This is a genomic window from Curtobacterium sp. PhB128 (genome assembly GCF_004340725.1).
Classification (GTDB): domain Bacteria; phylum Actinomycetota; class Actinomycetes; order Actinomycetales; family Microbacteriaceae; genus Curtobacterium.
Window position 1 is genome coordinate 281,504 of record NZ_SLUR01000004.1, and the last position, 57,537, is coordinate 339,040.

Sequence of the window (57,537 nt, forward strand, 5' to 3'; positions counted from 1 at the left end):
GCGACGGCGGCGGCGGTGAGCACGACGGCCAGGGCGATCACGAGCAGGCGGTGCCGCTGGACGGCGAGCCCCACCCCGGTCGCGACCTCGTCACCGAGCTGTCCGATGCCGAGCGCCGCACTCGTCGCCAGGGCGATCGGCACCGCGACCGCGGCGACGATCAGCAGCGGCCAGACGCTCGACCACGAGGTGCTCGACAGGCTGCCGACGAGCCACTGCGACGCCGCGGTCGCGATGGTGATCTTGGCGCGGACGAGCAGGTAGCTCGTCACGGCGTCGAGGGTCGCGCTCACGCCGATGCCGACCAGGATGAGCCGGTAGCTCTGCACCCCGCCGCGCCAGCCGAGCCCGTAGACGACGGCGGCTGCGACGAGCGCACCGATCGTCGCGGCCACCGGGATCCCGCCGCTGAGCACGATCGAGGACACCGAGTACGTGCCCCCGCCGAGCACGATGGCCGCCACGGCGCCGACGCTCGCGCCCGACGTCACGCCGATGATGTCCGGGGTGCCCAGGGGGTTCCGCGTGAAGGTCTGGGTCAGTGCGCCGGCGATGCCGAGGGTCAGCCCGACGAGCGCTCCGGTGAGGACACGGGGCAGCCGGAGTGTGGTGATGATGAAGCCGTCCGGGCCGGTCTCGAGCCCGACCAGGGAGCGGAGCACGATGCCCGGGGCGATCCAGGTCGAGCCGATCGCGACACCGAGGACGACGAGCGCCAGGACCAGACCGAGCGAGGCCACCGTGTACCAGAACACCCGCGGGCGCCAGGCGAGGCCGATCGGACCGATGCGGACACCGGAACGGCCGGGCGCGCGGACCGCAGCGCCCGTCACAGGGACACCAGCGATCGGCGACGGGCGACGGCGACGAACACGGGGCCGCCGATGACGGCCAGGACGATGCCGACCTCGACCTCCGAGAACCCGCCGATCAGGCGTCCGACGACGTCGGCGAGCAGCACGAGCGCCGCTCCGACGAGCCCGGAGACCGGCAGGGTCCACCGGTGCCCGGTGCCGACGAGGGCTCGGGCGACGTGCGGCACGGTCAGGCCGACGAAGCCGATCGGCCCGGCGGCGGCGGTCGCACCGGCTGCGAGCAACGTGATGGCCCCGAGCCCGACGAGCCGCGCGACGAGCACGTTCTCGCCCAGGCCCTTGGCCAGGTCCGAGCCGAGCCCGAGCGCATCGAGTGCCCGGACGTTCAGGATCGCGAGCACCAGCCCGGCGACCAGGAACGGCCACACTGCCCCGAGGATGTCGAGCTGTCGTGCGGCGAGGGAACCGACGACCCACAGCCGGTACGCGTCGAGCGAGTCCTGGTCGGTCAGGACGACGAACGAGGTCAGCGCGCCCAACAGGGCCGAGACGGCGGCGCCCGCGAGGGCGAGGGGCACCGGGCTCGCCGTCCCGCTGCCCGCGATGGTCACCGAGAACACCACGACGCTCGCGACCAGCGCACCGCCGAGGGCGAACCACACCGTCGCGCCGGTGCTCGTGACCCCGAACACGAAGACGCCGAGGACGACGGCGAGCCCGGCGCCCGACGAGACCCCGAACAGTCCGGGGTCGGCGAGCGGGTTGCGCGTGTGTCCCTGCATCAGGAGTCCCGCGATCCCCAGCGCCGCACCGACCGCGGCACCGATGAGCGTGCGCGGGACCCGGGAGCCCCAGACGATCGCCTCGTCGGTGGTCGACCCGGTCCGGAAGAGGCCGTCGAGCACCCGGTCGACGCCGATCCGGTTGCTGCCGAGGAGCATGCTCGCGACCGCCACCAGGACCAGCACGACGACCAGTCCGGCGATCACCAGGACGCGCCGACGGACGGCGGTGCGGTGGACACCGAGGGCTGCTGACGCATCGGCGGTGCGGGCCTCCGAGACGGAAGCCAGGGCAGGGGAGGGGGCTGGCACGGAGAACATCTTAGGTTAGCCTTGCCTCATGGCGAAGACTCCGCGGCTCCTGCCCGAGAATCCCCGGCTCTTCCGTGCCCGGGTCCTGCGGACCGAGCGCACGACGCCGTCGATGCAGCGTGTCACCGTCACCGGCGACGACCTGCACGAGTTCCCGTTCCTCGGCTTCGACCACTGGTTCCGCCTGTTCACCGGGCGTCCGGACCAGGACGCGTTCCGGATGCCGGACCTCGACGGCAAGAAGTGGTGGCCGACGTTCCTGGCCATCCCCGAGGACGTCCGCCCGCACTGCGCGAACTACACCGTCGCCGCCTTCCGCCCGATGCCCGACGGCACCGCCGAGATGGACATCGACTTCGTCGTGCACACCGACGCTGACGGCGAGCCCGAGGGCCGTGCCGCGATCTGGGCCTGCGGTGCCCGCCCCGGCGACCAGCTGGCGATGCTCGACCAGGGCTGCATCTTCGACTGCCCGGACGACACCAGCGAGATCGTGATCGCGGCGGAGGAGACCGGGCTGCCCGGCGTGCTCGGCATCGCCGCGTCGCTGCCCCGGAACGCCGTCGGCCGCATCATCCAAGAGGTCCCCACCGCTGGCGACGTCCGCGAGATCGACGCACCGGCCGGGGTCACGGTCATGTGGATCGTCCGTGACGAGGTCGACCACCACGCCGTCCCGGGCCGCGCGGCGCTCGCCGAACTGCAGCGGCACGTGCCCGTCGACGACCGCGGGTACGCCTTCGTGGTCGGCGAGTCGACCCTCGCCACCGAGGGCCGCCGGCACCTGCACCGTGCGGGTCTGCCGAAGGCGCGCATCACGTTCTCCGGCTTCTGGAAGCACGAGGCCAAGGAGTCCGTCTCCGCCTGAGCGGTGCCCGTTCCTTCCCATGACGCGTGCGATGCCTGGTGCTTCCGGGCGTACCGTCACGAAACTTCTTGGCAGGTACGCCCGTTTCCGCCAGGTACGCCCGCGCCTGAGACGCGACCAGCACGACGGACGGGAGGCCCGGTGCCAGCTGGCACCGGGCCTCCCGTCCGTCGTGGGGTGGCGTCAGCCCTTGAGGCCGGAACCCGTCACGCCCTCCACGATCTGCCGCTGGAAGATCAGGTAGAGGATGATCAGCGGCAACGCCGCCAGGATCGCTCCGGCCTGGATGTCCGCGTAGCGCTGACCGAAGCTGCCCTGGACCGTGGCGAGCCCGACCGGGATCGTCATGAGGTCCGGGTTCGACAGCACGAACAGCGGCAGCAGCAGGTTGTTCCAGACACCGACGAAGGTCAGGATCGTCACCGCGGCGATCACCGGACGCGACAGCGGCAGGATGACCGACCAGTAGATCTTCCAGATGTTGGCACCGTCGATGCGTGCCGCTTCCTCCAGCTCCTTCGGGATCCCGTCGAAGAACTGCTTGAAGATGAACACCGCGATCACGGCGGGCACCTGCGGGAAGATGACCGACCAGTAGGTGTTCAGCAGGCCGACGGCGTTGAGCTCCTGGAAGATCGGGATGATCAGGACCTGCGTCGGGATCATGATGCCGAGGATGATGAGCAGGAACGCGATGTTCCGACCGCGGAACACCAGGCGGGACAGCGCGAACGCCGCCATCGAGGCGAACATGACCGTCAGGACGGCCGTGATCACGCTCGTGATGGCGCTGGCGAGGTACCAGTTCCAGATGTCACCGGCCTGGAACAGTGCCGCGTAGGAGTGCAGCGTCGGGTTCCAGTTCGACAGGATCGAGTTCGCGCCGAGGGCGGCGACGCCGTTGTCGGACAGCGACGTCTTCAGGGCGAACAGGCTGGGGATGAGCCAGATGATCGCGAAGACGATCAGGATGATCCCGGCGACCAGGTTGAAGCCCTTGCCGGAGACGCCGATCTTGGCGGCGTTCGCGGGGGCGGCGGCCGAGACGCCGGTGCGGAGCTTGGCGCGGCCGGTGGTGATGCTCTCGGTGGCGGTCATGTCAGGCCCCGATCTCTCGATTGGCGGCAGCGCGCTCGACGAGCTGCCGGATGACCGCGATCGCGACGATCACGATGAACAGGAGCACCGACGCTGCCGAGGCGGCACCGAGTCGGTTGTCGGTGAAGCCGACGCCCGTGATGAGCTGCAGCGAGACCTGGGTGGAGATGCCCGGTCCGCCGTTCGTCATCAGGTACACCTGGTCGAAGATCTTCAGGCTCGCGATGATCTGCAACAGGATGACCAGCGTCGTGGTGCGGCCGAGCAGCGGCAGCGTGATCGACTTGATCTGCTGCCAGTTCGACGCACCGTCGACGGCGGCCGCTTCGTACAGTTCGCGCGGGATCTCCTGCAGGCCGGCCAGGTAGAGCACGAAGTTGAAGCCGAGGGTCCACCAGACGGTGGCGATCGCGACACCGATCATCGCGGTGTTCGGGCTGGACAGCATGCCGGAGCCCGGGGTGAGGCCGATCGCCGACTGCATGCTCGCCCACAGGCCGGTCGCCGGCGTGAAGATGAACACCCAGATGAGCGAGATCGTCGCCGACGGCAGGATGAACGGCAGGAAGAACGCCAGTCGGAAGAACCACTGGCCGCGGTTCATCCGGTTCGTCAGCACGGCGAAGACGAACGCCAGGATGACGAGCGGCGGCGTCGTGTACAGCGTGAACTGCAGCGTGTGCCAGAGCGACGACCAGAAGTCGGAGCGTCCGAGCATCTCGGCGTAGTTCGCGAACCCGGCGAAGCTGCCGAGGCCCGTGCGCACGGTCGAGGTGTTGAAGAAGCTCGAGACGATCATCCAGACCGTCGGGCCGAGCAGGAAGGCCGCGTAGAACAGGCCGAACGGGGCGAGGAAGAGCCAGCCGCTGCGGCCCTGGCCACGGGTGAGGCTGGTGCCGTAGGTGCGGTTCCGGCGCGGACGCGACGCGGTGGCAGCGTCCGTGGGCCGGTCGAGGACAGGTGCTGTGGTCACGTCATCGTGCCTTTCGCGCGGTGTTCACGGCGATCGCGTGGGTCGTGTGCCCGGAGCGTACGAGCCGGGCGGTCGTGTGCCCGGAGCGTACGAGCCGGGCGGTCGTGTGCCCGGAGCGTACGAGCCGGGCGGTCGTGTGCCCGGTCACAGCGGGCTCGGGGTGTTCAGGTAGGTCGCGAGCTGCGACTTGATGGCACTGAGCGCCTGTGCGGGCGACGAGCTGCCCTGCTGCACGAGTGCCAGCTGGGCGCCGACGGTGCCCTCGAAGGTCGAGCCGGAGCCGCCGTACCAGGCGGGGTCGTCGAACACGGCGGTCTCGGCTGCGGCCGCGTAGTTCGACTGTGGCTTGAGCTCCTTGTAGGCGCTGCTGTCGAAGGTCGGGATGTAGGCGGGGACGTGCCCACCCTCGGCCCAGGTCAGGCTCTGCTCGAGCATCTGCTTGATGAAGAGCATGTGCTGCTTGCGCTGGTCGGGCGTGCGGTCCTTCTTCGGCAGCACGAAGGTGTGCGAGTCCGCCTGCGTCGCGGGCTTGTCGTAGAGCTGCGGGATCGGGGCCATGCCGAACTTCAGTCCCTTGATGGACTGCGCCGTGCTGATCTCCCACTCGCCCTGCATGAAGAAGCCGGCCTTGCCGTCGAACATCAGGGACTGTGCCGTGGCGTAGTCGAGCGCCTTGTTCATCCAGCCCTGCTTGACCCACTTCTGGGTGCGGCTGGTGACCTCGTTGTAGGCGTCCTCGTTGACGGTGAGCTTCGCGCCGCCGTCGCTGATGAACGGGGTCGCGTCGTTGATCTGGTTGTACATCGTCCAGAAGAAGCGCCACGGGGTGGCGGTCTCCGGCACGACGTTGGCGACGTTGAGCGCGGTGCCGCCCGTGACCTTCGCGACGGCGGCGAGGGCGCTCTCGAACGTGTCCATGCCGGACAGGTCCTTGAGGTTGCCGTCGCTGTCGAGCAGGCCCGCCTTCTTGCACACATCAACGTTGTAGAAGAGCACGAAGGGGTGGGTGTCGAGCGGGATGGCGATGTTGTTGCCGTCGGTCTTCTGCGCCGTCCAGGCCTTCTGGTTGAAGTCGGCGGCGCTGAGGCCGACGCTCGCCAGGTCCTCGGACGTGATCGGGTCGAGCAGGTCGCCGTCCCACAGTGGCTTCGCGCGGGTCAGGTGGGCGACCGCGACGTCCGGCGGCTTGTTCCCGACGGTGGCCAGTGTCAGCTTCGAGTAGTACGGGTTGCCCCACGCGAACGTGGTGGCCTGCAGCGAGCTCGATCCGCCGTGCTGCTTCGCGTAGCCGTCCTCCATCGCCTGCATGCGGAGGCCGTCACCGCCGCCGAAGAGGTTCCAGAAGACGAGCGTCTCGGGGTTGAGTGCACTGCCGGCCAGGCCGGCTGCGATCGGGCTCGAGCACGCGGCGAGCGGCAGCACCGTCGCGGCGGCCGCTCCTGCGGCGAGGAAGCCGCGGCGCGAGAGGCGCGCCGCGGGTGTTGCTGGGCGGTTCGGCATGGCATCACTCCATCGGGATGGGCCGGGCTCGGGAGCAGGGTCGGTGCTCCCGCCGGAGCATCGCTGCTCCGTTCGCGGAACACTGCTGCTCCGTGCACGAGAGCCGTGGGTCGGTGCTCCGTGAGCGCTCACATTAGCGCTCGCGAAGATCATCCGCCACCCCTTTCGCGTCGCCGTGGAACCCGGTAGCGTTTCGGTCAGGTGAGCGCTCACTTTCGTGACGGTCCGCTTCGCTACCCCTGGCGCCGGACCGAGCACGCGCACCGCACGACCCGCAGTACCCGCTCTCGCACGATCGAAGGAGATCCATGCCCCGCACACACCTCGTCCTCGACGCCGCGTTCACCGTGGGGCCGGTGCGACGTCGCCTGTTCGGCGGGTTCGTCGAGCACCTCGGCCGCCACGTCTACGACGGCATCCACGAGCCCGCGCACGAGACCGCTGACGAGCACGGCTTCCGGAAGGACGTCGTCGAGCTCGTCAAGGAACTCGGCGTCTCCGCCATCCGCTACCCCGGCGGCAACTTCGTCTCCGGCTACAAGTGGGAGGACGGCGTCGGCCCCGTCGAGCAGCGCCCGAAGCGCCTCGACCTGGCCTGGCACTCGACCGAGACCAACGAGGTCGGCCTGCACGAGTTCCAGCACTGGCTCGACCAGGTCGGCTCGGAGCTCATGCTCGCCGTGAACCTCGGCACGCGCGGCACCGCCGAGGCGATCGAGCTGCTCGAGTACGCGAACATCAACGCCGGCACCGCACTGTCCGAGTACCGCAAGTCCAACGGTCGCCAGGAGCCCTTCGCCATCAAGATGTGGTGCCTCGGCAACGAGATGGACGGCCCGTGGCAGCTCGGCCACAAGAACGCCGAGGACTACGGCAAGCTCGCCGCCATGACCGCGAAGGCCATGCGCCAGATCCAGCCCGACCTCGAGCTGGTCGCCTGCGGTTCGTCCGGAGCGTCGATGCCGACGTTCGGCGAGTGGGAGCGCACCGTCCTCGAGCACACCTACGACGACGTGGACTACATCTCTGCGCACGCCTACTACGAAGAGGGCGACGACCTGCCGTCGTTCCTCGCCGCCGGCGTCAACATGGACCACTTCATCAAGACGGTCACCACCGCTGCCGATCACGTGCAGGCGCAGAAGAAGTCCGACAAGCGCATCGACATCTCGTTCGACGAGTGGAACGTCTGGTCGATCACGAAGTGGAACGAGCAGCAGAAGACCTTCGGGCCGCAGGACTGGCCGGTCGCTCCGCGCCTGCTCGAGGACGTCTACACCGTCGCCGACGCCGTCGTCGTGGGTGGACTGCTCATCTCGCTGCTCCGCCACGCGGACCGCGTCGCCTCGGCCTCGCTCGCGCAGCTCGTCAACGTCATCGGCCCGATCATGACCGAGCCCGGCGGCCCGGCCTGGCGCCAGACGACGTTCTTCCCGTTCTCGCTGACGTCGCGCCTGGCGAACGGCACGTCGCTGCAGGTCAAGGCCTCGGGTGACACCGTCGACGGCGGCAAGTACGGCGAGGTGCCGGTCGTGGACTCGGCCGCCACCGTGACCGAGGACGGCAAGGCAGCGGTCTTCCTCATCAACCGCCACCCGTCCGAGTCGACCACCGTCACGATCGACCTCGCGGGCCTGGCGGCCTCGGGCGACGTCCGTGCCGAGGGCGTCTGGGACGACGACATCCACGCCGTGAACGACCTCTCGTCCACCGAGCGCGTCGGGCTCCGCACGAACGAGACGGTCAGCCGCGACGGCGACACCATCACGATCGAGCTGCCGCCCGTGTCCTGGACCGCCGTGTCGATCGGCTGAGACGCCTCGGCGTTCGCTGCGGCGGGCGTCGAGTGAGCACAGAGGACGTCGGGCGCTCGCGCCCGACGTCCTCTGCTCGTTCGTGCGGGGCGCGGGCGGGGCGCGGGCGGGGCGCGTGTCGCGTGTCGTGTGTCGGTCCGGTCCGGTCCGGTCCGGTCCGCGAAAGCGACAGTCTCCCGGCATGCTGCGGCGTCCGGTCCGTGAAAGCGACAGTTCTCCGCAAATGGTTGGCAGCACACTGTCGCTTTCGCGGGTGTGCCCCGGGCGGCGGACGGGAGGCCCGTGGCGGGCTGGCACCGCGCCTCCCGTCCGCCTGTTGGTCGCGAAAGCGACAGATGTGCGGCCCGCTGCGCCGTCCGGTCCGCGAGAGCGACAGTTCTCCGCGGAAGGTTGGCGGCACAGTGTCGCTTTCGCGAACCGGGGCCGCGAACCGGGCGCCGCGAACCGGCGCCCGAGCCCGGTGGCGTCAGCGCGCGGCGGGCGGCGGCGCGGTGCTCGCCCGCTCCACCAGGCGCACGGGCACCAGGTCGGGGGCGGAGGACACGGACTCGCCGTCGATCTGGGCGAGCAGGTTCGCGACGGCTCGGCGCCCGACCTCGTCGAAGGACTGGTGCACGGTGGTGAGCGGCGGCCAGAAGGAGTCGGACTCGGGGGAGTCGTCGAAGCCCACCACGCTGAGCGACGACGGCACGGTCCGCCCGAGCTCGTGCGCGGCGCGGAGCACCCCGAGCGCGGTCTGGTCGTTGGCGGCGAACACGGCGGTGATGTCCGGGCGTGCGGCGATGGTCAGGCCGGCGCGGTAGCCGGAGTCGGTGCTCCACCCGCCGTGGAACACCGGCGGGACGTGCCGCCCGGCGCGCTCGAGGGTGTCCTGCCACGCGGCCAACCGGCGTGCGGCGGAGTACGACGAGGTCGGTCCGGCGACGTGCCAGACGGTCTCGTGGCCGAGGTCGAGCAGGTGCTGGGTGGCCTGGCGCGCGCCGTCGGTCTGGTCGGTGTCGATCGCCGGGTGGTCGGTGCTGCCGGTGGAGTCGATGATGACCATGGGCACGCCGTCGGGCAGCACGACCTCGGCCGTGTCGATGATGTGCGACTCGATGATGATCACGACGCCGTCGACGGCCTGTTCGTGCAGGCGGGAGAACGCGGAGCGCACGCCTTCCTCGGTGCGCGAGGCCATCGGCAGCAACGTGATCGTGAAGTCGGCGGTGCCGGCGGCGTCGGCGATCGCCTCGAGCGTGCGCATGTTGCCGAAGGACGCGAGCGTGAACATGATCACGCCGATGGTGCGGAAGCGCCCCGATCGCAGGGCCCGTGCGGCACGGTTGGGCCGGTAGCCCAGGGTGTCCATGGCGCGCTGCACGCGGTCGCGGGTGTCCGGGCTGACGTTGTCGAACCCGCGGGCGACGCGCGAGACGGTCTGCATCGAGACCCCGGCGGCGTCGGCGACGGCGGCCATCGAGGGGGAGCGGCGGGTGCCGGCGGGGGACTCGGTCGTCATCGGCTCGAGCTCCTTCCGTTGCGGGATCACGCAGTCTGCGTTCCCGGACGCTAGCGCATGTTGACGTTGCCATGCTATCGTCCTGACGTTCGATGTTGACGTCAACATCTGCGACCGCCAGAGCGCCCGTCACCGGGCCCGGGTCGCGGCCGAGACACCGGACACCCGAACGCAGCAGACGAAGGAGTCACATGAGCACGCTCGCAGCGCGGCCCGGCGAGGCAGCCGCAGCGCAGCCGGCAGCCCCCCGCCCGGCAGGTCGCCGGACCAAGGCGCGGGGGCGCTACACCGGCTGGCTGTTCGTCGGACCCTTCGTGGTCGTCCTGATCGCCATGCTCATCGTCCCGATCGGCTACGCACTCTGGCTCAGCCTGTTCCGCGACCAGCTCATCGGCGGCAACCAGTTCGTCTGGTTCGCCAACTACGTCCAGCTCTTCCAGGACGCCAAGTTCTGGTCCGGCTTCGGTCGGGTCGCGATCTTCCTGGTCGTCCAGGTGCCGATCATGCTCGGGCTCGCACTCGTGGCCGCCCTCGCGCTCGACAGCGCACGGCTCTGGGGCACGTCGTTCTTCCGCATCGCGGTGTTCCTGCCCTACGCCGTCCCCGGTGTCGTCGCGGCCCTGATCTGGGGCTTCATCTACGGCAACCAGTTCGGCCTGACCGGTGCGGCGAACGACGCGCTCGGCATCGACCTACTGCAGCCGTTCAGCCCCAGCTGGGTGCTGACCTCCATCGGCAACGTGGTCACGTGGGAGTTCCTCGGCTACAACATGCTGATCTTCTACGCCGCCCTGCGCACCGTCCCCGGTGAGCTGTACGAGGCCGCCGAGCTCGACGGCGCCGGCCCCCTGCGCACGGTCTTCTCGATCAAGCTCCCGGCCCTGCGCGGCCCGATGGTCATCGCCACCATCTTCTCGATCATCGGCAGCTTCCAGCTCTTCAACGAGCCGAACCTGCTGAAGACCCTGGCCCCGAACGTCATCGGCAGCGCCTTCACCCCGAACATGTACGCCTACTCGCTGTCCTTCAGCGGCCAGCAGTTCAACTACTCCGCCACCGTCGCGATCGTGATGGGCGTGATCACCGCGGTGATCGCCTACGTCGTCCAGGTCCGCGGAACCCGCCAGGAGAACCGATGAGCACGATCCAGCATCCCGCGACCGGCGCCGCCGGACCGGCCACGGTCACCGAGGCGACCACGACGCAGCGCGACCCGGGCACCCGCTCGACCCGGGCCTCCAGGAAGGCCGAGCGGAAGGCCGAGCGGCACGTCGACGGACGCAAGCCGAAGCGTTCCGGCCTGCTGACCGCGGTCATGGTCGTCTTCGTCGTCTACTCGTTCGCGCCGCTGTTCTACCTGCTCGTGAACAGCACGAAGACGCAGGCGTCGCTGCTCTCCACCTTCGGGCTCTGGTTCGGCGGGGACTTCAACCTCTGGCAGAACATCGTCGACACCGTCACCTACAACGACGGCATCTTCCTGCAGTGGTTCGGCAACACGTTGCTCTACGTGGTCGTCGGTGCCGGTGGCGCCACCCTGCTCGCGACCGTCGCCGGCTACGGCATGGCGAAGTTCCAGTTCCCCGGACGCCGCGCGGTGTTCGCCATCGTGCTCGGTGCCATCGCGGTCCCCGGCACGGCCCTGGCGGTCCCGACCTTCCTGCTCTTCTCGCAGGTCGGCCTGACCAACACCCCGTGGTCGATCATCCTGCCGTCGCTCATCAGCCCGTTCGGCATGTACCTGATCTGGACCTACGCGGTCGACGCGATCCCCGCCGAACTCCTCGAGGCCGCCCGCATGGACGGCGCCGGCGAGTTCCGGATCTTCTTCACCATCGCGCTCCGCCTGCTCGCTCCCGGTGTCGTCACCGTCCTGCTCTTCGCGGTCGTCGCCACCTGGAACAACTACTTCCTGCCGCTCATCATGCTGAGCGATCCGAAGTGGTACCCCTTGACGGTCGGCCTGAACCAGTGGAACGCCCAGGCCACCGGGTCCGGCGCGCAGCCGATCTACAACCTCGTCGTCACGGGATCGCTCCTCACGATCATCCCGATCGTGGTCGCGTTCCTCTTCCTCCAGCGCTTCTGGCAGTCCGGCCTCGCGGCCGGGTCCGTCAAGGCCTGATCCGTCGGACGGGAGGCCCGTGGCGACCTCGCCACGCGCCCTCCGGTCCGGAACACAGCAGCACGACCCCCTCTCCACGAAGAAGTGAAAGGCACCCCCATGAACAAGCGTCTCCGGCGCGGGCTCAGCGCCCTCGCCATCGGCGTCACCGCCACGATCGCCCTCGCCGCCTGCGCGACCGGCGGCTCGTCCTCCGGTGGCTCGTCCGACGACATCACCAAGGCACTGAAGGATGGTGGCACCCTGACCTACTGGTCGTGGACCCCCTCCGCCAAGGCCCAGGTCGCCGCGTTCGAGAAGCAGTACCCCAAGGTGAAGGTCAAGCTCGTCAACGCCGGCACCGGCGCCGACCAGTACACCAAGCTGCAGAACACCGTGAAGGCCGGCTCGGGCGCCCCCGACGTCGCCCAGGTCGAGTACTTCGCGCTGCCGCAGTTCGCCCTGTCCGACTCGCTCCTCGACCTGTCCGGCTACGGCTTCGACTCGCTCGAGGACAAGTTCGCGAAGAGCACCTGGAGCTCGGTGTCGATCGACGACAAGGTCTACGGCCTGCCGCAGGACGCCGGCCCCATGGCGCTGTTCTACAACAAGACGGTCTTCGACAAGCACGACATCGCCGTGCCGAAGACCTGGGACGAGTACGTCGCCGCCGCGAAGAAGCTGCACGAGGCCGACCCGAACGCCTACATCGCGGCCGACTCCGGCGACGCCGGCTTCACCACGAGCATGATCGCCCAGGCCGGCGGTACCCCGTTCACCACCGACGGTGACAAGGTGACCATCAACCTGCAGGACGAGGGCTCGAAGAAGTGGACGAGCACCTGGAACGAGCTCGTCGAGCAGGGCCTGCTGTCGAAGACCGTCGGCTGGACCGACGACTGGTACAAGCAGCTCGGCAACGGTGAGATCGCCACGATGATCACCGGCGCCTGGATGCCCGGCAACCTGGAGTCCGGCGTCGCCCAGGCCTCGGGTGACTGGCGCGTCGCCCCGATGCCGACCTACGACGGCGGCACCGCCCAGACCGCGAACAACGGCGGCAGCGCCGAGGTCGTCATGAAGCAGTCGAAGAACCCGGCCCTCGCCGCGGGCTTCCTGAAGTGGCTGAACTCGTCCAAGGAGTCGACCGGCGTCTTCATGAAGTCCGGTGGGTTCCCCTCGACGACCGCTGACCTCGACTCGTCGGCCTTCCTCGACGAGAAGCCGTCCTACTTCGGTGGGCAGCAGATCAACAAGGTGCTCGTCGACGCGTCGAAGTCCTCGGACAACGACTTCACCTACCTGCCGTACCAGGTGTACGCGAACAGCGTCTACGCCGACACTGTCGGTCAGGCGTACGAGAACGGCACCTCGCTCGACGCCGGCCTCGAGGCCTGGCAGAAGGCCCTCGCCAAGTACGGCAAGGACCAGGGCTTCACGGTCTCGACCAAGTAGCACCGGCACCAACTCCCCGGGGTCGTGCGGACATCGTCCGCACGACCCCGCTGTCTGAAAGAGTCATCTCATGCGATTCGCCATCGGCGACACCGACTTCCTGCTCGACGGCGAGCCGCACCGCGTGCTGTCCGGTGCGATCCACTACTTCCGCGTACACCCCGACCTGTGGGCCGACCGGATCCGCAAGGCGAAGCTGATGGGCCTCAACACCATCGAGACCTACGTCGCCTGGAACGCGCACGCGCCGTCGCCCGGGCTCTTCGACCTGACCGGCGGGCTCGACCTCGGCCGGTTCCTCGACCTGGTCGCTGCCGAGGGGATGCACGCCATCGTCCGCCCCGGCCCCTACATCTGCGCGGAGTGGGCCAACGGCGGTCTGCCGTACTGGTTGTTCGCGGACGGCTCCGTGGGCGTCCGGCGCAACGAGCCCGGGTTCCTCGCGGCGGTCCAGACGTACCTGCGGCAGCTGGCCCCCGTGCTGGTCCCGCGGCAGATCGATCAGGGCGGGCCCATCGTCCTGGTGCAGGTCGAGAACGAGTACGGCGCGTACGGCTCCGACCCCGAGTACCTGCGTGCACTCGAGCAGATGCACCGCGACATCGGGCTGACCGTCCCGTTCACGAGCGTCGACCAGCCGATGGGCACGATGCTCGAGGACGGTTCGCTGCCGTCGCTGCACAAGACCGGCTCGTTCGGCTCGCGGTCCGCCGCGCGCCTCGAACGCCTGCGGCAGGCCCAGCCCACCGGCCCCCTGATGTGCTCGGAGTTCTGGGACGGCTGGTTCGACAGCTGGGGCGAGCACCACCACACCACCTCGGCCGCGGACAGCGCTGCGGACCTCGACGTCCTGCTCGCCGCCGGCGGCTCGGTCAACATCTACATGTTCCACGGTGGCACGAACTTCGGCTTCACCAACGGCGCGAACGATAAGGGCGTCTACCGTCCGATCGCGACGTCGTACGACTACGACGCCCCACTCGACGAGGCCGGTCGGCCCACCTCGAAGTTCCACGCCTTCCGCGCGGTCATCGAGCGCTACGCGCCCGTCCCGCCGCTGCCGGCGTCGATGGAGCCGGGTGGGTCGGGTCGACTCGCGTCCGGTGCGGCGGACGGAGTCGGCCTGGAGGCCCGGATCACCCCCGCCACGGACCTCGCCGTCCGCCTCGACCGCGTCGCGTCGCTCCGCTCCCTGCTGCCCACGCTCACGACGTGGTCGGCGCACGACGAGCCGCCGACGTTCGACGCCCTCGGTGCGGCCAGCGGCTTCGTCCTGTACCGCGCCGAGGTCGACCTGCCGACCGGCGGTGTGCTGACCATCGGGCAAGAGGTCCGCGACCGCGCGATCGTGTCCGTCGACGGCGTCGTCGTCGGCGTCCTGGAGCGCGAGCACCACGACCGCGCCGTCGTCCTGCCGCCGGTGACCGGCACGCTCGAACTGCTCGTCGAGGACCAGGGCCGGGTCGACTACGGCATCCGCATCGGCGAACCGAAGGGCCTGATCGGCGGAGTCGCCGTCGACGGTGTCCCGCTGTCGCGCTGGACCGCGGCACCGTTGGCGCTCGACCCGATCGCACCGTCCGCCCTCGATGCGCTGTCCGCCGTGGAGCCGACGGACGGCGAGGTGCTCGCGGGGCCGACGTTCGCCGCGGGGTCGTTCGACCTCGACGCGGTGGACGACCGCTACCTGGCGCTCGACGGCTTCCGCAAGGGTGTCGCCTGGGTCAACGGGTTCTGCCTCGGTCGCTACTGGTCGCGCGGCCCGCAGCAGACCCTGGCGATCCCGGGGCCGGTCCTGCGCTCAGGCCGGAACGAGCTCGTCGTGTTCGAGCTGCACGCGTCGGCATCCCGCACGGCCCACCTGCTCCTCGAGCCGTCCTTGGGCCACACCGAGGGCTGACGCGGCTGGCCGCGCGCGTACCTGGTCGAAACGGGCGTACCTGGTCGGAACTTCCGACCAGGTACGCCCGATTCCGCTTTCTACCGCGGGCGTCATGGGACGTTTCGGACTTCGTGAGTCGCTGCCCACGCCCGCACCTCGAGGAGCGCCTCGTGTCGCCAGCGCCAGAGCGGGGCGAACTTCGTGCCGTCGTCCGCCCAAGCCCGGGTCAGCAGCCAGATCTGCCGTCGGTGGCCGACCCCGCGATCATCGCGCCACTCGACGTACGCGTCGTCGAGCACCGCGGTGATGCCCGCACGCGGTGCGGTCCACGACGACAGGAAGCCGGAGTACCGGAGGGTTTCGTCGGACAGGTGCACGGCGACGCGACGGAGCCTGGCCGTGGCCCAGGTCCCACCGGCGATGAAGGCGACACCGAGGACGAAGACGAACACCCGCGCCGATGCTTCGGGAACGAAGGCCACGCTCGCGAGTGCGACTCCCGTCCCGATCATCACCGGGCCGAACACGATGAGGTTCAGGATGCGATCCAGGCGCGGCGGACGAATCGTCGTCACGGCAGGGCGTCCAGATCGGCGAGTGCCCGCTCGGCGTCGGCGATCCGATCGGCCTCGGGGCGCGTCCACCACTCCGGGCCGCGTTCGCCCAGACCGTGCTTCGCGAGCCCGTTCCGGTGCCGAGCCGCGGCCAGCGCAGCGTCGTCGCCGGCGCGCTTCGCGGTCTTCACCGCGTTGCGCCCGCGCCCCAGGTGGGAGCGGAGCGCGGCCGCGAGTTCCTCGGGCAGGGCCGGGTCGGTGCGGCGCCAGCGTCGGCCGTTCACCACGAAGTAATGGTCGTCGGCTTCGGCGGTCATGCCCCGAGTCTGCACCGTCAGTGGTCCCCGGTAGACAGGAGTCGATGAGCAACGACCGCGCCCGCCCGATGCTCGACGTCCGTCGGATCTACGCCGAGCCCGCTGCCCTCGAACTGCAGCGCGGGCAAGAGGTGATCGGGCGCTGGCCGGACGCCGAGATCGTGCCGGTGGAGTCCCACTGGAACATCCCCGAGGTGCACGGCGACGAGCGCAACGTGCAGCGGTGGGTCCGGATCAAGACCGAGGCGCTGGTGCTCGGCGTGAAGAAGTCGTTGATCACGCGACCGAACGGCCGCTCCGCCGACTTCATCGCGCCCTCGACGGCGAACGGCTGTGCGATGGCGTGTGCGTACTGCTACGTCCCGCGGCGCAAGGGCTACAGCAACCCCGTCACGGTGTTCGCCAACATCGACCAGATCACGAAGCACGTCGCTCGCAACATCGCGAAGCAGGGGCCGAAGACCGAGCCGAACCAGTGCGATCCCGGGTCGTGGGTGTACGACATCGGCGAGAACAGCGACTGCTCGGTCGACGCGATGATCAGCGACAACGTCCGTGACCTGTGCGACCTGTTCCGGATGACCCCGACCGCGAAGGCGTCCTTCGCGACGAAGTACGTCAACCGCGAGTTGCTCGACTGGGACCCGATGGGCCGCACGCGCATCCGGTTCTCGCTCATGCCGCACGACACCGCGAAGGTCACCGACATCCGGACGAGTCCCGTCGCCGAGCGGATCGCTGCGGTGAACGAGTTCGTCGACGCCGGCTACGAGGTCCACCTGAACTTCTCGCCCGTCATCGTCACCCCGACGTGGGAGTCCGACTGGACCGAGCTGCTGCGGCAGGTCGACGACGTACTGTCACCGGCCGCCAAGGCGCAGATCGCGGCCGAGGTGATCTTCCTCACGCACAACCAACCCCTGCACGAGGTCAACCTCGGCTGGCACCCGAAGGCCGAGGACCTGCTCTGGCGCCCCGACCTGCAGGAGCAGAAGGTGTCGCAGAACGGCGCGGTGAACGTCCGCTACCGGTCCGGGATGAAGGGGCAGCTCGTCGAGCGCTTCCGCGAGCTCGTCGCCGAGCACCTGCCGTCCTGTCGGATCCGCTACGCCTTCTGACGGCCGGCGGGCTGGTGGCGCTCCGCCAGGGCCCGACGGACCTGATCGCCGCGCAGGGGGCGTCCGGCCAGCACGCCGCGCGGGACGTCCACCGCCCGGAACCCGTCGAGCACCAGGTCCACCCAGCGTCGGTACGCCTCGGGTGCGACCCGGCCGAACGTGCGGATCGTCTCCGCGATCGACAGCTGCAGGAGTGCGACGTCGGCCAGGGTGGCGTCGGCGCGGATGACCGCGGCCGCCTGTCCGGCTGTGAAGAGGGCGTCGATCCCGTCCTGCACGGCGATGCGGAGCCGGAGCAGTTCCGGAGCGTCGCGGTAGTCGGTGGTCATGAGCTCGCTGAAGCCGGTGCGGCGCGCCTCGATCGCCGCCGTCTCGCGGACGAAGGTCGCGAAGCCCTCCCACGGGTCCGAGGCGGACAGCTCGCGGCAGTGCTCGACGAGGTCGAGCACCTCGTGCATCGGCTCGACCAGGACGGCTTCCCACAGCGCCGCTCGGGTCGGGAAGTGCCGGTACAGGGTCGCGTTGCCGAGTCCCGCTGCGACCGCGATCGGTTCCAGTGCAGCCTGGAGGCCGTGGTCGGTGAACGCGGACCGGGCCGCGTCGACGAGCGCCTGACGGTTCCGGGCGACGTCTCGGCGGGTCATGCACCGAGCCTAGATCGCGTGGCCGGGAATACGGGGAGCAGTCTCCGGTTTGAAACGGGGACAACCATCCGTTTCACCACCTGGAGTTCCCCGTGCACATCGCTGCCGTCGTCCTGTCCCTCGTCCTCGCCGTGGCCCTGCTCGGCTCGGGCGTCATGAAACTCGTCCGCAACCCGAAGATCGTCGCTTCGATGCAGGCCGTCCACGTCACTCCCGCGCAGATGACGGTCCTCGGGTTGCTCGAGGTCGCCGCTGCCGCCGGGCTCGTCATCGGCATCTGGTGGGTGCCGCTCGCCATCGCCGCGGCCGTCGGCGCGGTGGTCTACTTCGTCGGTGCCGTGGTGGCGCACCTCCGAGCGCACGACCGCGACCTGCAGGGCGCCGTCGTCCTGCTGGTGCTGTCGGTCGCGACGCTCGTGGTGCTCCTGCTCGCGCTGTAGCCCGCTGTTCCGGGCCGACGACTCAGGGAATGAGGCGGTCGACCCGGTAGCGCGCGAACAGGTCGGCGAACGCGCGTTCTGTCCGGCGGAAGGCCGTGAACCCGGCCTCGCGGCTCTTCCCCATGTCGGTGACGACCTCCATCGCGCGACCGAGGTCGGCGTCGGTGTGCCACCACGAGGCGAGCCGCGTGATGTCCGCCTCTGCCAGACCGTGTCGCTCGGCGATGCCGGCCCACTCCGACTCGTACGGCGCCATCTGCTGCTCGAGCGGTCGCGGCTCGTCCTGGTACCCGACCACGCGCGCCGGGTCGACGCCGAGGTGCACCGCGAGGCGCGGCCACATCCAGCGCCACCGGAAGACGTCGCCGTTCACGATGTTGAAGGCCTCGTCGGCACCCTCGGGTGCGGTCGCCGCCCAGACCATCTGCTCGGCGAGGATCCCCGCCTCGGTCATGTCGGTCAGGCCGTTCCACTGCGCCTCGCTGCCCGGGAACACGAAGTCCAGGTCGAGCTCCTTCGCCAGGGTGGCCTGCACCGCGATCGTCAGGCCCATGTTCATCGCGTTGCCGACGGCGTGCCCGATCACGGTGTGCGAGCGGTGCACCGACCACGTGAAGCCCTGGCGCTCGGCGGCGGCGAACAGCTCGTCCTCCTGCGCGTAGTAGAAGTTCGGGGTGTCCAGGCGGGGCTCTTCCTCGTGGAAGGGCGTGTCCGGCATCTCGCCCGCGGCGTAGGCCTCGAACGGGCCGAGGTAGTGCTTCAGCCCGGTCACCAGTGCGACGTGCGCCAGCGGGGCGTGCGCGAGTGCGGCGAGCAGGTCGCGGACCATGCCGCCGTTCACGCGGATGTTCTCCGCCTCCGTCTCCTGGCGCTGCCACGCGGTGAAGAACACGTGCGTGGGACGCTCGTCGGCCAGCGCGGCGCCGAGGCTGTCGGGATCGCGGAGGTCCGCGGCGACGGTCCGGACGTCCTGCTGGGGGAGCGGTCGGCGGGACAGCGCGGTCACGTCCCAGCCGAGGTCGAGCAGGTGGCCCACCAGGGCGGAGCCGGTGATGCCGCTCGCTCCCACGACGAGGGCTCGGGGCTGGACGGGGGTCGGTTCGGTCGATCCGGTTGCAGTCATCCCCGTCCCCAACCGACGGTGCGCGACAGGTGTTCCCTCACCGCGGGCGGCGGATGCGGATCGGGCCCTTCGCGGTCGACGGGTCCACGACGGAGCCGCCCTGGGTGATCTCGACCTCGCCGCGCGCCATCATGCGCTGGGCCGCTCGACGGGCGGGCTCCATGAGCGGGCGCCAGTCGTCCGGTTCAAGCGACCGAGCGACCTCGGACGGGCAGATGCTCGAGGTGCGTGCCCGTGCGGCGAGCAGCTCGTCGATGCGCTGTTCGAGTGCCAGGTCCGTCCGGTCCACTCCGTGGCGACGGCAGGCGCGGGAACACCACTTGGTTTCGGGTGCCGCCGTCGACGGCATCCGACGGCCGCACGACGCACAGGTCCGATCGGCCTGTGCCGACTCCGCCGCCGCAGCGTCCGCTTCCGTCCTGATCGCACGTCCCATGCCCACATCCTCGTCCTGCCGTCCCTGTCCGTTCCCAGCACGGGAGCGCCCAGCACAGGCGCGGCTGGCAGCATCGGAGCGGTGAGCACCGACACCGCACCGTCCCGTCCGCCCGAGCCCGCCTGGGTCCCGCACGTCATGTGGTGGCACGTGTACCCGCTCGGGTTCGTCGGGGCGGACGTCCGCCCGGGAGTGCCGTTCGAGGAGCGCGCCGTCGAGCACCGTCTCGGTCGCATCGAACCCTGGCTCGACCACGTGGTGGACCTCGGCCTGAACGGCCTGGCGCTCGGGCCGGTGTTCGCGAGCTCCACCCATGGCTACGACACCGTGGACCACTTCCGGATCGACCCCCGGCTCGGCGACGACGCCGACTTCGACCGCCTGGTGTCCGCGGCGCACGAGCGGGGGATCCGGGTCCTGCTCGACGGTGTCTTCAACCACGTCGGTCGTGAACACCCGGCGTTCCGGGCGCTCGGAGAAGAGGGATCGGACGCGGCGGCCGCTGACCTGTTCGCGATCGACTGGTCGGGGTGGACGCCGGGGCAGCCGGTTCCCGTCGGGTTGTTCGAGGGACACGACATCCTCGTGGCGCTGGACCACGACAGCCGAGCGACCGAGGACCTCGTCGTCCAGGTGATGACGCACTGGCTGGAGCGCGGGATCGACGGCTGGCGCCTCGATGCTGCGTACGCGGTCCCACCGGCGTTCTGGGCCAGGGTGCTGCCGCGGGTGCGCGAGCGGTTCCCGGACGCGTGGTTCAGCGGTGAGGTGATCCACGGCGACGCGGCGGCGATCGCGCGGGAGTCGACCATGGACTCGTTGACGCAGTACGAACTGTGGCAGGGCATCTGGCACGGCATCGCGGACGGCAACGGCCACGAACTGGCGCACGCGATCGAGCGGCACGACGCCCTGCTCGAGACGTTCGCCCCGACGACCTTCGTCGGCAACCACGACGTCACCCGCATCGCGAGCGCCGTGGGGGAGCAGTTCGCCGGGCACGCGGCCGCGGTGTTGTTCACCGTCGCCGGCACCCCGATCGTCTACGCGGGCGACGAGTACGGCTGGACCGGGGTGAAGGAGGAACGCGAGGGTGGCGACGACGCGGTCCGACCGGAGTTCCCGGACACACCCCCCGCAGCGGGGGACCTGACGCACGCGTACGAGGCCCTGATCGCCCTGCGCCGCCGCAACCCGTGGTTGCACCGGGCGCACACCGACGTGGTGCACCTGACGAACACGGCGGTCGTCCTGCGGACCGCGACATCGGACGCGGCCGTGGTGACCGCCCTGAACCTGTCGGCCGATCCCGTCGAGGTGCCCGCGGCGGATGCGACGCAGGTGGAGGCGGGCGGCGCGGATCTCGGGGACGGGACCCTGCGCCTCCCGGCCAGGGGTTGGGCCGTCGCGTCGCGATCGTGAGCAGAAAAGGTCGGGTCCCCACAGAGGACCCGACCTTTTCTGTTCACCATGCGACCGCGAACGCGACCGCGGACGCCCCTACTTGCGCGCGGCGGCCGCCCGACGCTTGTTGAACACGTCGAACGCGACGGCGGCGAGCAGGACCAAGCCCTTGATGAGCGACTGGTACTCGGTGCCGACGCCGAGGATCGACATACCGTTGTTGAGCAGACCGATGATGAGACCACCGACGATGGCGCCGGGGACCGTGCCGATGCCGCCGGTGACCGCTGCGCCACCGATGAACACCGCGGCGATGGCGTCGAGCTCGAAGCCGTTGCCCGCACCGGGTGCCGCCAGGTTGAGCTGACCGGTGAAGACCACGCCGGCCAGGGCCGAGATGACCCCCATGTTGACGAACAGCATGAACGTGACGCGCTTCGTCTTCACGCCGGACAGCTGCGCGGCCAGGGCGTTGCCGCCGATGGCGTAGACGTGGCGGCCGAACACCGCGCTCCGCATGATGACCGAGTAGATCACCACGAGTGCGCCGAGGATGACGAGCACGATCGGGGTGCCGTTGTAGCTCGCGAGCAGCAGGGCCACGTAGACGACCAGCACGACGCCGAAGACGAGCTTCACGATGAACCAGGCGAACGGTTCGCTCTCGAGCTGGTACTTGCGGCGGGTGGCCCGGCCGCGGAACGCCGTGACGGCCATGACCGCCGCGGCGGCGAAGCCGAGGATCATCGTGAGCGGCTCGTACCCGGTGGTGCCGAACGACGGCAGGAAGCCGGAGCCGAGGGCACGGAACCCGTCCGGGAACGGCGAGATCTGCTGGTTGTGCAGCACGATCTGCGCCGCACCGCGGAAGGCGAGCATGCCGGCCAGGGTGACGATGAACGCCGGGATCCCGAAGTAGGCGATCCAGAACCCCTGCCAGGCGCCGACGAGCGCACCGACGACCAGGCAGAGCACGACGGCGATCGGCCACGGGATGTGCCACTGCGTGATCATCACGCCGGCCATGGCGCCGGTGAAGGCGACGACCGACCCGACGGACAGGTCGATGTGCCCGGCGATGATGACCATCACCATGCCGATGGCGAGGATGAGGATGTAGCTGTTCTGGACGATCAGGTTCGAGACGTTGATCGGGGCCAGGGTGATGCCGTTGGTCGTCACCTGGAAGAAGACGACGATGACGATCAGCGCGATGAACAGGCCGATCTGTCGGAGCTGCCCGGTGAGGTAGCCGGCGGCGGACTTAATCGCGTTCATTGACAGGGGTCTCCCGTTCCTGGGTCATGTACTGCATGAGGACCTCTGGGGTGGCCTCGGAGCGGGGCACATCGGCGGTGATGGTGCCCTCGGAGAGTGTGTAGATGCGGTCGCAGATGCCGAGGAGCTCCGGGAGCTCCGAGGAGATCACGATGACCCCCTTGCCCTGGTCCGCGAGGCTGTTGATGATCGTGTAGATCTCGTACTTCGCACCGACGTCGATGCCGCGGGTCGGCTCGTCGAGGATGAGCACGTCCGGGTCGGTGTACATCCACTTCGACAGGACGACCTTCTGCTGGTTGCCGCCGGAGAGCTTGCCCGTGATGACGTCGACGTTCGGTGCCTTGATGTTGAGGTTCTTCAGGAACTGCCCGGCGACCGTGGTCTCCTCGGACGCGTTCACGAAGCCCCAGCTGGCGAGCTTGCCGAGCGCCGACCCGGAGATGTTCCGTTTGATGTCGTCGATCAGGTTCAGGCCGTAGCGCTTGCGGTCCTCGGTGACGTACGCGATGCCGTGGTCGATCGCCTGCGACACCGTGTGGGTCTTGATCGGCTCGCCGCGCTTGTAGACGGTGCCGCTGATGCCGGATCCGTACGACCGGCCGAACACGCTCATCGCGAGTTCGGTCCGCCCGGCGCCCATGAGTCCGGCGATGCCGACGATCTCGCCGGCGCGCACGTTCAGGTCGACCTGGTGGATGATCTCGCGCGACCCGTCGAGCGGGTGGTGGACCGTCCAGTCCTCGATCCGCAGGAGCTCCTCGCCGATCTTCGGTTCGTGCTCGGGGTACCGGTTCGACAGGTCGCGGCCGACCATCCCGCGGATGATGCGGTCCTCGGAGACGTCGTCGGCGTGCATGTCGAGCGTCTCGATGGTCTTGCCGTCGCGGATGATCGTGACCTTGTCGGCGATCGCCTTGATCTCGTTGAGCTTGTGGCTGATGATGATCGCCGTCATGCCCTCGGCCTGCAGCGAGCGGATGAGCTCGAGCAGGTGCGCGGAGTCGTCGTCGTTCAGGGCAGCGGTGGGCTCGTCGAGGATGAGGAGCTTGACCTTCTTCGACAGTGCCTTCGCGATCTCGACGAGCTGCTGCTTGCCGACACCGATGTCCACGATCTTCGTGACCGGGTTGTCCTTGAGACCGACGCGCTGCAGGAGTTCGGCGGCTGCCAGGTTCGTCTTGTTCCAGTCGATGAAGCCGCCCTTGGACCGCTCGTTGCCGAGGAAGATGTTCTCGGCGATCGACAGGAACGGGCTCAGCGCGAGCTCCTGGTGGATGATGACGACGCCAGCGGCTTCGGAGCCGTTGATGTCGTGGAACGCGACGGGCGACCCGTCGAGCAGGATCTCACCCTCGAAGGAGCCGTGCGGGTAGACGCCCGACAACACCTTCATGAGGGTCGACTTGCCGGCGCCGTTCTCGCCGCAGATGGCGTGGACCTGTCCACGCTCGACCTCGATCGAGACGCCCTGCAGGGCCTTCACGCCGGGGAACGTCTTGGTGATGTCACGCATCTCGAGGATCGTGTCCGTCACGTCGACCGCCTTCCGTGGTGCGCGCCGTGGCGCGCGGATGGGGCGGACAGGAGGCACGGGGCGGGATCGACCCGTGCCTCCTGTCCGACAGGTGGGTTGCGACTACTTCAGGTCGGCTTCGGTGTAGTAGCCGGAGTCGACGAGGACTTCCTTGTAGTTGTCCTTCGTGACGACCGTCGGCTGGAACAGGAAGGTCGGGACGACCTTGACCTTGTTGTCGTAGCTCTTCGTGTCGTTGACCTCGGGCTTGTCACCGGTGAGCAGGTCCTCGGCCATGGTGACCGACTGCTTGGCGAGCTTGCGGGTGTCCTTGTAGATGGTCGAGTACTGCTGACCGGCGATGATCGACTTGACCGAGGCCGCCTCGGCGTCCTGGCCCGTCACGATCGGCAGCGGACGGTCGCTGGTGCCGTAGCCGGCACCCTGCAGCGCCGAGATGATGCCGATCGAGATGCCGTCGTACGGCGAGAGCACGCCGTCGAGCGTGGTGCCACCCGAGTACGACTTCGCGACCAGGTTCTGCATGCGGGCCTTGGCGGTCGCCGGGTCCCACTGCTGCGTGGCGGCCTGCGAGAGCTGGTCCTGACCCGACTGGATCTTCAGCGTGCCGTCCTCGAGGTACGGCTTGAGGGTCTTCATGGCGCCGTTGAAGAAGAAGCTCGCGTTGTTGTCGTCGAGCGAGCCGGCGAAGACCTCGATGTTGAACGGGCCCTTCTCGCCGGTCTTCTCGCCCTTGTCGTCGAGGACGCCGAGGCCGGTGAGCAGGCTCGTCGCCTGGTCGACGCCGACCTTCTCGTTGTCGAACGACACGTAGTAGTCGACGTTCTTGTTGCCCGTCAGCAGACGGTCGTAGGAGATCACCTTGATGCCGGCCTTGGCGGCGGCGTCGAGCTGGTCGGAGAGGGCTCCGCCGTCGATCGACGCGATGATGAGGACCTTCGCACCCTTCGTGATCATGTTGCTGACCTGCTGGGCCTGCTGCTGGACCTTGTTGTCGCCGTACTCGAGGTCGACCTTGTAGCCGGCCTTCTCGAGGTCGCTCTTGACGGCGTCGCCGTCCTTGATCCAGCGTTCCGAGACCTTGGTCGGCATGGCGACGCCGACGAGGGCGCCCTTGTTGTCGTTGCTGCTGCCGCCGCCGTCGGTGGACGCGCGGCCACCGGCCGAGCAGCCGGCGAGTGCGATCGCGATGCCGAGGGCTGCAACGCCCGCGATGATCCTGCGCTTCGTCATCGAAGTACCTCTGTTCCTCTCGCGTCGTCCTCGACGCGCTCAGGTGCCGGGGCTGCTGTGCCCCGAGGGATGTGCTCGTGTGAGCGCTCACATACTGGGGCTTTCGTAACGGGGTGTCAACTCGACCTGACCGTTTCGCGATCTTGCCGCGCGGGCCGGACTGCGCGGTACGGTTGGCCTCGTGACGACCACGACCGCCCCAGGGGGCACGGGCGGCAAACGCCGGAAGGCTCCGACGATCTTCGACGTCGCCGAGCGTGCGGGCGTCTCCCACCAGACCGTCTCGCGCGTGATCAACGGCGACCCGACGGTCCGCGACGCCTTCCGCACGCAGGTCACCGACGCCGTCCACGACCTCGGCTACCGACCCCGCGCCGCCGCCCGCGCACTCGCCGGGGGGCGGAGCCGCGCGCTCGGCATCATCACCGCCGGCGACGCGCTGTACGGTCCGTCGAGCACCGCGATCGGCTTCGAACGCGCGGCCCGGTCGGCCGGGTACCACGTGCTGCTCTCCACCCTGCCCGAGGAACCGACGCCGTCCGACCTGTCCGGTGCACTCACGACGCTGCTCGCGCAGGACGTCGCCGCGATCGTGCTCGTCGCCGCGGACAACCGGGTGCTCGACGCCCTCGGGTCGCTCACCGTGCCGGTCACCGTGCCGGTCGTCGTGTCCAACGCCGTGCAGCGCGACGCCGTGCGGACCCCGGCGGCGTCGACCGTCGCCGCGGTCGCGATCGACCAGGCCGCCGGGACGTCGCTCGTGATGGAACACCTGTTCGGGCGCGGGTACCGGCGGATCGTGCACATCGCCGGCCCGCCCGTCTCGCAGGAGTCTGAAGTGCGGCGTGCCACGTACGTCCGGATCATGCAGGACGCCGGCCTCGAGCCCGTCGTGCTCGACGGCGACTGGACCCCGGGGAGCGGCTTCGCGGCCGCGCGGCACATCGACGTGACGGCCGTCGACGCGGTGTTCGCCGGCAACGACCAGATGGCGCTCGGGGTGCTCCACGCCTTTGCCGACGAGGGCCTGCGCGTGCCCGACGACATCGCGGTGGTCGGGTTCGACGACGTCCCCGAGGCCGCGCACTTCACCCCGCCGCTGACCACCGTGCGGCAGGACTTCCGGGCGATGGGGGAGCGGGTGCTCGACACCGTGCGGGCCCTGGTCGAGGGCGAGCCGCGCGACGAGACGCTGCTGGCGCCCGAGCTCGTGGTGCGCCGGTCGGCGTAGCCCGCGCGGAGCGCGGCCGAGCTTGCGCGGATGGTGCGAGGCTGACCCGACCGTCAGCCCTTCAGCGCACCCGACGACAGGCCTGCGACGTAGAACCGCTGCAGTCCGACGTAGAGCGCGATGCACGGGATCATCGCCACCACCGACCCGGCGACGAGGTTGCCGTACGACACCTGCCCGTACGCCCCGGTCTGCAGGTTGAGCAGCGCCACCGGCAGCGTGTAGAGCGAGTCCTTCGTCAGGAACGTCAGCGCCCCGAGGAACTCGGTCCACGACGCCAGGAACGCATACAGCGCAGCGGTCGCGGCCCCGGGCAGCAGGAGCGGGCGCAGCACCGACACGACGACCCGGAAGCGTGAGGCCCCGTCGACGAACGCCGAGTCCTCGAGCTCGGTCGGGATCGACTCGAACGCGTTCCGCATCACGAACACCCCGAACGGCAGGTTCACCGTCGTGTAGAACAGCACGAGCCCGAGCAGCGAGTTCGTGAGTTTCATGGCGTTCATCTCGAGGTACAGCGGGGTGAGGATCGCCTGGAACGGCACCATCATCGTCAGCAGCACCAGACCGAACACGATGCCCGACCCGCGGAACCGGAAGCGGGCGAACCCGTACCCGGCCATCGTGGCGATCACCGCGGTCAGCACCGCCGTGGCGATCGACACGATCAACGAGTTGAACACGCCGGTCAGCAGGTGCGACGACGAACTGAAGACGGCGGCGAAGTTCTGCCAGCCGAGCTGGAAGAAGGTCGCGGGGTCGGCGGCCTGCGTGATGACGGCCTCGGACTGGAACGCCCGCAGGATCGACCACAGCAGCGGGACGCCGAAGACGAGCACCGACCCGACGCCGGCGATCACGTACAGGGTGCGCTTGACGGCGGTGTCGCGCGGGTGCCGGACGCTGCCCTGGTGGTGGCGTCGACGGCGTCCGTCGCCGGTGGTGGTCAGCGTGCGGGTGGACAGGTCCGGCGCCGCGAGTCCGGCACGGGAGGTCGTGGTGCTCATGGCTCAGTCCTTCTCTCGCAGTGCCCAGAACTGGAACACCGTGACGGCGGCGATGACGACGACCAGGGCGATCGACTCGGCGGTCGCGGCGCCGAGCTGCAGGTTGACGAAGCCACGGTTGTAGATCGCGTTGACGATCGTCGTGGTCTCGGTCCCCGGCCCGCCCTGGGTCAGGATGTAGAACTGGTTGAACGCGAGCAGCGAGCCGATCACCGAGATGATGGCGCTGAGGGCGATGGTCGACCGGATCATCGGCAGGGTGATGAGTCGTTCGGTCTGCCACCAGGACGCGCCCTCGAGCTGCGCCGACTCGTACACCTCGTCGGGGATGCCCTGCATGGCCGACATCAGGAGCACCATCGTCAGGCCGGACACCGCCCAGACCACGAGCACGCAGATGAGCAGCGTGGCGAGGGGGCCGTTGACGAGCCAAGCGGTGCTGCCGTCGGTGATGCCGAGCCAGCGGAGCACCATGTTGACGGCTCCGGAGTTCGGCTGCGCCTCGAGCACGAGCATGAACGACAGCGTGGTCAGGCCGACGACGTACGGCAGGAAGAACACCGTCCGCAGCAGGGTGCTGCCCCGTCGCCGTGCCCGGATGAGCACCGCCAGGAAGTAGCCGAGCACCAGGATCGGCACCGTCACGATCGCGGTGTACAGCAGCGTGTACCCGATGGCGTGCACGAACGTCGGGTCCTGGAACAGCGTCAGGTAGTTCTGCAGCCCGATGAACCGGTACGGACCGATCAGGGGCCAGTTCGTGAACGAGATGTAGAGCGCGAACACGAGCGGGGCGAGGACGAACACCGCGACGAAGACGATCGCCGGGGTGACGAGCACGGCGCCGGCGCGCGGCGGGTGCGTGAGCGACCCGCGGGACGGACCCGGGCGGCCGGGGCGGCCCGAGCGGCCGGCGCCGCGGCCGACGGTCGGGCGGCCGGCGCCGGTCCGTCGGTTGGAGATGGTGGTCATGTCTGCACCTCTCTGTGCAACGAGCGAACGAGCGAACGAACGAACGAACGAACGAACAGGCGAGCGAGCGACGGTCAGGCCTGGACCTGGTCGAGGATGCGGGTGTAGTCCGCCTGCGCCGTCTTCATCGCGGCAGCGGTGCCCGAGCCGAACACGGCCTCGCGGAACATCGCGAAGTACGGTGACGACGGCTGGTTGTTGAGCAGGTTGTACGCCAGGGTCTGCGGCGCGTAGCCCTTGTCGATGGCGTCGAGCGGGCCGAACGCCAGTGGGAACCGCTTCCGGTACTCGGGCGTCGCGGCGTCGGAGCGGGTGGGGAAGTACCCGCCGTCGGGCAGTGCCTGCTGTTGCTGCAGGCCGTTCGCGTACTGCATGAACGCCCAGCCGCCGGACGGGTTCGCCGCCCCGTTCGGGATGCACATGTTGTCGCCGCCGTCGAAGAACGACCGCTGGCCGTCCCACGACGGGATGAGCACCGTCTGCATCTTCGCCCGCATCGCCTTGGTGGCCGCGGGCACGGTGGCGCCGTACGAGGTCGGGAAGATCCCGACCTTGCCGGCCCGGAAGTCCGCGCCCCAGGTGGTGCCGGCATCCGAGTACGTCGCCTTCGACAGCGCGCCGTCCTTCCAGAGCTGCCGGTAGAACTCGAGCATCCGTTCCAGCGCCTCGTTGCCGGTGATGTTCGCCGTCTGGGAGCCGACCTCGCCGGACATCATGTCGACACCCGTTGCCCAGACGTGCGGCTGGGTGACGAACCCGATGATGCCGGCGGCGTTGCCGGAGATCGACCACCCGTAGACGTCGTCTTCGAGCTTTCGGATGGCCTTCGCCGCGTCGAGCAGCGTGGAGAGGTCCTTCGTCGACTCGTCGACGTCGAGCCCGGCCCGGTCGAACAGCTCGGTGTTGACGAACAGCTGCGAGTTGTCCGCCAGGTAGGGCAGCCCGTAGTACCGGTCGCGGTACTCGAGCAGCCGCAGGTGGCCCGGTGAGATCGCGTCGAAGTAGTCGAGGCCCTTGACGACGTCGGTCAGGTCGGCGAACGCCTCGCGGAAGATGAACAGCTGCGAGTTGATGTCGTCGATGTCCACGACGTCCGGCGGCTCACCACCGCGGATGGCCGTCGCGAGCTTCGTCACGTACTGACCGTCCGGCACCGGGGTCAGCTCGACCTGCAGCTTCGGGTTCGCCTTGTTGAACCCGGCCACGGCCGAGGTCAGCCCTGCCTGGGTCGCGGACCGGCACCAGACGTGCACGGTGCCGGTCGCGTCCTTCCCGAAGCTCGCCACCTTCGCGTCGACCTTCGGCAGGGTGCCGGAGCACCCCGCCAGGGCGAGTGCTGCGCCGCCGGCGACACCGCCGACCAGGAACGCTCTGCGGTCCATCACGTCACCGAGCCAGCGGGAGCCACACGCGCATCGGCGCAGCCCCGCGGTTCGCCCAGGCGTAGTAGGGAACCGCGGTCGCGGTGACGGCCGGGAGGCCCGTGGTGGCGCCCTGCGAGCCGGCCGCGTCGTCGACGCTGGTCGCGTCGAGAGCGTTCGTCGCGCCTCCCGGCCCGTCCAGCCGCTGGTACGGCCACGATGCCTGCTCGTGTCCGGCAGGGGCGTGTCCGGGCACGCGCAGCGTGACGATGCCGTCGAGCAGGTCGTCGCGACGTTCCTCGGTGATCGGTGCGACCGCGTCGACCGTCAGGTCGTCGACCGTGAAGCCCTGCTGGTCCGCCTGCTCCACCGCGTACACGAGGGGGCCACGCTCGATGGCGACCTGACCGCGGGCGGCGTCGATGCGGGTGTCGGCCACGTACCGGTGCGGCGTCGTGTCGAAGACGAGCTCGACGGTGTCCCCGGCCGTCCAGTGCCGGTCGACGACGTGCAGCGTGCCCGGCTCAGGGTGCGCGGCACCGTCGGGTCCCTGCACCGTCGTCGTGTCCGACCAGACCGGGATCCGCAGGCCGAGGGCGAGCGGGCCGTCCTCGGTGACCGTGACGACCACGCGGCCGTCGTGCGGGTACCCGGTCTCGACCGACACCGGCCCGAGGTCCGCGGTCGCGTACTGGTGGATCTGCAGACCGCCGTCGGTCGCGGTCGCCAGGTAGCCGTCCAGGCTCGCGAACGTGCGCATGATGTTGGGCGGGCAGCAGGCACAGTCGAACCAGCCGCGGCGCCCGTGAGCGGGGGAGCGGTTCTCGTCCTGGTGCGCGTGGTCCCGCTGCTGCAGGGGGTTCACGTAGAAGTACTCGGTGCCCGCCAGGCTCACGCCGGCCAGGAACGCGTTGTACAGCAGGCGCTCGATCGCGTCGGCGTAGACCGGCTTGCCGGTGGCGAGTAGCAGGCGCCACGCCCACTGCACACCGCCGATGGCCGCGCAGGTCTCGGCGTAGCCACGGTCGGTCGGCAGCTCGTAGGGGTCGCCGAACGCCTCCCAGTCCCAGCGCGCCCCGAGCCCGCCGGTGATGAACGCCTTCGTCGCCATCATGTCCGAGAACTGTGTCTCGCTCGCGGCCAGCAGCTCGGTGTCGCCGGTCTCGATCGCGACGTCGACGGCGCCGGCTGCCAGGTACACGGCGCGGACGGCGTGGCCCTCGACGGTCGTGGCCTGTCGGCTCGGCACCCGGTCGGAGAAGTAGGTCGGCTCACCGCCGGCACGCTCGATGATGCCCGTGCCGCGAGCGTCGACGAACCAGTGCGCCAGGTCGAGGTAGTCGCGGTTGCCGGTCTCGCGGTACAGCTCGACGAGGCCCATCTCGACGACGGGGTGCCCGTCGACGTCGCGGGTCTTCGGCGTGCCGTCCGGGGCGGTGCCGTCGCCGAACGTGCGGACCAGGTGGTCGGCGTTCTTGACCGCGACGTCGAGCAGCCCGGTGTCGCCCGTCGCGCGGTGCTGCGCCACGGCGGCCTGGTACAGGTGCCCGGCGCAGTACATCTCGTGGCTCCACTTGAGGTCCGTGTACCGCTCGCCCTTCCCACGGATCTGCTGCACGGAGTCGAGGTAGCCGTCGTCGGCCTGCGCCTGGGCGTACAGGGCGGTGACCTCGCGCTGCAGTTCGAGCAGGTCCTCGGACGGGGCGCGGCCGTACTCCCACGCCACCGCCTCGAGCCACTTCGTCACGTCCGAGTCCATGAAGATCGGGCCGGTGGCCTCGCCCTCCTCGAGCCCTGCGGCGATGCGCAGGTTCCGGAAGTTGCCGGCGGTCTCGAGCAGGTCGTACCCGCCGCGGACCGCGTCACGGCCGTTGCGCTCCTGCCGGAGTGCCCAGAAGCCGCCGGTGATCCGGGCGTCGCCCGTCGGCAGGGGCCGGAGCGTGAGGTGCGCGTCGGCGGTCGGGAGGACCGGGGTCGCGGTGTGCGCACGGCTGTCGGTCGCGAGCGTGGTGGTCATGTCGCCTCCTTGCGATGTGACTGGGACCGTCGCGGAGTCGCCGTTCGTGCAGCGCTCCGGAAAACGGTTTCTGCGGTGGACGTTACGACACTGGTCTTCGGCGCGCAAGAGGAGTGCTGGGTTTTCTGCGTATGCTCATCGTCACGTCCCGCGATCCGGAAAGGAACTTGCCGTGACCCTCGAGCGCACCGGTGCCGACCGCAGCACGCAACCCGTCCGGATCACCGACGTCGCCGCGCTCGCCGGGGTGTCGATCGGCACGGCGTCGAAGGCGCTCAACGGCACCGGACAGCTCCGCGACTCCACGCGGGCACGGGTCAAGGACGCCGCCGAGAAGCTCGGGTTCGTCGGCGACGCCCGGGCCCGAGCGCTGTCCTCCGGCCGGACCTACACGGTCGGCATGATCACCACCGACTCCTTCGGTCGGTTCTCGATCCCGGTGCTCCTCGGTGCCGAGGACGCCCTGTCCGCCGGGCAGATGGCGGTCCTGCTCTGCGACACCCGCGACGACCACGTCCGCGAGGCCCACTACCTCCGCTCCCTCGCAGCCCGCGGCGTCGACGGGATCATCGTGACCGGACGCTCCGCCGACCCGCGACCGCCGATCGACGTGGCGATCCCGGTCGTGTACGCGTTCACCCCGTCGACCTCGGCCGACGACGTGTCGATCACCCTCGACGACTCCGCCGGGTCCGCGCTCGTCGCCTCGCACGTGTTGACGCTCGGACGGGAGCGGGTCGCCGTCGTCACCGGACCCGCGCGGCACCGTTCCGCCGAACGTCGGGTGGCGGGAGCGGCCTCCGTGCTCGGGTCACGACTGGTCACGCCGCCGTTGTTCGGCGAGTGGTCGGAGCGGTGGGGGCGCCAGGCCGTCGACGTGCTCGCGCGGCAGTCGCCCGACGTCGACGCGATCGTGTGCGGCAGCGACCAGATCGCCCGCGGCGTGTGCGATCGGCTGCGGGAGCTCGGGCGATCGGTCCCCGAGGACGTCGCCGTCACCGGGTACGACGACTGGGACGTGATGGCGCTCGCCTCGAGGCCGCCGCTGACCACGGTGGACCTGCGGCTCGAGGAGCTCGGGCGCGTGGCCGGGCAGGCGTTGCTCGGCCTGATCGACGGCGGTGCGGCGGCCTCGGCGACGGTCACCCCGTCCCTCGTCATCCGCGAGAGCACCGCCGGCGCGTAGGGCGGTCGTGGTCCGGCGCGCCGATGCCGGTGCCGATGCCGGTTCCGGTGCCGGGTCCGGTTCCGGTTCGCGTTGCGGTTCGCGTTGCGGTCTGCACTGAGCGGTCACGACACCCCGTCCTCCATGCCCAAGTGGTCACGAACCGGCGCCCGGGGTGCCTCCAGCTGACAGTTCGTGACCGCGCCGCGGGGAGGCAGCGGGGTGTCGTGACCGCACCGGGCGCGGCCGTTCGGAGTGGCACGGTCCGGCGAGCCGGCATGCGCGGGTGAAGGGCAGCGGGTGGTCAGGACACGCGCGAGTGCGGGGCGGTGGGTGGTCGGGACGTGCGCGAGTGCGGGGCGGTGGGTGGTCGGGACGTGCGCGGGTGCGGGGCGGTGGGTGGTCGGGACGTGCGCGGGTGCGGGGCGGTGGGTGGTCGGGACGTGCGCGGGTGCGGGGCGCCGATGGATCGCACGTCGTCGTCGCCCTCGTTCGTCGCGCGGTCACGACTTGTCGTGCGTAGGACGTCGACCGGTCAGGAACAGTCGGCTGCAGTTGCTCGGGACGACGGTTCGTGACCGGCCGGGGGAACTGAGCGGGGTGTCTCGACTGGTGGGGTAGGCGAGAAGGGCGGCGCGCCCGGACGTTGCGAGAGTGAGCGCTCACGTGCCAGGATGTGAGCGCTCACGGAGGACGACGGAGTTCTGGAGGAACGCATGGGCGACGACCCCACCCAGCAGGTCGCGAACGGCCGCACGACACTCGGGATCGAGCTCGGCTCCACCCGCATCAAGGCATGCCTGGTGGACGAGGACCTCGTCCCCATCGCCGCCGGCTCCCACGAGTGGGAGAACGAGTTCGTCGACGGCCGCTGGACCTACTCGCTCGACGCCGTCGAGACCGGCCTCCGGGCCGCGTACGCCGCGCTCGTCGCCGACGTCGAAGCGCAGTTCGGCGTGCGTCCGACCACCTTCCGCGCGGTCGGCGTGAGCGCGATGATGCACGGCTACCTGGCGTTCGACGCCGCGGGCGACCTGCTCGTGCCGTTCCGGACCTGGCGGAACACCTCGACCGGGCCCGCAGCCGAACAGCTCAGCGAGGCACTGTCGTTCAACATCCCGCTCCGCTGGTCGATCGCACACCTGTACCAGGCGGTCCTCGACGAGGAACCGCACGTGGCCGAGGTCGCGGGCATCACGACGCTCGCCGGCTACGTGCACCGACGACTCACCGGACGGAACGTGCTCGGCGTCGGGGATGCCTCCGGCGTGTTCCCGATCGAGGGCGGCCCCGTCGACAGCGGCCCCGGAGACCCGGGCGCGAAGGACTTCGACCAGGCCATGCTCGCCACCGCGCAGGACCTGATCGGTGTGCCGGACCTGCGGTCCCTGCTGCCCGAGGTCCTCGTCGCCGGTGCCGAAGCCGGTGAGCTGACCCCCGAGGGCGCCGCGTGGCTCGACCCCACCGGCACGCTCGAACCCGGCGCGCCGCTCTGTCCGCCCGAGGGCGACGCCGGCACCGGCATGGTCGCGACGAACGCCGTCGCTCCCCGCACCGGCAACGTCAGCGTCGGCACGAGCATCTTCGCGATGGTGGTCCTCGAGCACCCGCTCAGCACCCCGCACGAGGAACTCGACGTCGTGACCACCCCGGCGGGCGACGCCGTGGCGATGGTGCACTGCAACAACGGCGCGAGCGAGATCGCGAGCTGGGCGAAGGTCTTCGGACGGTTCGCCGAAGCGGCCGGGCAGCCCCTCGACGTCGACACCGTCTACGCGACACTGCTCACCGAATCGATCGCGGACAGCACCGACCCCGACGCCGGCGGCCTGCTCTCGTTCAACTACCTGGCCGGCGAACCCGTCACCCACGTCGAGGACGGCAGGCCCCTGCTGCTCCGCACCCCCGACGCCCGCTTCACCCTGGGCAACCTGGTCCGCTCCGAGGTACACGGCGCGTTCGCCACCCTGGCGATCGGCATGGACGTGCTGCACGGCGAGCAGGTGCAGGTCGACCGGATGACCGCGCACGGCGGGCTCTTCCGCACGCCCGGTGCCCCGCAGCGACTGCTCGCCGCGGCACTGCGAGTGCCGATCGCCCTCGAGGAGACCGCGGGCGAGGGCGGGGCCTGGGGCATCGCCGTCCTGGCCGCCTACCTCGAGCACACCGACCAACAGCTCGCCGACTTCCTGTCGGACACCGTGTTCGGCGGGGACGCCGTGCACGTGGCCGAGCCCGAGCCGGCCGACGTCGACGGCTTCCAGACCTACCTGGGCCGCTACCGGGCCGCACTGCCCGTGCAGGACGTGGCGGCGGCGGCGACCCGCCCCAGCGCGACCACGCGCCCGACCGAGCAGACCGACGGCGCCGACCCGCGCCTCCAGACAGAGGAAGTGACCCGATGACGGACGCGATCGACGAGACCACGCGCCAGGCGGTGGCGAGGACGCGGGAACGCATCGCCCGCCTGCACGGCGAACTCGTCCGCTACGGCCTGGTGATCTGGACCGGCGGCAACGTCTCCGAGCGTGTGCCCGGCACCGACCTGTTCGTGATCAAGCCGAGCGGCGTCTCGAGCGACGACCTGACCCCGGAGAACCAGGTCGTCTGCACCCTCGACGGCGAGCCGGCCGACGGCTGGGGCAACGCGCACGGTCCGTCCTCCGACACCGCCGCGCACGCCCACGTGTACCGGAACATGCCCGAGGTCGGCGGTGTCGTGCACACCCACTCGACGTACGCGACGGCGTGGGCCGCACGAGCGGAACCCATCCCGTGCGTGATCACCGCGATGGCCGACGAGTTCGGCGGGCCGATCCCGGTCGGGCCGTTCGCGATCATCGGTGACGACTCCATCGGCCACGGCATCGTCGAGACGCTGACCGGCCACCGATCCCGCGCGGTCCTCATGCAGAACCACGGCGTCTTCACCATCGGCAAGGACGCGAAGGACGCCGTCAAGGCCGCCGTGATGTGCGAGGACGTCGCCCGCACCGTGCACATCGCGAAACAGGGCGGGGACGTGGTCCCGATCGCGCAAGCAGACATCGATCGACTCTTCGATCGCTACCAGAACGTCTACGGACAGAACCCCGAAGGAGCCATGCGATGACGCAGGACACCCCGACGCACGACATCACCGTCGACCCCCAGGCCACGCTCGACGGCTACGAGGTCTGGTTCCTCACCGGCTCCCAGGGGCTGTACGGCGAGGAGACGCTGCGCCAGGTGGAGGAGCAGAGCAAGGCCGTGCACGCCGAGCTGGCCGGCGCCCTGCCCGTCAAGCTCGTCTGGAAGCCGGTCCTGAAGGACGCCGACGGCATCCGGCGCGCCCTGATCGAGGCCAGCGCCGACGACAAGGTCATCGGCGTCACCACCTGGATGCACACCTTCAGCCCCGCGAAGATGTGGATCGGTGGCCTGCAGGCGCTGACGAAGCCGCTGCTGCACCTGCACACGCAGGCGAACGTCACGCTGCCGTGGGCGGACATCGACTTCGACTTCATGAACCTCAACCAGGCGGCGCACGGCGACCGTGAGTTCGGCTACGCGCTCGCACGCCTCGGTGTCCGGCACGCCACCGCCGTCGGGCACGTCTCGGATCCTCGCGTCCAGCAGCGGGTGTCGAACTGGACCCGTGCCGCAGCCGGTGCCGCAGCCGTCCGTGAGCTGAAGCTCACCCGCTTCGGTGACAACATGCGGTACGTCGCGGTCACCGAGGGCGACAAGACCGAGGCGGAGATCGAGCTCGGCGTGCAGGTCAACACCTGGGCGGTGAACGAGCTGGCGGCGGCCGTGTCCGCCGCTTCCGAACACGAGGTCGACGAGCTCGTCGCGGTCTACGAGCGCGATTACGACGTCGACCCGTCACTCCGCAGCGACGGCGGCGCACGGCACGCGGCGCTCCGCGACGGCGCCGCCATCGAGATCGGCCTCCGCACCCTGCTCGCGCAGAACGGGTCCGCGGCCTTCACCACCAACTTCGAGGACCTCGGCACGCTCAAGCAGCTGCCAGGCCTCGCGGTCCAGCGCCTGATGGCCGACGGTTACGGCTTCGGCGCCGAGGGCGACTGGAAGACGGCCGTCCTGGTCCGTGCGATGAACGTCGCCGGCGCCGGACTGCCCGGTGGTGCGAGCCTGATGGAGGACTACACCTACGACCTCACGCCCGGTGCCGAGAAGATCCTCGGTGCCCACATGCTCGAGGTCTCGCCCACGCTCACCACCACGAAGCCGACGCTGGAGATCCACCCGCTCGGCATCGGCGGCAAGGACGACCCGGTGCGCCTGGTCTTCACGGCCGACTCCGGCGAGGCCGTGGTGGTCGCGCTCTCCGACACCCGCGACGGCTTCCGCTTGACCGCGAACGTCGTCGACGTCGTGCCGCCGACCGAAGCCCTGCCGAAGCTCCCCGTCGGCCGTGCCGTCTGGGAGCCGCGCCCGTCGTTCCCCGTCGCCGCCGAGGCCTGGCTCACCGCGGGCGCCGCCCACCACACCGTGATGACGACGGCCGTCGGTCTGCAGGTGGTCGAGGACCTGGCGACCATGGTCGGCACCGAGTTCCTGGTCATCGACGAGCACACCACCGCCCGCGGCTTCCGTGACGAGCTTCGTCTCCAGCAGACGTGGCACCGTCTCGACCGCGGCTTCTGAGGGACGCGGACCGGACGATGAGCGACGTGATCGCAGAGCAGCGCACGCGGACGAACTGGGCGGGCAACGTCACCTACCGGGCGTCCGGTCTGGCGCGTCCGACGTCGGTGGCCGCGTTGCAGGAACTGGTCGCGTCGACCCCGCGCCTGACGGCGCTCGGCTCACGGCACTCCTTCAACACGATCGCCGACACCGACGCCGTGCAGGTGTCGCTGCAGGACCTGCCGCCGGTCCTCGACATCGACACGTCGCGTCGGGTGGTCCGTGTGGCCGCCGGCATGACGCACAGTCAGGTCGCGGCCGGCCTGGAGGCCCGTGGCTGGGCACTCGGGAACCTCGCGTCCCTGCCGCACATCTCCACGGCCGGGGCCGTCGCCACGGGCACGCACGGCTCCGGCGTCCGCAACCCGTCGCTCGCGCAGGCGGTGGTCGGGCTCGACGTCGTCCGCGCTTCCGGCGCGATCGAGCACGTCGATGCGTCCTCGCCGGACGGGGCCCTCGACGCCCACCGGGTGGCCATCGGTGCGCTCGGTGTCGTCACCACGGTGGAGCTCGCGATCGAGCCGACGTTCGAGGTCGCCACGACGGTGCACCTCGACCTGCCGTGGGACGCGGTGTCCGCCCACTTCGACCAGGTCATGTCCGACGCCTACTCGGTGTCGATGTTCACCTCGTTCGACGACCGCGGTGCCCGGCAGGTCTGGGTGAAGCACCGCGTGGACGAGCCCTCGCCCACCGTCGACCTCGTCGCCCTCGGAGCGCGGCCCGCCACCGTCCCCGTGCACCCGGGGGAGAACGACCCCGCCGGCGTCACCGAGCAGGGCGGCGTCCCCGGGCCGTGGGCCGAGCGGCTGCCGCACTTCCGGTCCTCGTTCACGCCGTCGACCGGTGCCGAGATCCAGGCCGAGTACTTGATCCCGGCAGCGTCGGCAGTGTCCGCGCTCGAGGCCCTCCGTCCGCTCGAGTCGGTGTTCGCGCCGATCCTCATCGCCGCCGAGATCCGTACGATCGCGCCCGACACCGCCTGGCTCGCGCCGTCGTCCGGTCGGCAGTCGGTCGGCATCCACTTCACGTTCCGCCGGGACGCCGCAGCCGTGGCGGCCGCGGTGACGCGGATCGAGGAAGCGCTCGCGCCCTTCGACCCGCGGCCGCACTGGGGCAAGGTGTCCGGCGTGAGCGTCGAGCGCCTGCACGAGGCGTACCCGCGGCTGTCGGACTTCGCTGCGGTCGCCCGCGACGTCGACCCCACGGGCCGGTTCCGCAACGCGTACCTGGCGCGCGTCCTGTCCTGACGGGGCGTGCCGCGTGGCACCACGACTGGGGCGTGCGCGTGACGACACCGGTTCCGTAGCCTCCTCGGAGGCAACGGAGGGGAGCACAGTGACGCTGCCGATCGCCGGGTGGTACCCGGACCCGCAAGACTCGAACCGCACACGGTGGTGGGACGGAGCACGTTGGGGAGCACTCGCACCCCAACCTGCTGTAGCTGTCCCCGCGCCACAGTGGGAGCCGGCACCGCGTCCGCCCGCGCCGTCGGAGTACCGCGCGGCCGTCACCGAGCAACCGCTCCGAGGGCGGAAGGCCCGGATCGCCAAGGACCGGGCGACCCGTGCAGCGAATCCGTTCGGGTACGCCGGGCTGGTCCTCGCGCTGCTCGGGTTCATCGTCAACGTGTTCGCGATCCCCGGGATCCTGGGGATCGTCTTCGGCGCGATCGGTCTGGCACGCGCCGGGCAGCTCACCGGGCAACGGATCACCGGGTTCGGAGTATCACTCGCAGCGGTCATCCTCGGGTTGGCGGCGTCGGCTGCCTTCGTCGTGCGAGCGGCACAGCTGCTCGCGTGACGACAGGTGTCCCGCACCGTTGAGCGCGATGCGGGACACCCGGGTCCTCAGTCCCTGCGGGACAGGTCGATCAGGAGCCTGACCACGGTCACGAGCAAGCTCGCGATCCCCAGCCAGGGCACCCGACGCCTGGACCGATCATCGGTGTCGTTCGACATCGGTGACCTCCTGGTGTCGTCGCCGGCTGACACGAGGAGCTTCGACCAAGGGATGCGTCGCCGAGCGTGCTCGGCTACCATCGGTTCCGAGCGTTGGACTCGGGATGGTTGGTTCATCCCTTGGCTTTCCACTCGGAAGGCAAATCGAAGCCCGGAACTGTTGTCGCAGTCCCGGGCTTCGTGCTTTCGCCCGGATCGCGCTCCGGCGGTGGCGCGACCGGGTCAAGCCTACGACGAACTGTCCGGTGACATTCCGGTCGTTGCTCACAGCGGTTTCCCGCCGGATGTGCGGGCGACCCGCCGGTTCGTCGCTGGGAGCGCACATGTGCATCCACAAAGGTCGGGGGATGGCGAACTTCAACCGCATCCTCGGCATGGCCTCGAAGGTCATCGACAAGCAGCTCCAGAAGCGTGGGCAGGGGGACGGTGCGCCCGGCAACGGAGCGCAGCGCGCTGGCGGGACCGACTGGCGTGACGTCGTCCGCGGTGCAGCGGACCGGCTGACGGGCGACGACCGGGGCCAGCAGCAGCAGCGGCCGCAGCAGCAGTACGGCCAGCCGGAGCAGCGGCAGTACGGCCAGCAGCAGTACGGGCAGGCGCCCCAGCAGCAGTACGGCCAGCAGCAGTACGGGCAGCCGCAGCAGCACGGCCCGGCCGACTCGGACAAGGTCGCCCTGGCGAAGTACGACTACCTGCTCCGCACCTCGTCACCGGACCAGCTCGAGCAGGTCCACCACGACGCCTTCGCCCGCCTCACCCCCGCGCAGCGGCAGCAGGTGCGCAACCGCCTGAACTCCGAACTCCCGCCGCACGAGCACCTGCGCGACGACTCGGCGGGCGGCATGGCGCGCGCGATGACCCGCGGCGAGGTCCGCCGTCCGGGCCTGATCCGCCGCGTCCTCGGCGGCTCGAGCAACGGCAACGGCAACGGCCGCGGGCGTGGTGGCGCCTTCGCCGGCGGTGCCGCGGTCGGCGCCGGCGCGATGGCGCTCGGCGGCATCGGTGTCGCGGTCGCCGGGGGAGCGGTGCTGAGCGCCGCCGCCGGGCCCGTGCTGGCCGAGGCCGCGAACCTCGGCGTCGACTTCGACGGCATCGCCTCCGGCATCGGCGACCTCGGACTGGCCGACCTCGGGGCCGACCTCGGCGGCGGCTTCGAGGGGATCGCGGGCGAGGGTGAGCAGCTCCTCGGCGGCCTCGGTGAGCAGGCGTCGGGCCTCGGCGAGCAGGCCTCGAACCTGGGCAACGACTTCCTCGGGGGCCTGTTCGACCGCTGACCCACGCCCCTCGGGTGGACTCGGTGCAGATCCATCGGGAATAGACGGACGTCGCGCGGCACTTGGATTGTTTCGTCGTGCGACGTCTGTCGCACGTGTGATTCGGACGGGCGACCGCCGCGGTGTCAGGATGGACGCCGCCCGGCGACCCGGTCCGTGCAACCACAGCGGCTGCAGCACGGTCGCCACCACCCTTCCCACGAGGAGCACCACCGTCATGAGACGCCCGAACCGCCTGACGATCACCGCGGCCGTCGCCGCAGCAGCAGCCCTGGTCCTGACCGGCTGCTCGGGTGGGAGCTCGTCCGACGACGGTGACGGCACGGCCAAGGGCGGCACGCTCAACATCCTGACGACGGCCACCGCGGTGCACCTCGACCCGGCGACGAGCCAGAACCTGAACATCACCACCTTGGGTCTGGTGCTCCGCCGGCTGACGGCGTGGGACGTCGAGCCCGGCAAGGCCGCCAAGGTGGTGCCGGACCTGGCGACGAACACCGGCGACTCGAGCGACGGCGGCAAGACCTGGACGTACCACCTGAAGGACGGGCTGAAGTTCCAGGACGGCACGCCGATCACCACGAAGGACATCAAGTGGGGCATCGAGCGCTCGTTCGCGCCGACCCTGACCGGTGGCCTGAGCTACCACAAGTCGCTCCTGGTCGGTGGCGAGGACTACAAGGGCCCGTTCGACGGCAAGACCCTCGACAGTATCGAGACGCCTGACGACTCGACCATCGTCTTCAAGCTCAACGCCGCGTACGGCGACTGGCCGTGGCTCGTGTCGATGCCGGCGTTCGCTCCGGTTCCCGACGGCGACGGCACGGACACGGGTGCGTACGACAGCAAGCCGGTCGCGTCCGGGCCGTACCAGGTGCAGTCGAACACCCAGGGCTCGCAGATCACCCTCGTCCGGAACAAGGAGTGGAGCGCGAAGACCGACGACGTCCGCACCGCCGGCCCGTCGAAGGTCGTGTTCAAGGAGAGCCAGGATCCGTCGACCGTCACGCAGACGCTGATCGCCGACAACGGTGACGCGAAGGACTCCTTCGGCGCGAGCTACCTCGGCGCAGCCGAGCTGAACCAGGTGCGGAGCAACCCCGCCGCCCAGGACCGCCTCGCCACGTCGAAGGCCGGCCCGATCAACTACATGGCGATCAACACCCAGAAGGGATCGCTCAAGGACCTCAAGGTCCGTCAGGCCCTGCAGTACGCCGTCGACAAGAAGTCGTACCGGATCGCTGCGGGCGGCGCGCTCGCCGGTTCGTACGCCACGACCCTCATCACCCCGGGCATCGCGGGCCGCGAGGACTACGACCTGTACAAGCCCGGCGCGAACGGTGACGTCGCGAAGGCGAAGCAGCTCCTCAAGGACGCGGGCGTGTCCGACCTCAAGCTGACCCTGGCGACCCAGAACGACCCGACCTACCTCGCCCAGGCGCAGGCGCTGCAGTCCGGCCTCAAGCGCGCCGGCATCACCGTCACGCTGAAGCCGCTCGACGCGGACTCGTTCTACACCGCGACGACCGACGGCACCGACTTCGACCTGGCGCTGTTCAGCTGGCAGCCGGACTTCCCGAGCGCGAACGCCAACATCCAGCCGCTCTACGACTCGTCGCAGATCGGTGGCGGCGGCTACAACGTCTCGAAGTACAGCAACCCCGAGGTCGACGCGCTGATCAAGAAGGCCAGCGCCACCGTCGACCAGCAGGACGCGCAGAAGCTGTGGGTCGAAGCGGACAAGAAGATCATGGCCGACGCGCCGATCGTCCCGCTGACCTACGCGAAGCAGTCGTTCCTGGCCGGTTCGAACATGCAGAACTTCCAGATCGCGGACTTCCCGGCGTACCCGAACTACCTCAAGGTCTCGCTCGCGAAGTGAGTTCGCCGCTGCTCGAGGTCGAGGGGCTCCGCGTCGCGTTCGGCGACGCGGAGCCCGTCGTCCGTGATGTCTCCTTCACCCTGACCCCCGGTCGTGTGCTCGCCCTCGTGGGGGAGTCCGGCTCCGGCAAGTCCGTGAGCGCCATGAGCGTGCTCGGCCTGCTGCCGCCCGAAGCGCGGGTCTCCGGCAGCGTCCGGTTCCGTGGCGAGGAGCTCGTCGGCGCCTCCGACGACACGCTCCGTGCCGTTCGCGGCGCCGGCATCGGCGTCGTGTTCCAGGAACCGATGAACTCCTTCACGCCGGTGCTGTCCATCGGCACGCAGGTCGCCGAGGCGATCCGGGCGCACCCGACGGACCTGGATCGTGCGGCGGTCTCCGCGCGCGTCGACGAGCTGCTGCGTGCCGCAGGCCTCACCGACCCCGAGCGCATCCGCAAGGCCTACCCGCACGAACTGTCCGGCGGGCAGCTGCAGCGCGCCATGATCGCGATGGCCCTGGCCGGGGACCCGGTCGCGCTGATCGCCGACGAGCCGACGACCGCCCTGGACGTCACGGTGCAGGCCGGGATCCTCGACCTGCTCCGCCGACTCGGTCGCGAGCGCTCCCTGGCCGTCCTGCTCATCACGCACGACATGGGTGTGGTGGCGGACGTCGCGGACGAGCTCCTGGTGATGCGCCGCGGCGACCCCGTCGAGCACGGCACGGTCGCCGAGGTCTTCGCGCACCCGTCCGCCGACTACACGCGCGAGCTCCTCGCCGCCGTCCCCAGCCTGGAGGCCCGTGGCGGCGCCGCCGACGCTGCTGCGGATGTCGAAGGGGACCCGTCCACTGCCCGGGCCGACGAGGCGGAGGCGAGCCGTTCCTCCCGTCCGCTGGTCGCGCAGCTGCGCGACGTCGCCGTGCGGTACTCGCGCCGCGGCGGACCGACCGTGTCGGGTATCGACCTGGACCTGCGGGCCGGCGAGACCGTCGGGCTGGTCGGGGAGTCCGGGTCCGGCAAGTCGACCATCGGCCGCGCGCTGGCGGGCCTGGTGCCCGTCGTCGAGGGCTCGGTCGAGGTCGACGGCAGCGACCTGCGGACCGCCAGGGGCCGACGGCTCCGCGAGCTCCGCAGCCGCGTCGGCATCGTCTTCCAGGACCCGGCGTCGTCGCTCAACCCGCGGCAGACCATCGGCTGGAGCATCGCCGAGCCGTTGCTCGTGCACGGGACGGCCTCGGCGGCCGACCGTGCGGAACGCGTCCGTGAACTGCTGACCGCCGTGCAGCTCGACCCGTCGTGGGCCGAGCGGTTCCCGCACCAGCTCTCTGGCGGGCAGCGCCAGCGCGTTGCCGTCGCGCGGGCCTTGGCGCTCCGTCCGGCGCTCGTCATCGCCGACGAGCCCACCTCGGCGCTCGACGTGACCGTGCAGGCGGCCGTGCTCGACCTGCTTGCACAGCTGCAGGACGAGTTCGGGTTCGGCATGCTCCTCATCAGCCACGACCTCGCGGTCGTCCGGCAGCTCGCTGACGAGGTCGTCGTCCTGCACGACGGTCGCGTGGTCGAGCGGGGGACCACGGACGCCGTGCTCGACGACCCGCAGCAGGACTACACGCGCATGCTGCTCGCAGCGGCGCCCGTCGCCGATCCCGTGCGACAGGCGGCCCGCCGCGAAGCCTGGCGCGCCTGGGAAGGAGTGTCCTCGTGACCGCCAACGTCGTCGAGCGCCCCGTGGCCTCGTCCGGACGCACCACCGGCTTCCGCGCCGTGGTGCGCCGCATCCGGCAGGACCGCTGGGCCGTGACCTCGGCGGTCGTCATCGTCGTGTTCCTCGTGGTCGCCGTCGCGGCGCCGCTCATCAGTGCCGTCACCGGGCAGGACCCCTACGGGTACGACATCGACGCGCTCAACTCGTTCGGGGCGCCGAAGGGCTTCGGCGGGGGGATCAGCGGCGAGCACTGGTTCGGCGTCGAGCCGCTGACGGGTCGCGACCTGTTCGCGATCGTGACGTACGGTGCCCGGACGTCGCTCGGCATCGGGCTCGCGGCGACCTTCCTGTCGATCGTCATCGGAGTGCTCGTCGGCGTCACCACCGGCTTCTTCGGCGGCTGGTACGACCGCGTGCTCTCCCGCGTGGTCGACGTGATCTTCGGCTTCCCGTCGCTCGTCTTCATGATCGCCCTGACCGCGATCGTGCCGACGTCGTTCCCGAAGCCCGTCCTGGTCGTGCTCGTCATCGGGTTCTTCGGCTGGCCGTCCGTCGCCCGCGTGGTCCGCGGCCAGACACTGTCGCTCGTCAGTCGGAACTACGTCGTCGCCTCCACCGCGATGGGCGCCGGCCGGTGGCACGTCATCCGCACCCAGCTGCTGCCGAACCTCGCGGCGACGATCACCGTCTACGCGACGATCTCGATCCCGTCGATGATCGGCGCCGAGGCCGCGCTGTCGTTCCTGGCCGTCGGCGTGACCCCGCCGACGCCCTCGTGGGGCCGCAGCATCGGCGACGCCGTCGGCTGGGTGCAGACCGACCCCATGTACCTCGTGTTCCCCGGAGTGGCACTGTTCCTCATCACCCTCGCGTTCAACGTGCTCGGCGACGCGCTGCGTGACGCCCTCGACCCGAGAGGAGCACGCCGATGAGCACCTTCCGCTTCATCGCGATCCGCGTCCTCGGTGCAGCCGTCGTGCTGCTCGTCGTCGCCGCGATCACCTACGCACTGTTCATGCTGCTGCCGACGAACCCCGCGCGGGCGATCTGCGACAAGCCCTGCACGCCGGACCGGCTGCGCGAGGTGCAGGCGTTCCTGGGCACCGACAAGCCCTGGCTGGCGCAGTTCGGCGCCTACCTGGCGGGGATCTTCACCGGCCGCACGTTCGGCAGCGGCGCATCCGTGATCACCTGCGCCGCACCGTGCTTCGGGTACTCGTTCCAGCTGCACGAGAGCGTCACCGACCTGATCCTGTCCCGCCTGCCCGTCACCGCGTCGATCGCCGTCGGTGCCGCCGTGCTCTGGCTCGTCGCCGGGGTGTTCGGCGGAGCGGTCTCGGCGCTCCGTCGCGGCACGTTCGTCGACCGGGCCGTGATGACCGTCGCGGTCGCCGGGGTCTCGTCGCCGGCGTACCTGATCGGGTTGCTCGGCATCCTGCTGTTCGGGTTCGTGCTCGGCATCCTGCCGACGAGCGGGTACGTCGCGTTCACCGACGACCCGGTCGGCTGGTTCACCCACCTGATCCTGCCGTGGTGCGTGCTCGCGTTCATCAGCGCCGCGATCTACGCGCGCCTGACCCGTGGCGAGATGCTCGAGTCGATGTCGCAGGACTTCGTCCGGACCGCTCGGGCCAAGGGCCTGCGCGAGCGCCAGGTCGTCGTGCGGCACGGACTGCGCACCGCGATCCTGCCGGTGGTGACCCTGTTCGGGCTCGACCTCGGGTCGCTGCTCGGCGGTGCGGTCATCACCGAGAAGGTGTTCTCGATGCAGGGCCTCGGCGCGCTGCTCATCGACGCCGTGCACACCCTCGACCTGCAGGTCGTCGTGGGCTTCACGTTGTTCTCGGCGCTGTTGATCGTCACGGCGAACGTGATCGTCGACGTGGTCTACGCGTTCGTCGACCCGCGGGTGCGGCGCCGGGCGTAGCTCAGGCGGCGTCCCACCAGCGCAGCACGCGCGTGCCGTGGAGCGTGAGCCACTTCGACGGCTCGCCCTCGGGGACGTCGACCTCGAACCACTGCCGACCCGGCGGCCGCGTTCCCTGGGTCCACGTCCCGTCGTCGTTCCTGGCGGCACGGACGACCTCGATCGCCTCGGCCGCCCGGGGGTCCGGCGCGGTACCGTCCTGCAGCGCAGCAACCCGCAGGTGGTCGGTGACCCGGAGCGCCGAGTAGATCCAGCGCAGCGGGTACGCGAACCGGGTAGCCCACGGCCCGACGAGCTCGCCGTCGTGCTTCCGGAACAGCAGCCGTCGTTCGAGCAGGTACTCGGTACCGCGGAGTCGAGCCGCTCGGAGTTCCGCTGCTCGGGGGTGGTTGCCGCCGGTCAGCTGCTCGTGCTGCAGGAGCCCCTCGATCACGTTGAGGGTCGAGTGGAACGACGACACGGTCGACCCCTCGATCCACTCGCAGTGCCAGCCGCCGTCGTCGAGCTGGTGGTCGAGGAACCAGTCCGCCAGCTGTCCGACGTCGGCACCGAGCCAGGCGCCGTTCGCCAGGGTGAAGGCGTTGATGCAGCAGTCGACCTCGCCGCTCCAGTAGGGCAGGTCCTCGTACTCCCAGCGGCTGTTCGTCGCGAGCCGGGCGGCCGTGTCCCCGAGGACCGCGGAGTCGAGCCCCCAGTCGCGCAGGGCGTTCAGCGACCAGGTCGTCGCCGTGTAGGGCTGCCCGGGGTCGTCCGCCTCGGGACCGTCGAAGTCGAAGTCCGCCGGGAAGTACGCGCCGCCGGCCCACTGCCCGTCGGGGTCCTGGTGCGCGAGCATCGCCGCCCCGAGGCCCTCGGTCGCGACCCGCGCCCGGGTCTGCTGCCAAACCGCCGACGGCGCACCGGTCAGATCACGCTCGACCTGCCACCGGACCGCCGGGTCCGAGTCGAGCAGCCACTCGACCACCGCGTCGTCGCTCATGGCGCGGAGGCTACGCCGTGCGGCGCACGCGCGGTGGCGCGAGGGCGGCTCGTGCGAGGTTGTTCACTCCGTGCGGGGGAACAACCTCGCACCGAGTGAACAACCTCGCACCGAGCAACAGCCTGCGCGGTGGATCAGAAGTAGGTGATGCCGTGCGGGGTCCGCGGGGGCAGGAGCATCGCGCGCAGCAGCTCGATCGACGCGGGGTCCGCAGCGCGGACCAGGCCGGCGGCCGCCAGGGTGACGGGCGAGACCGACCCGATGAGCAGCGCTCCGAGCTCTGCCACGTCGAGCTGGACGTCGGAACCGGCCACGTCGACGTCGTCGGCGATGCGCGTGACGCTGCCACGGGCCTCCTGGACGTCCAGCCGGTACGTGCCGGTCGTGTGGCCGAGCGCATCGGTGACCGCGAGTGTCAGCGAGCCGTCGACGGCGAACGGCCGCGACTCGAGCACGGCGGCCACGTCGAGGACGCGCAGCCAGACGTGGTCCTCTTCGTGGTCGACGTCGTACGCACGGTTGTCGCCGAGGGCCGCGACGATCGGGTCGTCGAGGCGCGAGCGGTTGTACTTCACGACGTCGTTCAGGTCGATCGACAGCACGAACTCCCACAGCGCCGTGTAGGCCTGGTCGTTCGCGTAGACCAGGTCGACGATCTCGAGTGCGGTGTCGGAGGACCCGTCTTCCTTGACGCGCCAGGTGACGTACCCGTCGATCTCGTCCGTGCCCTCGGCGCGGTGCACCGCCGCACGGACGTCCTTCGCCTTCTGGCCGTCGTTGCCGAGCAGTCCGAAGACCACCGGCCAGGTGCCCGCGTTGCGGACCATCGAGCCGGGCGTGCGGGTGTGGAAGCGCTCGAAGACCGCCTTGCCGGGGCCGTCGGCGAGCCACTGCGGCGTGACGACGGACACCGAGCCCGACGTCGGGGCGAGGAGGGGGAGTGCGCGTTCGCGACGTACGCGCACCGCGCGCTCGCGGATCGCGCTGCCGAAGCCGAAGCGGCGGTAGATCGTGCCCTCGGACGCGGTCAGGGACGCCACGGCGTAGCCCTCGGCGACACCGCGCTCGAGCGCGTGCGTCATCATGCGGCGCAGGATGCCGCGGCGACGCTCGGTGGGCCGGACGGTGACCGCGGAGATGGCCTGCGTGTCGACGGACGACCCGTCGCCCCAGCTCAGTGCCTTGCGGAACCACGTGAAGGTGCCGGCGGGCCAGGTCTCGTCGACGGACCCGGGGAAGGGCTTCCGGACGTAGACGCCCAGGAAGGTCTCTTCGTCGGCGATGAAGTGGGACGCCATACGGGCTGCACCTTCGGCGTCCGGATCGGCTTCGTGGAACCCGAGGCCGACGGCCTGCATCCACGATCCGGTCTCGGCGTTCGGTGCCCCCTCGTCATCCGTCCCGGGCGCGAACTCGCGCAGCTCGTAGCGGTCGTCGAATGCCTCGTTGCTCACGCTCACGACCCTATCGGGACCGGGTGACGTCACGGCAAGGTGCGACGGGCCTCCTGCGCGACGACCTCGTCGAGGTCCGCCAGCGACCGCATCTGCTGCAGCGGGCGAGCCATCCGGTGGTTGTCACGGAGCGCAGGCTCGGTGCGCGCGAGGAACGCCCAGTACCCGGCGGTGAAGGGGCACGCGTCGTCGCCGACCCGCTTCGTCGGGTCGAAGCGGCAGCCCCCGCAGTGGTCCGACATCCGGTCGATGTAGCGACCGCCCGACGTGTACGGCTTCGTGGCGACCATGCCGCCGTCGGCGTGCTGGGACATGCCGATGATGTTCGCCGGCATCACCCAGTCGGTGCCGTCGACGAACACGTCGGTGAACCACTCGGTCAGGTGCACCGGGTCGTAGCCGCGCTGCAGTGCCCAGTTGCCGAGCACCATGAGGCGCTGGATGTGGTGCAGCCAGCCGTGGTCGTGCAGGCCCTCGATCGCGGTCCGCACGCAGACGGCGTCGATCTCCGACGCGTCGAGTTCCCGCCACCAGTCGGGGAGTCGTCCGTGCGCGCCGAGGGCGTTCTCCGATGCGCCGTAGTCGTCGCCGAACCACCAGTAGAGGTGCCAGACGTAGTCGCGCCATCCGGCGACCTGGCGGACGAAGCCCTCGACGCTGGCGAGCGGGGCGGCCTCGGTGCGGTGCGCTTCGAGGGCGGCGTCGATCGCCTGCCGCGGATCGAGCACCCCGAGGTTCATCGGCACGCTGAGGAGCGAGTGCGCCATCGTCCAGTCGTTCGTCAACGTGGCGTCCTCGAACGGCCCGAAGTCGCCGAGGCGCACCGCGACGAAGTCGTCGAGCGCACGCTGGGCCTCGTCCGCCGTCACCGCGAACCGACGGGTGTCGTCGCGGCCGACGAACCGGGCGGTGCCGTCCCGCTCCCACCGGTCCAGGTCGTGCCGCACCTGGTCGTCGACGTCGTCCTCGTCCGGCCACCAGGGCTCGGGCAGCCCGAGGGTCGTCGCGCCCTTCGGTGGCGGCTGACGGTTCTGGTCGTCGAGGCTGAACTTCCCACCGATCGGCTTGCCGTCGCGCAGCAGCCAGCCCTCACGGCGCCGGACACGCTCGTAGTGGTCCTCCATGCGGAACCGACCCGTGCCCTGCGCCGCCCACTCCGCGAACTCGTCTTCGTCGGTCACGAACCCGCGGCTCGGCAGGACCACGGTGCCCCGGCCCCAGTGCCGGATCTGCGCGCGGAGGGTGCGGGACGGCGGATCGATCGCCTCGAGGTCGTCGCGGCCGGTCAACGCTTCGCGGAGGGTGTCGACCTGGACGTGCTCGGCACGGTCACCGAGTTCGTGGACGCGGTGGCGCAGGGCACTCAACCAGAGGTGGGCCTTCGCCCGGTGGACGGGGCGAGCGGTGAAGAACTCGCGTGCCTCGACGACGAGGGCCGGGCCACCGTCGTCGAACAGGGGCCCGTACTGGCCGGGGAGGACCAGGCGACGACGTTCGGAGGGCATGGGTGGACCGTACCCAGCGAGTGGGGTGGAGCTGTCAGTCAGGGGCGTTCGTCGACGAGGGCGATGAACCGGCTGCCGATGCCCTCGACCTCACGTCGGGTGAGCCCCGCAGTCGGTTCCGGCGCCTGGTACGGCTCGTGGTAGTCGCACATCAGGTAGTCCCACTCCGGCCACCACTTCTTCGGCCGCGCTTCTTCGGCGAACGCGCAGACGACGCACTCGAGGCGGACCCAGACCTTCTTGGCACCCGTGCGGTTCGCTCGGGACTGCACGAGCCACGCGGGCGGATCCTGTTCGATCGCGTCGAGTTCGGCTTCGCTGAGACGCGAGGGGATTCCGTGGTGGGTCGCCATCTCGAGGGTGATGTCGAGTCGAACGGCGGCGTCGCGTCGGGAGAGCATCCGACAAGATTAGGTTCTGTCGGGGCTCAGTGCCGTCGGCGATGGGGACGAGCCCGGTCGCGCGACAGTTCCGCTCTGCGGCATCTGCCACAAGCGGAGCCCGATGTGCGGGTGTGAGCTCGTAGACTCCTCGTGATGGCTGGGATCACCGTGGCGTCGCGGACTCGGCGAGGGCGCCGTACAGGCCGTGGCATTGCGGCGGACAGCACGCGGTGGGACGTGCAGGGGCTCCGCGCGTTCGCGGTCCTCGCCGTGCTGCTGTACCACCTGTGGCCGACGAGGCTTCCCGGCGGTTTCATCGGTGTCGATGTCTTCTTCGTGATCTCGGGCTTCCTGATCACCGGGCACCTGCTCCGCGAGGTCTCCGCGACCGGCCGGATCGCTCTCGCCGGGTTCTGGGCTCGTCGTGCGAAACGACTGCTCCCCGGCGCCTTCCTCACGCTCGTCGCCACTGGGGTCGCGGTCCTCCTCTGGGTGCCGAGCGCGCTCTGGGGGCAGTACGGCCGGGAGCTCATCGCCTCGGCCGTCTACGTCCAGAACTGGCAGCTCGCGGCCGATTCGGTGGACTACCTCGCCGAGGGCAACGGGGCGTCCCCGTTCCAGCATTTCTGGTCACTGTCGGTCGAGGAGCAGTTCTACATCGCGCTGCCCCTGCTGCTGCTCGGGGTCCTGTGGTTCGCGCACCGCGCACGCCGAGCACAAGCCGACCCGGTCGTCGTGACCCGCGTCGTGCTCGGCGTCGTCGTGGTGCTCTCGCTGACGTGGAGCATCGTGCAGACCGGGACCGCGTCCGGGATTGCCTACTTCTCGACGGCGACGCGAGCGTGGGAGTTCGCACTCGGCGGACTCGCCGCGACGATTCCCCTGGGCGTGCCGCGGTCGAGTGGGACGCGGACGACCCGGGCGATCGTTGCCTGGGTCGGTGCCGGCGGGCTGGTCGTCTCGCTGTTCGCCATCACCGCTGCGACGCCGTTCCCGGGCATCGCGGCGGTGCTGCCGGTCGTGTCCGCGACGCTGGTCGTGCTTCTCGGTTCGCATTCGGGACTCGAGTTGGTCGGTCATGTCGCCCCTGTCCGTTTCACCGGTCGGATCTCGTACGCCGTCTACCTCTGGCACTGGCCCGCGATCGTCCTCCTGCCGATCGTCACGCGCCACGAAGCGACCACGCTGGACAAGGTCGTGATCGTCGTCGGTGCGCTGACCCTCGGCGCGGCCACCACCCTGCTCGTCGAGGAGCCGCTCCGGTTCTCCGCGCGCGTCCGGCGCCTCCGACCCCGCCGGGTTGCGGTCTACGGGGTGCTGAGCACCCTGGTCGTGGTGGCGCTGGGCGCGACCTCGCTCACGGCCCTCCACGTCCAGCAGGTCCGGACAGCGCTGCTGGCGGAGCGCCTCGGCTCCGGCAACGTCGCGTGCTTCGGAGCCGCGGCGGAGATCGCTTCGGCCGACCCGTGCGTGAACCCAGCCCTCGCCGACGTCCGCGTGCCGTCCGCAGCGAACGCGGTCGCCGACGACGCCAACCGATCAGCCTGCTGGTCGAACGACTCGAGCACGTTCCGAGTGTGTTCCCTCGGTCCGACCACCGGGTACTCGAAGCACCTCATCGCGATCGGTGACTCGCACAACAACGTGCTGGTGGACGCCTACGCGCGGATCGCGGAGCAGCGCAACTGGCGCATCGACGTCGCCGGTCACCAGAGCTGCTACCTGACGACTGCCGAGCAGCAGGCGGGGTCCAGACGCCAGGTCAACGCGTGCACCGGCTGGAAGCAGAACGCCATGGACCACCTCCGGTCACACCCCGACCTGGACGGCGTGATCGTGACGCACTCGAGCGGTAACGGCCCGGTCGTGGTGCCGGAGGGGAGCACGGACGAGCAGACGGTCGTCGACGGACTCGTCACAGGATGGAGCGCCGCCGCCGAAGCCGGTATCCCGATCATCGCGCTCCGCGACAACCCTGCAGCACGCCCCGATGTCGTTGCGTGCGTCGGTCAGATGTCGGGACCGACCACCCCAGCCTGCGACTCTTCGCGTGCCGACGCCCTCGCACGGTTCGACGGATCCGCGGAGGCCGTCGACCGCGTGCACGGCGCTGCCCGTCTCGTCGACCTCACGGACTCGTACTGCACCGACACGGTCTGCCCCGCCGTGATCGGCGGCGTACTCGTCTACCGCGACCAGACACACCTGACGAACACGTTCGCGACGACACTCGCGCCGTACCTCGGCGACGAGATCGACGCCGCGTTGACGGCGATGCGATCTTGATCGGAACCGCCGGCGGAGGAAGCCCCCGTTCTTGCCGACGGCTTGCCCCTGAGCGTCAACGGCGCTTCGCAATGGTTGCACCCGCGATCGGTCGCACCTACGCTGCCCGCATGTGATGGTGGATCGGAACCGGCGTGGTCCTGGCTGTGCTCCTCGTGCTGTGGTTCGTCATGCACCGGTACACCAACTTCGGCTCTCGGGCGGCGCGGTACGAGGGGAGCGACCCCGAAGTCGCTGAAGCCCTTCGGCAGGCTGAGTCCGACATCGCGCGGGGGCGCATGTACTTCTGAGGCTCTCGCAGGCGAGCGAGCGAAGCGAAGGAGGACGTCCCCGGCTACAAGGGGCGTCAGGCCCCGGGGCTCGTGTAGTGCCGGGACTGCCGCATGAAGAACCACCATCCGAATGCGAGCATCAGCGGCCCGGCCATGGGTGCGATGTCAGCGAGCCACGTCGGGACCAGCAGCTCGTCGGTCTTGCCGAGCACGACGGTCGCAGGCAGGTACGCGATGAACGCCAGCGGCAGCGCGAACGTCAGCGCGAAGACGCCCGCGGGACCGAACACGGGAAGCGGGTAGGCCCCGAAGTCGGTGAGCGTGTTGTCGACGCTGACCTTGAGGTCACGGGTGGATCCCAGCCGGAACGACAGCCCTGCGAGACCGATCTGCAGCCCGGCCTCGAGCAGACCGCCACCGATCGCGGCCGCCACGGTGAGTGCGACCAGCCAGGGCGTCCAGTCGATCGGCGCGAGCGTGATGGCGGCCACGAGGATCCCGAGCCCGAGCACCAGGTCGCCGAGGGTGCCCAGGTTGAACCACCTGGTCAGCAGCTGGATCAGCGGTGGTACGGGGCGGAGCAGGAAGCGGTCGTACTCGCCCTCGCGGATCACCATGTCGGTCGCCAGGTGCTGTCCGAAGAACACCGTCCCGACGCCGTGTGCAGTGAGCCGCAGCCCGTACAGGAAAGCGATCTGCGCCGTCGACCAGCCGGCGATGACGCCGAACCGGTCGAGCAGGACGCCGATGAACAGCAGCTGCGTCCCTTGCAGGGCCGCACTGCCCGCCATCATCAGGATCAGGTTGCCCTTGTAGATGAGGGACTGCCGGAACGCCGCGGCGAGCAGGATCCGCCACTGGCGGAACCAGCCGGGAGGCTCGGTGGCGGTCCCCGGGGCGACCGTGCGTCCGATGTCAGCCACCGTTGATCACCGTCCTCCGCAGGGCGCGCAACCACACCAGGTGGGCGGCGAACGCGAGCGCGACGATCCAACCGGCCTGCAGGGCGAGCTCACCGAGGACGTTCCAGCCCGGCGTCCGCTCGAACCAGATCGAGAGCGGGGTGAAGATCTGCGCACTGAACGGCAGCACACGGAGCACCGCGGCGAGGCCGTCCGGCATGAACCACAGCGGGATGAGCGAGCCTGAGCAGAACGCCGCCGCCATGCTGTAGATCATGTAGGCGCCGCCGACGTCGGTGGTCCAGAACGCGGTCAGCCCGACGATGAGGTTGCACTGGATCGCGATGACCAGACCGAGGACGGCGCTGAGCACGAACACGAGGGTCTGCCACCAGGTGCTCGGAGCGGGAACCGCTCCGAGCAGCAGCGCCAGGGCGAGCCCGACGATCGCCTTCGGCACGCTGGCGAGGGAGCTGCCGAGCTGCGCGGCGACGGTCTGCGTGATCAGCCCGACCGGCCGCATGATGTCGAACACCACATTGCCGTCGCGCACCCGTCGGTTCAGCGACGAGAACTGCCACGGCTGGAACACGACGGCGAACAGGGCGCCGAGGACCGCGTACCCGACGGCGTCGGCACGGTCGACGCCGCTCACCGAGGTGCGGTCGCCGTAGACCGCGTTCCACACGAGCATCACGAGGACGACCCGCATCACCGTGGTCACCGTGCCGACGAGGACATCGGCGCGGAAGACAAGGACGGAGCGCAGCCCTTGCCCGACCAACGCGAGGCGGACCGCGAGCGGGCCGGCGGGCCGGTCGCGGGCCTCCAGGACGTCAGCCGACACGGCGCACCGAGCGTGCCGTGTAGATCTCGGTGATCACGTCCTCGAGTTCCGGCTCGTGGACCGTGAGGTCCGCGATCGGCAGCGCGGCCGTGGTCCGGGCGATCGCGGTCGAGGTGGACACCTCGGTCGGGTCGTACCGGAGGTCGAGGAGGTGAACATCACCGTGCTCGTGCGTCCCTGCTCGCTCGACGCCCTCGACCCACCAATCGCGCGGCTCCGGCCCGGACAGTTCGACGCGCAGGGTTCGGTGTGGCAGGTACGCCCGGCGGAGCGCGTCGATGTCGCCGTCGAACAGGATCCGACCGTCGTCGATGATCACCACACGACGGCACAACTGCTCCACGTCACCGATGTCGTGGGTGGTCAGCATGACCGTCGTGCCAGCGGTGCGGTTGCGCTCCCGGACGAATTCGCGGATGCGTGCCTTGGCGACCCCGTCGAGCCCGACGGTCGGCTCGTCGAGGTACAGCACCGGCGGCTCGTGCAGCATCGCCGCGACGAGGTCCCCACGCATCCGCTGTCCGAGGGAGAGCGTCCGGACCGGCCGGTCGATGAAGGACCCGAGGTCGAGCAGGTCCACGAACTCGTCGAGCGTGCGTCTGTACGCCGACGGGGCGACGCCGTAGAGCTTCGCGAGGACGTCGAACGAGTCTCGGAGCGGCAGGTCGAACCACAACTGCGTGCGTTGCCCGAACACCGCACCGATGGTGCGTGCGTTCGCCGAACGGTCCTTCCACGGCACGACACCGTTCACTCGGACCTCGCCACTCGTGGGGACGAGCACACCTGTCAGCATCTTGATCGTCGTCGACTTCCCGGCGCCGTTCGGGCCGAGGTAGCCCACGATCTCGCCCGGCTCGATCGACAGCGAGACGCCGTCAACGGCCCGGTTCGTGACCGTCTTCGTGGTGAACAGGTTCCGCACACCCGAGAACGCACCCTGCACCCGGACGGGGCGTGAGAACTCCTTGACCAGACTGTCGGCGACGATGAGCGACATTCGTCCAACGTATCGAAGAAAGCCCCCAGTGGCGAGGAACCGACATCGCCCGACGCCGCTGTGAGAGCATCGCCGGATGCACGACGATGTTGCGAACGACGTGCGGAGCGAACCGTTCCGCTCCGGTGAATCCGTGGTCCTCCGCAGTCTGCACGCGCTCGGTTCGCACGGTCGAGCCGTCGCCTTCGCCGTCGCGGGTCGAGTCCTCGTCGATGACGACGACGTCGCGGTGGTCGCGAGTCCGCTCGGTTCCGCGGTCCGTCGCCGGGCCGGTACCGGCAGCGGACCGAACGCGCGGCTCGTCCTCCCCTCGGACTGGGACGGCTCCTACGTCGAGGACAGCTGGTTCGGAGCGACCGTGGTCCGCGTGCACCCGAAGGGCGCAGCGTGGTCGGTGTGGCGCTGGCACGACGGGACGCAGTGGCTGCCGGACTGGTACGTCAACCTCGAGCTGCCGTGGGTGCGTACCTCCGTCGGCTTCGACAGCCAGGACTGGACCCTCGACGTCATCGCGACCCGAGACGATGCGGGCCGCTGGTCGGTTCGGTACAAGGACGAAGACGAACTCGCGTTCTACACGGACGAGGGCCTGGTCACGGAAGCGGACCGCGCGATGATCGAACGCACCGGCGAGGATGCCGCCGCGGCCGTGCACGCGGGCTCGTTCCCGTTCGAGACCGACTGGTCGCGGTGGGTGCCGGACCCGAACTGGTCCGCCCCGCAGATGCCCGCAGGGTGGGATGCCGTCCGCTAGCTCCGCTCAGTGCGTCTGCGCTGCGAGGTCGGCGTAGGCGGCGGCGTACCAGCTGACGGTCGAGTCGCCCGACGTGGGCCCGATGGTGATCGAGTCGGCCGAGGTCACGACGTAGAGGTCTTCGTCGTGGCCGCACTGGACCGGGCGCACCGCGAGCTCCCTGCCGGTGTCAGCGCCGTCGGCGATGCGACCGCCCCAGACGGCGATGCGGACGGTTCCGTGTCCCTGGCAGGCGAGGGACACGCGGACGTGTGCGCGCTCGCCGCCGTCTGCGACGCCCAGGGACAGCCGACTCGACGCGTCGTTGGTCCCGGCACCAGCGCCGAGTTCGCCGGGCTGGTCCGCCCACCGGTCCTGGACGTTCTCCATCCAGGCGGATGCGACCTCGACGTCGTCGACCGGCGTCGCACGGCCGGAGCAGGCGGTGAGCGACACCACGATCACGAGCGTCAGCCCGATGATGCTGCTCCATCGGCGGCGGCGCAGGTGGTCGTGCACAGACGAGGCATTCATGTCGATCACAGTGTCGTGCACGCCGGCCGCGCTCGCACCCTCCCGTTCTGGCGTCTTACGCTGGGCGAGTGGTGAGCGCGATCGTCCTCGTGATGGCCGAGTACATGGTGGACGACTCCCCGCTCTGGTACCGCGGGTCGCGCGAGTGCATCGGGAGCGTTGATGCGGGAGCACTCGGGCTGAGCAGGCCGCTGCGCGACGACCTCCGGGCGTGGAACGACGTCTTCGATTCCCACGGGGAGCCCGACTTCGACTGGCCTTCCGGAGCGGTCCGTGA

General features: G+C 70.1%; 50 protein-coding genes (2 of these 50 only partly in view). 24 read left to right on the top strand and 26 right to left on the bottom strand.

The genetic code is table 11. The features are described 5' to 3' along the window. Positions 1-833 carry the 5' portion of an iron chelate uptake ABC transporter family permease subunit gene (locus tag EDF23_RS09545; protein WP_243648873.1) on the bottom strand. It extends 244 nt beyond the left edge of the window, so only the first 833 of its 1,077 coding nucleotides appear in the window; the start codon lies at positions 831-833; its stop codon lies off the left edge, out of view. Next, positions 830-1,909: an iron ABC transporter permease gene (locus EDF23_RS09550; RefSeq protein ID WP_243648874.1), complete on the bottom strand. Its 1,080-nt coding sequence runs from the start codon at positions 1,907-1,909 to the stop codon at positions 830-832. Before EDF23_RS09550 ends, EDF23_RS09545 begins: the two co-directional genes overlap by 4 nt. 28 nt (positions 1,910-1,937) lie before the next feature. On the opposite strand from EDF23_RS09550, the gene EDF23_RS09555 reads away from it, so the two are divergent. Then, the gene (locus EDF23_RS09555) at positions 1,938-2,777 is read left to right on the top strand and encodes a siderophore-interacting protein (protein ID WP_131921515.1); all 840 of its coding nucleotides are present in this window, start codon (positions 1,938-1,940) and stop codon (positions 2,775-2,777) included. 183 nt (positions 2,778-2,960) lie between these two features. On the opposite strand, the gene EDF23_RS09560 is transcribed toward EDF23_RS09555, so the two are convergent. The 3 genes from EDF23_RS09560 to EDF23_RS09570 form a co-directional block, all read right to left on the bottom strand. Next, positions 2,961-3,875, bottom strand: coding sequence for a carbohydrate ABC transporter permease (locus EDF23_RS09560; RefSeq protein ID WP_123938319.1), 915 nt, complete (start codon positions 3,873-3,875; stop codon positions 2,961-2,963). Position 3,876: 1 nt separating this feature from the next. Continuing rightward, on the bottom strand, positions 3,877-4,848 hold the full coding sequence (locus tag EDF23_RS09565) for a sugar ABC transporter permease (RefSeq protein WP_131921516.1): 972 nt from the start codon (positions 4,846-4,848) through the stop codon (positions 3,877-3,879). Between the two features lie 144 nt (positions 4,849-4,992). Then, the gene (locus tag EDF23_RS09570; protein WP_131921517.1) at positions 4,993-6,348 is read right to left on the bottom strand and encodes an extracellular solute-binding protein; all 1,356 of its coding nucleotides are present in this window, start codon (positions 6,346-6,348) and stop codon (positions 4,993-4,995) included. Between the two features lie 308 nt (positions 6,349-6,656). Between EDF23_RS09570 and EDF23_RS09575 the strand changes: the two genes are divergently transcribed. Beyond that, entirely contained in the window at positions 6,657-8,162 is a 1,506-nt protein-coding gene (locus EDF23_RS09575; protein ID WP_131921518.1) for an alpha-N-arabinofuranosidase, read from the top strand. A gap of 466 nt (positions 8,163-8,628) precedes the next feature. Here the strand turns inward: EDF23_RS09575 and EDF23_RS09580 are convergent, their stop codons facing one another. Beyond that, positions 8,629-9,693 carry a LacI family DNA-binding transcriptional regulator gene (locus EDF23_RS09580; protein WP_243648875.1) on the bottom strand — a complete coding sequence of 355 codons (1,065 nt, stop codon included), beginning with the start codon at positions 9,691-9,693 and terminating at the stop codon, positions 8,629-8,631. Positions 9,694-9,854: 161 nt separating this feature from the next. Between EDF23_RS09580 and EDF23_RS09585 the strand changes: the two genes are divergently transcribed. From EDF23_RS09585 to EDF23_RS09600, 4 genes are all read left to right on the top strand, one after another. Further along, complete coding sequence (locus tag EDF23_RS09585) at positions 9,855-10,802, top strand: sugar ABC transporter permease (RefSeq protein ID WP_111086247.1); 948 nt, start codon at positions 9,855-9,857, stop codon at positions 10,800-10,802. Beyond that, on the top strand, positions 10,799-11,788 hold the full coding sequence (locus EDF23_RS09590) for a carbohydrate ABC transporter permease (RefSeq protein ID WP_207895470.1): 990 nt from the start codon (positions 10,799-10,801) through the stop codon (positions 11,786-11,788). The genes EDF23_RS09585 and EDF23_RS09590 overlap by 4 nt, the downstream gene beginning before the upstream one ends. Positions 11,789-11,887: 99 nt before the next feature. Then, the gene (locus EDF23_RS09595; RefSeq protein ID WP_207895471.1) at positions 11,888-13,222 is read left to right on the top strand and encodes a sugar ABC transporter substrate-binding protein; all 1,335 of its coding nucleotides are present in this window, start codon (positions 11,888-11,890) and stop codon (positions 13,220-13,222) included. Positions 13,223-13,292: 70 nt separating this feature from the next. Further along, positions 13,293-15,122 (top strand): beta-galactosidase family protein, encoded by a 1,830-nt coding sequence (locus tag EDF23_RS09600; protein ID WP_131921520.1) that lies wholly within the window; start codon positions 13,293-13,295, stop codon positions 15,120-15,122. Positions 15,123-15,214: 92 nt separating this feature from the next. Here the strand turns inward: EDF23_RS09600 and EDF23_RS09605 are convergent, their stop codons facing one another. Together EDF23_RS09605 and EDF23_RS09610 are read right to left on the bottom strand one after the other, a co-directional pair. Next, positions 15,215-15,679, bottom strand: a complete 465-nt coding sequence (locus tag EDF23_RS09605; protein WP_131921521.1) for a hypothetical protein — start codon at positions 15,677-15,679, stop codon at positions 15,215-15,217. Further along, positions 15,676-15,975, bottom strand: coding sequence for a biopolymer transporter Tol (locus EDF23_RS09610; RefSeq protein ID WP_123938474.1), 300 nt, complete (start codon positions 15,973-15,975; stop codon positions 15,676-15,678). Before EDF23_RS09610 ends, EDF23_RS09605 begins: the two co-directional genes overlap by 4 nt. Positions 15,976-16,019: 44 nt before the next feature. On the opposite strand from EDF23_RS09610, the gene EDF23_RS09615 reads away from it, so the two are divergent. Continuing rightward, positions 16,020-17,093, top strand: a complete 1,074-nt coding sequence (locus EDF23_RS09615; protein WP_123938475.1) for a spore photoproduct lyase family protein — start codon at positions 16,020-16,022, stop codon at positions 17,091-17,093. On the opposite strand, the gene EDF23_RS09620 is transcribed toward EDF23_RS09615, so the two are convergent. After that, positions 17,081-17,737 carry a TetR/AcrR family transcriptional regulator gene (locus EDF23_RS09620; RefSeq protein WP_131921522.1) on the bottom strand — a complete coding sequence of 219 codons (657 nt, stop codon included), beginning with the start codon at positions 17,735-17,737 and terminating at the stop codon, positions 17,081-17,083. The genes EDF23_RS09615 and EDF23_RS09620 overlap by 13 nt on opposite strands. 92 nt (positions 17,738-17,829) lie before the next feature. On the opposite strand from EDF23_RS09620, the gene EDF23_RS09625 reads away from it, so the two are divergent. Continuing rightward, positions 17,830-18,177 (top strand): DoxX family protein, encoded by a 348-nt coding sequence (locus EDF23_RS09625; protein ID WP_131921523.1) that lies wholly within the window; start codon positions 17,830-17,832, stop codon positions 18,175-18,177. Positions 18,178-18,199: 22 nt separating this feature from the next. On the opposite strand, the gene EDF23_RS09630 is transcribed toward EDF23_RS09625, so the two are convergent. Together EDF23_RS09630 and EDF23_RS19625 are read right to left on the bottom strand one after the other, a co-directional pair. After that, positions 18,200-19,300, bottom strand: a complete 1,101-nt coding sequence (locus EDF23_RS09630) for an SDR family oxidoreductase (RefSeq protein ID WP_131921524.1) — start codon at positions 19,298-19,300, stop codon at positions 18,200-18,202. 37 nt (positions 19,301-19,337) lie between these two features. Further along, positions 19,338-19,589, bottom strand: a complete 252-nt coding sequence (locus EDF23_RS19625; RefSeq protein ID WP_235035881.1) for a DUF3253 domain-containing protein — start codon at positions 19,587-19,589, stop codon at positions 19,338-19,340. A gap of 228 nt (positions 19,590-19,817) precedes the next feature. On the opposite strand from EDF23_RS19625, the gene EDF23_RS09640 reads away from it, so the two are divergent. Beyond that, a complete protein-coding gene (locus EDF23_RS09640) occupies positions 19,818-21,158 on the top strand; it encodes an alpha-amylase family glycosyl hydrolase (protein WP_243648876.1) in 1,341 nt (446 codons plus the stop codon). 78 nt (positions 21,159-21,236) lie between these two features. Here the strand turns inward: EDF23_RS09640 and mmsB are convergent, their stop codons facing one another. The 3 genes from mmsB to chvE form a co-directional block, all read right to left on the bottom strand. After that, complete coding sequence (mmsB, locus tag EDF23_RS09645) at positions 21,237-22,418, bottom strand: multiple monosaccharide ABC transporter permease (protein WP_131921526.1); 1,182 nt, start codon at positions 22,416-22,418, stop codon at positions 21,237-21,239. Further along, the gene (mmsA, locus tag EDF23_RS09650) at positions 22,405-23,955 is read right to left on the bottom strand and encodes a multiple monosaccharide ABC transporter ATP-binding protein (protein WP_131921527.1); all 1,551 of its coding nucleotides are present in this window, start codon (positions 23,953-23,955) and stop codon (positions 22,405-22,407) included. Before mmsA ends, mmsB begins: the two co-directional genes overlap by 14 nt. Before the next feature lie 102 nt (positions 23,956-24,057). After that, on the bottom strand, positions 24,058-25,188 hold the full coding sequence (chvE, locus tag EDF23_RS09655; protein ID WP_111086261.1) for a multiple monosaccharide ABC transporter substrate-binding protein: 1,131 nt from the start codon (positions 25,186-25,188) through the stop codon (positions 24,058-24,060). 181 nt (positions 25,189-25,369) lie between these two features. On the opposite strand from chvE, the gene EDF23_RS09660 reads away from it, so the two are divergent. After that, on the top strand, positions 25,370-26,419 hold the full coding sequence (locus EDF23_RS09660) for a substrate-binding domain-containing protein (RefSeq protein ID WP_131879540.1): 1,050 nt from the start codon (positions 25,370-25,372) through the stop codon (positions 26,417-26,419). 53 nt (positions 26,420-26,472) lie between these two features. Here EDF23_RS09660 and EDF23_RS09665 read toward each other — a convergent pair whose 3' ends face one another. From EDF23_RS09665 to EDF23_RS09680, 4 genes are all read right to left on the bottom strand, one after another. Next, positions 26,473-27,426 carry a carbohydrate ABC transporter permease gene (locus EDF23_RS09665; protein ID WP_123291928.1) on the bottom strand — a complete coding sequence of 318 codons (954 nt, stop codon included), beginning with the start codon at positions 27,424-27,426 and terminating at the stop codon, positions 26,473-26,475. Between the two features lie 3 nt (positions 27,427-27,429). Then, positions 27,430-28,398: a sugar ABC transporter permease gene (locus EDF23_RS09670; protein WP_131921528.1), complete on the bottom strand. Its 969-nt coding sequence runs from the start codon at positions 28,396-28,398 to the stop codon at positions 27,430-27,432. Positions 28,399-28,472: 74 nt separating this feature from the next. Then, positions 28,473-29,780 (bottom strand): sugar ABC transporter substrate-binding protein, encoded by a 1,308-nt coding sequence (locus EDF23_RS09675; protein WP_131921529.1) that lies wholly within the window; start codon positions 29,778-29,780, stop codon positions 28,473-28,475. A 4-nt stretch (positions 29,781-29,784) separates the two neighbouring features. Then, a complete protein-coding gene (locus tag EDF23_RS09680) occupies positions 29,785-31,776 on the bottom strand; it encodes a beta-L-arabinofuranosidase domain-containing protein (protein WP_131921530.1) in 1,992 nt (663 codons plus the stop codon). Positions 31,777-31,948: 172 nt separating this feature from the next. Here EDF23_RS09680 and EDF23_RS09685 point away from each other — a divergent pair, with 172 nt between their 5' ends. The 11 genes from EDF23_RS09685 (at position 31,949) to EDF23_RS09735 (ending at position 46,365) form a co-directional block, all read left to right on the top strand. Beyond that, positions 31,949-32,962: a LacI family DNA-binding transcriptional regulator gene (locus tag EDF23_RS09685; RefSeq protein ID WP_131921531.1), complete on the top strand. Its 1,014-nt coding sequence runs from the start codon at positions 31,949-31,951 to the stop codon at positions 32,960-32,962. A 695-nt stretch (positions 32,963-33,657) separates the two neighbouring features. Further along, positions 33,658-35,346 (top strand): FGGY-family carbohydrate kinase, encoded by a 1,689-nt coding sequence (locus EDF23_RS09690; RefSeq protein ID WP_131921532.1) that lies wholly within the window; start codon positions 33,658-33,660, stop codon positions 35,344-35,346. Then, positions 35,343-36,053 (top strand): L-ribulose-5-phosphate 4-epimerase, encoded by a 711-nt coding sequence (locus EDF23_RS09695; RefSeq protein WP_123291933.1) that lies wholly within the window; start codon positions 35,343-35,345, stop codon positions 36,051-36,053. Before EDF23_RS09690 ends, EDF23_RS09695 begins: the two co-directional genes overlap by 4 nt. Further along, positions 36,050-37,594 carry an L-arabinose isomerase gene (araA, locus tag EDF23_RS09700; RefSeq protein ID WP_207895472.1) on the top strand — a complete coding sequence of 515 codons (1,545 nt, stop codon included), beginning with the start codon at positions 36,050-36,052 and terminating at the stop codon, positions 37,592-37,594. The genes EDF23_RS09695 and araA overlap by 4 nt, the downstream gene beginning before the upstream one ends. Before the next feature lie 17 nt (positions 37,595-37,611). Next, positions 37,612-38,886, top strand: a complete 1,275-nt coding sequence (locus EDF23_RS09705; protein WP_131921533.1) for a D-arabinono-1,4-lactone oxidase — start codon at positions 37,612-37,614, stop codon at positions 38,884-38,886. Positions 38,887-38,974: 88 nt separating this feature from the next. Then, positions 38,975-39,439, top strand: a complete 465-nt coding sequence (locus EDF23_RS09710; protein ID WP_123938488.1) for a DUF2510 domain-containing protein — start codon at positions 38,975-38,977, stop codon at positions 39,437-39,439. Between the two features lie 505 nt (positions 39,440-39,944). After that, the gene (locus tag EDF23_RS09715) at positions 39,945-40,871 is read left to right on the top strand and encodes a cation-transporting ATPase (protein ID WP_131921534.1); all 927 of its coding nucleotides are present in this window, start codon (positions 39,945-39,947) and stop codon (positions 40,869-40,871) included. 217 nt (positions 40,872-41,088) lie between these two features. Further along, the gene (locus EDF23_RS09720; RefSeq protein ID WP_165901084.1) at positions 41,089-42,753 is read left to right on the top strand and encodes an ABC transporter substrate-binding protein; all 1,665 of its coding nucleotides are present in this window, start codon (positions 41,089-41,091) and stop codon (positions 42,751-42,753) included. Beyond that, positions 42,750-44,438 carry an ABC transporter ATP-binding protein gene (locus EDF23_RS09725; RefSeq protein WP_123938491.1) on the top strand — a complete coding sequence of 563 codons (1,689 nt, stop codon included), beginning with the start codon at positions 42,750-42,752 and terminating at the stop codon, positions 44,436-44,438. The genes EDF23_RS09720 and EDF23_RS09725 overlap by 4 nt, the downstream gene beginning before the upstream one ends. Continuing rightward, a complete protein-coding gene (locus EDF23_RS09730; RefSeq protein WP_131921535.1) occupies positions 44,435-45,370 on the top strand; it encodes an ABC transporter permease in 936 nt (311 codons plus the stop codon). The genes EDF23_RS09725 and EDF23_RS09730 overlap by 4 nt, the downstream gene beginning before the upstream one ends. Further along, a complete protein-coding gene (locus EDF23_RS09735) occupies positions 45,367-46,365 on the top strand; it encodes an ABC transporter permease (RefSeq protein ID WP_123672464.1) in 999 nt (332 codons plus the stop codon). Before EDF23_RS09730 ends, EDF23_RS09735 begins: the two co-directional genes overlap by 4 nt. Before the next feature lies 1 nt (position 46,366). Here the strand turns inward: EDF23_RS09735 and EDF23_RS09740 are convergent, their stop codons facing one another. The 4 genes from EDF23_RS09740 to EDF23_RS09755 form a co-directional block, all read right to left on the bottom strand. Further along, a complete protein-coding gene (locus EDF23_RS09740; protein WP_131921536.1) occupies positions 46,367-47,344 on the bottom strand; it encodes a squalene cyclase in 978 nt (325 codons plus the stop codon). 134 nt (positions 47,345-47,478) lie between these two features. After that, complete coding sequence (locus EDF23_RS09745) at positions 47,479-48,798, bottom strand: GNAT family N-acetyltransferase (protein ID WP_131879514.1); 1,320 nt, start codon at positions 48,796-48,798, stop codon at positions 47,479-47,481. A gap of 29 nt (positions 48,799-48,827) precedes the next feature. Next, positions 48,828-50,303 carry a cryptochrome/photolyase family protein gene (locus EDF23_RS09750; protein WP_131921537.1) on the bottom strand — a complete coding sequence of 492 codons (1,476 nt, stop codon included), beginning with the start codon at positions 50,301-50,303 and terminating at the stop codon, positions 48,828-48,830. A 38-nt stretch (positions 50,304-50,341) separates the two neighbouring features. Continuing rightward, positions 50,342-50,704, bottom strand: a complete 363-nt coding sequence (locus EDF23_RS09755; RefSeq protein ID WP_123291944.1) for a hypothetical protein — start codon at positions 50,702-50,704, stop codon at positions 50,342-50,344. A gap of 135 nt (positions 50,705-50,839) precedes the next feature. On the opposite strand from EDF23_RS09755, the gene EDF23_RS09760 reads away from it, so the two are divergent. Next, entirely contained in the window at positions 50,840-52,972 is a 2,133-nt protein-coding gene (locus tag EDF23_RS09760) for an acyltransferase family protein (protein WP_123291945.1), read from the top strand. A 346-nt stretch (positions 52,973-53,318) separates the two neighbouring features. Here the strand turns inward: EDF23_RS09760 and EDF23_RS09765 are convergent, their stop codons facing one another. The 3 genes from EDF23_RS09765 to EDF23_RS09775 are packed head-to-tail and all read right to left on the bottom strand — an operon-like array spanning position 53,319 to position 55,993. Beyond that, positions 53,319-54,167, bottom strand: a complete 849-nt coding sequence (locus EDF23_RS09765) for an ABC-2 family transporter protein (RefSeq protein WP_123938497.1) — start codon at positions 54,165-54,167, stop codon at positions 53,319-53,321. Next, on the bottom strand, positions 54,160-54,993 hold the full coding sequence (locus tag EDF23_RS09770; protein WP_131921538.1) for an ABC-2 family transporter protein: 834 nt from the start codon (positions 54,991-54,993) through the stop codon (positions 54,160-54,162). The genes EDF23_RS09765 and EDF23_RS09770 overlap by 8 nt, the downstream gene beginning before the upstream one ends. Continuing rightward, positions 54,983-55,993 (bottom strand): ATP-binding cassette domain-containing protein, encoded by a 1,011-nt coding sequence (locus tag EDF23_RS09775; protein WP_131921539.1) that lies wholly within the window; start codon positions 55,991-55,993, stop codon positions 54,983-54,985. The genes EDF23_RS09770 and EDF23_RS09775 overlap by 11 nt, the downstream gene beginning before the upstream one ends. 133 nt (positions 55,994-56,126) lie before the next feature. Here EDF23_RS09775 and EDF23_RS09780 point away from each other — a divergent pair, with 133 nt between their 5' ends. Next, positions 56,127-56,747 (top strand): DUF402 domain-containing protein, encoded by a 621-nt coding sequence (locus EDF23_RS09780; RefSeq protein ID WP_131921540.1) that lies wholly within the window; start codon positions 56,127-56,129, stop codon positions 56,745-56,747. Between the two features lie 6 nt (positions 56,748-56,753). Here EDF23_RS09780 and EDF23_RS09785 read toward each other — a convergent pair whose 3' ends face one another. Further along, positions 56,754-57,260 (bottom strand): hypothetical protein, encoded by a 507-nt coding sequence (locus tag EDF23_RS09785; RefSeq protein WP_131921541.1) that lies wholly within the window; start codon positions 57,258-57,260, stop codon positions 56,754-56,756. A 71-nt stretch (positions 57,261-57,331) separates the two neighbouring features. Here EDF23_RS09785 and EDF23_RS09790 point away from each other — a divergent pair, with 71 nt between their 5' ends. Further along, on the top strand, positions 57,332-57,537 hold the beginning of the coding sequence (locus EDF23_RS09790; protein ID WP_131921542.1) for a hypothetical protein. 406 nt of this gene lie beyond the right edge of the window; the window shows 206 of its 612 coding nt (coding positions 1-206); the start codon lies at positions 57,332-57,334; its stop codon lies off the right edge, out of view.

Excerpts from the sequence above, each read along its gene's own strand:
- araA (WP_207895472.1), top strand. The coding sequence starts at position 36,050 with ATGACGCAGGACACCCCGACGCACGACATCACCGTCGACCCCCAGGCC.
- EDF23_RS09775 (WP_131921539.1), bottom strand. The coding sequence starts at position 55,993 with ATGTCGCTCATCGTCGCCGACAGTCTGGTCAAGGAGTTCTCACGCCCC.
- EDF23_RS09720 (WP_165901084.1), top strand. The coding sequence starts at position 41,089 with ATGAGACGCCCGAACCGCCTGACGATCACCGCGGCCGTCGCCGCAGCA.
- EDF23_RS09755 (WP_123291944.1), bottom strand. The coding sequence starts at position 50,704 with ATGCTCTCCCGACGCGACGCCGCCGTTCGACTCGACATCACCCTCGAG.
- EDF23_RS09750 (WP_131921537.1), bottom strand. The coding sequence starts at position 50,303 with ATGCCCTCCGAACGTCGTCGCCTGGTCCTCCCCGGCCAGTACGGGCCC.
- EDF23_RS09785 (WP_131921541.1), bottom strand. The coding sequence starts at position 57,260 with ATGAATGCCTCGTCTGTGCACGACCACCTGCGCCGCCGCCGATGGAGC.
- EDF23_RS09600 (WP_131921520.1), top strand. The coding sequence starts at position 13,293 with ATGCGATTCGCCATCGGCGACACCGACTTCCTGCTCGACGGCGAGCCG.
- EDF23_RS09670 (WP_131921528.1), bottom strand. The coding sequence starts at position 28,398 with ATGACCACCATCTCCAACCGACGGACCGGCGCCGGCCGCCCGACCGTC.
- EDF23_RS09680 (WP_131921530.1), bottom strand. The coding sequence starts at position 31,776 with ATGACCACCACGCTCGCGACCGACAGCCGTGCGCACACCGCGACCCCG.
- EDF23_RS09570 (WP_131921517.1), bottom strand. The coding sequence starts at position 6,348 with ATGCCGAACCGCCCAGCAACACCCGCGGCGCGCCTCTCGCGCCGCGGC.
- EDF23_RS09610 (WP_123938474.1), bottom strand. The coding sequence starts at position 15,975 with ATGACCGCCGAAGCCGACGACCATTACTTCGTGGTGAACGGCCGACGC.
- EDF23_RS09715 (WP_131921534.1), top strand. The coding sequence starts at position 39,945 with ATGGCGAACTTCAACCGCATCCTCGGCATGGCCTCGAAGGTCATCGAC.
- EDF23_RS09675 (WP_131921529.1), bottom strand. The coding sequence starts at position 29,780 with ATGGACCGCAGAGCGTTCCTGGTCGGCGGTGTCGCCGGCGGCGCAGCA.
- chvE (WP_111086261.1), bottom strand. The coding sequence starts at position 25,188 with ATGACGAAGCGCAGGATCATCGCGGGCGTTGCAGCCCTCGGCATCGCG.
- EDF23_RS09630 (WP_131921524.1), bottom strand. The coding sequence starts at position 19,300 with ATGACTGCAACCGGATCGACCGAACCGACCCCCGTCCAGCCCCGAGCC.
- EDF23_RS09585 (WP_111086247.1), top strand. The coding sequence starts at position 9,855 with ATGAGCACGCTCGCAGCGCGGCCCGGCGAGGCAGCCGCAGCGCAGCCG.
- EDF23_RS09620 (WP_131921522.1), bottom strand. The coding sequence starts at position 17,737 with ATGACCCGCCGAGACGTCGCCCGGAACCGTCAGGCGCTCGTCGACGCG.
- EDF23_RS09560 (WP_123938319.1), bottom strand. The coding sequence starts at position 3,875 with ATGACCGCCACCGAGAGCATCACCACCGGCCGCGCCAAGCTCCGCACC.
- EDF23_RS09740 (WP_131921536.1), bottom strand. The coding sequence starts at position 47,344 with ATGAGCGACGACGCGGTGGTCGAGTGGCTGCTCGACTCGGACCCGGCG.
- EDF23_RS09575 (WP_131921518.1), top strand. The coding sequence starts at position 6,657 with ATGCCCCGCACACACCTCGTCCTCGACGCCGCGTTCACCGTGGGGCCG.
- EDF23_RS09760 (WP_123291945.1), top strand. The coding sequence starts at position 50,840 with ATGGCTGGGATCACCGTGGCGTCGCGGACTCGGCGAGGGCGCCGTACA.
- mmsB (WP_131921526.1), bottom strand. The coding sequence starts at position 22,418 with ATGAACGCGATTAAGTCCGCCGCCGGCTACCTCACCGGGCAGCTCCGA.
- EDF23_RS09690 (WP_131921532.1), top strand. The coding sequence starts at position 33,658 with ATGGGCGACGACCCCACCCAGCAGGTCGCGAACGGCCGCACGACACTC.
- EDF23_RS09735 (WP_123672464.1), top strand. The coding sequence starts at position 45,367 with ATGAGCACCTTCCGCTTCATCGCGATCCGCGTCCTCGGTGCAGCCGTC.
- EDF23_RS09595 (WP_207895471.1), top strand. The coding sequence starts at position 11,888 with ATGAACAAGCGTCTCCGGCGCGGGCTCAGCGCCCTCGCCATCGGCGTC.
- EDF23_RS09590 (WP_207895470.1), top strand. The coding sequence starts at position 10,799 with ATGAGCACGATCCAGCATCCCGCGACCGGCGCCGCCGGACCGGCCACG.
- EDF23_RS09705 (WP_131921533.1), top strand. The coding sequence starts at position 37,612 with ATGAGCGACGTGATCGCAGAGCAGCGCACGCGGACGAACTGGGCGGGC.
- EDF23_RS09555 (WP_131921515.1), top strand. The coding sequence starts at position 1,938 with ATGGCGAAGACTCCGCGGCTCCTGCCCGAGAATCCCCGGCTCTTCCGT.
- EDF23_RS09695 (WP_123291933.1), top strand. The coding sequence starts at position 35,343 with ATGACGGACGCGATCGACGAGACCACGCGCCAGGCGGTGGCGAGGACG.
- EDF23_RS09615 (WP_123938475.1), top strand. The coding sequence starts at position 16,020 with ATGAGCAACGACCGCGCCCGCCCGATGCTCGACGTCCGTCGGATCTAC.
- EDF23_RS09665 (WP_123291928.1), bottom strand. The coding sequence starts at position 27,426 with ATGAGCACCACGACCTCCCGTGCCGGACTCGCGGCGCCGGACCTGTCC.